This is a genomic window from Rathayibacter sp. AY1B5 (genome assembly GCF_002932795.1).
Classification (GTDB): domain Bacteria; phylum Actinomycetota; class Actinomycetes; order Actinomycetales; family Microbacteriaceae; genus Rathayibacter.
Genome location: NZ_PSWM01000001.1, coordinates 111,331 through 167,365 on the forward strand (window position 1 = coordinate 111,331; position 56,035 = coordinate 167,365).

Genomic DNA, 56,035 nt, shown 5'->3' on the forward strand with positions numbered 1-56,035 from the left:
CAGGCCGGGCGTCGTCCAGGCCGCGCCGTGCCGGCGGAGCGTGGATTCGAGGATCGTGTAGTCGCTCGCGTAGGCGAGGGCGGCGCGGTGCAGCATCGGATCGTCCGGCAGCGGTCCGAGCGAGCGCATCCACACGCTCTGGTGCGCGACCCGCTCGGGGTCGGCCCGGAGGTAGACCGGCTGCTCGACGTGCCGCACGTCGAAGGGGCGCTGAGTGGCCCAGAAGCTGCCGACCGGGTGGTCGACGCCCGCGAGGATCTCGGCGGTGCTCGGCAGCGACTCCGGGTCGGGGATCCCCTCCGGCATCGACGCCTGGTGGTCGAGGCCCTCGTCCTCGGTCTGGAACGAGGCGATCATCGAGAGGATGGGGCGGCCGTTCTGGTAGGCCTGCGTCCGCCGCGTGCAGAAGGAGCGGCCGTCGTGGATCCGGTCGACCGAGAACGTGATCGGCAGGGAGACGTCCCCGGGGCGGAGGAAGTACCCGTGCATCGAGTGCACGGAGCGCCCCTCGACGGTGCGACCGGCTGCGATGAGCGACTGCGCGAGGACCTGGCCGCCGAAGACCCGCCCCTCGGGCATCCACTGCGAGGGACCCGTCGAGATGTCCTCGCTGGTGCGGGCGCCGGTGTCCGTCAGGTCGAGCGCGGTGAGGAACGAGGACAGGGGATCGGGCACGGTACCTCCGGGGTGTCGGTCGGTGGGGCGAACGGCCTCGGGTAAGTTTATCGACGCGATGAGTTCGTCCTTCTCCCTGGCGGATCCGCCGAGCCTGTCGGATCTGCGCGTCTTCCTCGGCCGTTCGGCTCGGGTCGAGGACGGTGCGGTCCGGCTCCTCGCCGACGACCACGTGCTGGCCGCCTACACCCCGATCCTCCAGCCCCGCGGTCTGCTGGACCGCTCCGCGACCGTGCTGGGCCTGCGCGTCTTCGCGCTCGACGAGCCCGCCGGCTTCGACCGGGTCGTGCCGATCCGAGCGCTGTCGGACCGTCTCGCCCGGCTGCAGTGGGAGCCGGGCGGAGCGGACGGCAAGCCGGTCGTGCTGCCCGACGGCGACGACGCGACGGCGGGGCCCTGGGCGGGTGTCTCCCCGCCCCGCGGCGGCTGGGCCCGGCGCGAGCCCGTGGACCCCGGCTTCCTGGAGCGTGTGGCGCGCGAGGGGATCGACGAGATCGCGGCGGCCGTCGGCTCCGAGACGGGCGAGCAGATCGTCGGACGCGTGCGCTCGAGCGTCTGGGGCCGACCGCTCGTCGGCCTCGAGGACGTCCCCGCGGGAGCGGCGTTCGCCCTCTTCGCGCTCGGGTTCCTCGGCGCCGACGACCCCGTGGCCCTGCTCGAGAGCGGCGCCTGGCGCCGGCTCACCTCGCGCCGCGGGCACGTGCTGGTCCGCACCCCGGGCTGAGCGGCTACTCCTCGAAGGTGTTCACCATCGCGTGGGCGGCGCGCTCCAGGTAGTCCCAGAGCAGGGCGTCATCGGCCGGAGCGAGCTCGAGATCGTCGACGGCGGTCCGCATGTGCTGGAGCCAGTGGTCGCGGGCTTCGGGGTTGATCCGGAAGGGCTGGTGCCGCATCCTCAGGCGCGGGTGCCCGCGCTCCTCGCTGTACGTGCCCGGTCCGCCCCAGTACTGCTCGAGGAAGCCGGTGAGGCGCTGGATCGCGCCCTCGAGGTCGTGCTCGGGGTACATCGGCCAGAGCACCTCGTCCTCGCGGACGCCCTTGTAGAACCGACGGACGAGTCGCTCGAACGTCGGCCGACCGCCGAGGTGCTCCCAGAAGCTGCGCAGCGGAGGAGTTCCGCCGATCTGCAGGCCGCTCACGAGCGCGGTCCCGTCGGACCGGAGGTGCCGCCGCCGTCCTGAGGTGGCGTTCCGCTCCCGCGCCGCAGCGCCCGGGGGAGCCGCACGGGCTTGCCGTGCTCGGTGCTGATCGTGGGGGAGGGCGTGGTCCGCGGCGGCTTGGCGCCTCCGACGCTGGTCGCTCCCTCGAAGCCCTCGAGGACGACGGTGGCCAGCGAGGGGAGCTTCACGTCGAGCGCGTCGAGCGACCTCTTCAGGCGCAGGCGCAGCTCGCGGGCGACGTCGTCCTTCGCGGTGGTGCGGGTCTTGACCACGACCCGGATGACCAGGGCGTCGTCGGCGATGGACTCCAGGCCCCAGAGCTCCGGCTTGTCGATGATCCGGGCCCGCCAGCGGCTGCTCGCCGCCAGCTCGTTCGCGGTGGCGAGGACCGTGGACTGCACCTGCTCGAGATCCGTCTCGTAGGGCACGGCCAGGTCGACGATGACGCGCGACCAGCCCTGCGACATGTTCCCGACCCGGACGATCTCGCCGTTCCGGACGAACCAGAGGGTCCCGTTGACGTCGCGGATCTGCGTCACACGGACGCCGACCGACTCGACCACGCCCGTCGCCTGCCCCGTGTCGACGACGTCGCCGACCCCGAGCTGGTCCTCCGCGACCATGAACAGTCCGTTCAGGACGTCCTTCACGATGTTCTGAGCGCCGAAGCCCAGGCCCGCGCCGAGGGCGGCGGTCAGCAGGGCGAAGGAGCCGATGAGGTCCTTGTCGATGGTCGTCACGATCATCACCAGGGCGATCACGACGATCAGGATCGAGCTCAGGTTGTTGAGGATCGACCCGAGCGTGCGCGTGCGCTGCACGACCCGCACGGCCGCGAGCGGCGACGCGGCGATCGACTGGGTGTCCTCGACCCGCTGGCGGCGCTTCACTCCCGACACGATCTGGTCGACGACGCGGCCGATCATGAAGTGGGCGATGACGCGCACCAGCAGCGCGCCCAGCACGATCCCGAGGATCGCGACCACCTTCCAGAAAGGCTCGGACTCGAAGAAGGAGACGGTGGCGGCGACAGGGTCCGGGGTGGAGGTCTGAAGAAGCAGCATGACCGCTCCAGGCTACGGGACGCCTCCCTCCGAGTCGGGTGCACGGGCCCCGAGCGCGTATAGATTCGAAGCGGGCCCGCTCGGACCCGGACACCGCCCTGGGAAGGACGCCCGATGCTCCACTCCACCCGGACTCCCGCCGAGAAGCGCCGCCTCTTCCGCGAGCGCCTCGCCTCGGGCGAGCTGCTGCAGCTGCCCGGCGCGTTCACTCCGCTCTCCGCGCGCCTCATCGAGGCGAAGGGCTTCGACGGGATCTACGTCTCGGGCGCCGTGCTCTCGGCCGAGCTGGGGCTCCCGGACATCGGGCTCACCACGCTCAGCGAGGTGGCCGGCCGCTCGCAGCAGATCGCGCGCCTGACCGACCTCCCGGTCCTCGTCGACGCGGACACCGGCTTCGGCGAGCCGCTGAACGTCGCGCGCACGGTGCAGATGCTCGAGGACGCCGGAGTGGCGGGGCTGCACATCGAGGACCAGGTGAACCCCAAGCGCTGCGGGCACCTGGACGGCAAGGCCGTCGTCGACGAGGCGACGTCGGTGCGGAGGATCGCGGCGGCCGTCGACGCGCGCCGCGACTCCGATCTGGTGATCATGGCCCGCACCGACATCCGCGCCCTCGACGGCCTGCCTGCCGCGATCGACCGCGCCAAGCGCCTCGTCGACGCCGGAGCCGACGCGGTGTTCCCCGAGGCGATGCGCGACCTGTCCGAGTTCGAGGCCGTGCGCGCCGCGATCGACGTGCCGATCCTCGCCAACATGACCGAGTTCGGCAAGAGCGAGCTGTTCACCGCGCAGCAGCTCGCCGACGTCGGCGTGAACGTCGTGATCCACCCGGTCTCGCTGCTCCGGATCGCGATGGGGGCCGCGATGCGGGCGCTCGACGCCCTCAAGGCCGAGGGGTCGCTCCGCTCGGAGGTCCCGGGCATGCAGACGCGCGCCGAGCTCTACGAGCTCCTCGACTACGCGTCCTACAGCCGCTTCGACGAGAGCGTCTTCGACTTCTCGCTCGCCGACCACTACGGCGCCTGAGCGCGCCGACCCGCACGAACCGGCGGCGCCCCCCGGCGCCGCCGCCCGCCTCTCGCGAAGGAGCGAAGGATGAGCACGACCGATCAGGACATCCGCAAGGGACTCGTGGGGGTCGTCGTCGACACGACGGCCGTCTCGAAGGTCGACCCGGCGTCGAACTCACTGCTCTACCGCGGCTACCCCGTGCAGGAGCTCGCGGCGGGGACCTCGTTCGAGGACGTGGCCTGGCTGCTCTGGCACGGCGAGCTCCCGACTGCGGAGGAGGCGGCCGGGCTGGCCGCCGTGGAGCGGTCCCACCGCGGCCTGGCCCCCGAGGTGCGCACCGTGATCGACCTGCTGCCGCTGTCGGCGCATCCGATGGACGTGGTGCGGACGGCGGTGAGCGTCCTGGGCGCCCTCGACGAGGATGCGGACGCCGACGCTCCCGAGGCCGTGCTGGAGCGCTCCGTGCGGCTCTGGGCGGCGCTGCCCGCGATCGTCGCCTACGCCCAGCGCCGCCTGCGCGGTCTCGAGCCGATCGAGCCGCGCGACGACCTCGACTACTCCGAGAACTTCCTGTGGACGACCTTCGGCGAGGTGCCGGAGCCGGTCGTCGTCGACGCGTTCCGCGTCTCCCTGGTGCTCTACGCCGAGCACTCCTTCAACGCCTCGACCTTCACGGCCCGCGTCGTGACGTCGACGCTGTCGGACGTCTACTCCGCGGTGACCGCCGCCGTGGGAGCGCTCAAGGGCCCGCTCCACGGCGGGGCGAACGAGGCCGTGCTGCACGTGCTCGACGAGGTCGGGACCGGACCGGAGGCGGACCGGCGGTCCCGCGAGTGGCTCGCCGAGGCTCTCGGGCAGCGCCGGAAGGTCATGGGGTTCGGCCACCGGGTCTACAAGTCCGGCGACTCGCGGGTGCCGACCATGGACGCCGCTCTCCGGCGGCTCGCCGAGCACGAGGGGGCCGGCGAGCTCATGGAGCTCTACGACGCTCTGGCCGAGGCGATGGCCGAGCGGACGGGGATCCTGCCGAACCTCGACTACCCGTCCGGCCCCGCCTATCGGCTGATGGGGTTCGACACCGAGATCTTCACGCCGCTGTTCGTCGCGGCGCGCGTGGTGGGCTGGACCGCCCACGTGATCGAGCAGCGGGGCTCGAACGCGCTCATCCGGCCGCTGTCCGCCTACGACGGGCCGGAGCGCCGCTCTGTCCCGCAGCGCTAGGCGCCGGAGGCGCGGCGAGCGCCGTCCGGTCCCGCAGCGCCGAGCGCCGGGGGACCGGACCGCTCCGGGTCAGCCCCGGGCGTCCCGCTCCTGGGCGCGGAGCGCGCGCTCCACGCCGGCCAGGTTCTCGATCACGAGACGGCGCAGCGCCGGGACCTCCGGGTTCGCGTCGAGCCACGCGCGGGTGGCGTCGACGATCTCCCGCGAGGGCGTGGCGGCCGGGTAGAAGCCGACGACCAGGTACTCGGCGATCTTGTAGCTCTTCGACTCCCAGAGGGAGCGGAGGGCGTCGAAGTAGACCGGCACCATCGCGTCGAGCAGATGCGGGTCGGCGGCGCGCTGGAAGCCCAGGCCCGTCGAGCGGACGATCGTGTTCGGCGCCGAGTCGTCGGCCGTGACCGAGTCCCAGGCCGCGCGCTTCGCCTCCGCGGTCGGCAGCGCGGCACGGGCGTGCGCGGCCGACTGCTGGCCGGTCGCCGTGTTGTCCGAGGCGAGCGCCGCGTCGATGTCGCCCGCGTCGGCCCGCCCGCCGGCGACCAGAGCGATCAGCAGCTCCCAGCCGAGGTCGGTGTCGATGTCGAGGCCGTCGAGCGCGGTCGAGCCGTCGAGCAGCGCCTGCACGGCCTCGAGGTGCGCCGGGGTCGACGCGATCGCGGCGAAGAACTTGACGAACTGGAACTGCGCGTCGCTGCCCGGCTCGGCGCTCTGCGCGAGCGTCCACAGCTGATCGCCCGCCTCCTCGACGACCTCGGCCCGGTACTCCGGAGCGACGTACTGGGTGGCGGTGGAGACGAGCTGGTTGAGCACCGTCCGGAGGGTCGTGGACTCGGTCTCGGTGGCGATGTTGCCCAGGACGAGGCGGACGAAGTCGCGCGGCGCCGACTCGGCGTCCCGGGTCGAGTCCCAGACCGAGCCCCAGACCAGCGAGCGGGCCAGCGGGCTCTCGATGCTCGCGAGGTGCTCGACGGCCACGGCGAGCGAGGCCTCGTCGAGGCGGACCTTCGCATAGGCGAGGTCGTCGTCGTTGAGCAGCACGAGCGCCGGACGGGTGCGGCCGATCAGCTCGGGCACCTCGGTGCGCTCCCCGTCGACGTCCAGCTCGAGGCGGTCGACGCGGACGAGGCGCTCGCCCTCGAAGTCGTACAGGCCGATCGCGAGGCGATGCGGGCGGATCGTCGGGTACTCCTCGACCGCGCTCTGCAGGATCGCGAACGACGCGATGGATCCGCTCTCGTCGACCGCGATCTCCGGGCGGAGCGTGTTCACGCCCGCCGTCTCGAGCCACTGCGCCGACCACTCGGTGAGGTCGCGCCCACTGGTGGCCTCGAGCTCGACCAGCAGATCGCGCAGCTCCGTGTTCGAGAACGCGTGCTTGACGAAGTACTCGTGGACGCCCGCGAGGAACTCCTTCTCGCCGACCCACGCGACGAGCTGCTTGAGGACCGACGCGCCCTTCGCGTAGGTGATGCCGTCGAAGTTGACCTGGACGTCCTCGAGGTCGGTGATGGTCGCGACGATCGGGTGGGTCGAGGGCAGCTGGTCCTGGCGGTAGGCCCAGCTCTTCTCCATCGCGGCGAAGGTGGTCCACGCCTCGGTCCACTCCGTCGCCTCCGCGGTGGCGAGGGTGGAGGCGTACTCGGCGAACGACTCGTTGAGCCAGAGGTCGTTCCACCACTTCATCGTGACCAGGTCGCCGAACCACATGTGGGCGAGCTCGTGGAGGATCGTGACGACCCGGCGCTCCTTGATCGCGTCCGTCACCTTCGAGCGGAACACGTAGGTCTCGGTGAAGGTCACCGCTCCCGCGTTCTCCATCGCGCCCGCGTTGAACTCGGGGACGAACAGCTGGTCGTACTTCGCGAACGGGTACGGGACGCCGAACTTCTCCTCGTAGAAGGCGAAGCCCTGCTTCGTCTTCTCGAACACGTAGTCGGCGTCGAGGAAGGGCGCGAGCGAGGCCCGGGCGAAGACCCCCAGCGGGATGGTGCGGCCGTCGGAGGAGACGAGCGAGTCGGTCTCCACCACGTAGGGGCCGGCCACGACGGCCGTGATGTAGGAGGAGATGCGCGGGGTCGGCTCGAAGCTCCAGGTCGCGATCCCCTCGCCCGCCGGGACCGGCTCGGGAGTGGGCTGGTTCGACACGACCCGCCACTGCGCGGGCGCGGTGACGGTGAAGCGGAACTCGGCCTTGAGGTCCGGCTGCTCGAACACCGCGAAGACGCGGCGGGAGTCGGGCACCTCGAACTGCGAGTAGAGGTACACCTCGCCGTCGACCGGGTCGACGAAGCGGTGCAGGCCCTCGCCGGTGTTGGTGTAGAGCGCGTCGGCGACGACGGTGAGCTCGTTGTCCGCGGCCAGGGACTCGAGGCGGATGCGGACGCCGTCGGCGACGTCGGCCGGGTCGAGCTCCGCGCCGTTGAGGGTGACGGAGTGGACGGTGCCCGTGACGGCGTCGATGAAGCTCGAGGCGCCCTCGGTGGCGGAGAAGCGCACGGTGGTCGTGCTGAGGAAGGTCTCGGCGCCACGGGTCAGGTCGAGGGCGATGTCGTAGTCGTGGACCCGGATCAGCGAGGCGCGCTCCTGCGCTTCGCTCCGGGTGAGGTTGTCTCCTGGCACGGGGGTGCTCCATCCGTTCGTCTCGGGCGCTGCCGCGGGCGCCGGGGTGGGGGCGCCGCCGATCCACCCTAGGGCTGCCGGGACCAGCCGTGGAGTCTCCGTGAGGACGATCCTGCGGAGCCGCCGGGGAGCGCGGACGCGGCCGCGGCGAGCGGCGTACCGTGTCCCCATGACCTCTGTGGACTTCTGGTTCGACCCCTCCTGCCCGTGGGCCTGGATGACCTCGCGATTCGTGGACGAGGTGACCCCCGCCCGCGACCTCGACGTGCAGTGGCACATCATGAGCCTCGCCGTCCTGAACGAGGACAAGGACGTGGACGACTCGTACCGCGCCTTCCTCCCGCGCGCGCTGCGCTACACGCGCCTGGTCGCCGCCGTCGCCGAGCGCGAGGGCCGCGAGCACGTGAAGCCGCTCTACGACGCGCTCGGAACCCGGATCCATCCGGGCGGCCGCACGGACACCGACGCGGTGATCGCCGAGTCGCTCGCCGAGCTCGGGCTGCCCGCGGAGCTCGCCGCGTACGCCGACTCGGACGAGTACGACGAGCCGATGCGCGCCTCCCACTTCGACGGGATCGAGCGGGTCGGCCAGGACGTCGGCACCCCGGTCATCGCGATCGGCGACGTCGCCTTCTTCGGCCCCGTCATCTCGCCGATCCCGAGGGGGGAGCAGGCGCTGACGCTCTGGGACGGCATCGTCGCGGCCGCCTCCTTCGACGGCTTCTTCGAGCTCAAGCGCTCGCGGACCCGCGACCCGCGGTTCGACTGAGCCGACCCGCGGTACTCTGGCTCCCGGCCCGGGCACCGCGGGCCCCAGACGGCTCTTCCGGAGGAGTTCTCTCGTGCGCATCCACATCGCCACGGACCACGCAGGGCTGGACTTCAGCCGTCACCTGATCGAGCACCTCGGCGCCGCCGGTCACGAGGTGATCGACCACGGCCCCACGTCGTACGACCCGCTGGACGACTACCCGTCCTTCTGCATCAACGCCGCCGCCGCGGTCGTGCGCGATCAGGAGGCGGGGGTCGAGGCACTCGGCGTCGTCTTCGGCGGCTCGGGCAACGGCGAGCAGATCGCGGCGAACAAGGTCGCGGGCGTGCGCGCCGCCCTCGTCTGGAACCTGAGCACCGCCGTGCTGGCCCGCCAGCACAACGACGCGAACGTCATCTCGATCGGGGCGCGCCAGCACTCCGTCGAGGAGGCCACCGGCTTCATCGACGCGTTCGTCGCCGAGCCCTTCACCTTCGAGGAGCGCCACGTGCGCCGCATCGCGCAGCTCGCCGAGTACGAGGCCACCGGCGACATCGCCGGCCGGGTCGTCGACTCCGCCGCGAAGGAGCGCTGAGTGCCCGAGGGGCACTCCGTCCACCGGATCGCCCTGCAGTTCGAGCGCGACGTCGTCGGGCACCGCGTCTCGACCAGCAGCCCCCAGGGCCGCTTCGCCGAGGGGGCCGCGCTCCTCGACGGGCGCGAGGTCCTCGAGTCCACGGCCGTCGGCAAGCACCTGCTGCTGCGCTTCGAGGGCGACCTGACGCTGCACGTCCACCTCGGCCTCTACGGCGCGTGGGACTTCCTCGGACACGTCTCGCCGCTGTTCCCGGACGGCAAGGCCGGCAGCAGCATCGGGGCTCCGCGCCGCCGCCGCGCCGTGCGCCTCTCCGAGACGGAGCACGAGACCGACTCCGACCTCGACGAGTTCCCCCCGCCGCCCGTGGGCGCGGTGCGCGTGCGCATCATGACGGAGGAGACCGTCGCCGACCTGCGCGGTCCCACCGCGTGCGAGGTGATGGACCCCGCCCAGGTGGAGGCCCTCCTCGCCCGCCTCGGTCCGGATCCGGCCGACGACGACTCCGACGAGGCGCGCGACCGCTTCGTGAACCGGCTCCGCAGGACGGCGACGCCGGTCGGACTGGTGCTGATGGACCAGTCCGTCGTCAGCGGGATCGGCAACATCTACCGGGCGGAGCTGCTCTACCGCGCCGGCCTCGACCCGCACACTCCCGGCAAGCAGGTGCCGCTGGAGCTCGCGCAGGAGCTGTGGCGCGACTGGGCGGACCTGCTCGAGGACGGCATCCGGACCGGGATGATGATCACCCGCCGCGGCCTCACGAAGACGGAGCGCTCGAGAGCCGTCCGCAGCCGGGCCGAGCGCAACTACGTCTACAAGCGCGAGGGCCTGCCCTGCCGCGTCTGCGGCACGAACGTGCTGCTCGAGGAGATCGGCGCGCGCAAGCTCTACTGGTGCCCGGTGTGCCAGTCGTGAGCGCCGGTGGAGGGGCACTGCCCCTGTCCCGCGCTCCGCGACCGGTCCCCGCCGCGCTCCGCGAGGCCGCCCGATGACCGGCGGTCTCCTGCTGCGGGGCGCCCGCCTCCTCGGCTCGTCCCGACCCGGTGCCGTCCTCCTGCGCGACGGCCGCGTGGAAGCGGTCGGACCGGACGCTGCCGCCGCCCCGGGCGACGAGGTGCGCGACCTCGACGGGCGCTGGGTGCTCCCCGGCCTCTGGGACGAGCACGTCCACTTCTCGCAGTGGGCGATGACGGCCCCGCGCCTGGACGTCTCATCGGAGGACTCGGCCCGGGGAACAGCGGACGCGGTCCGACGTCGCCTGGCGGAGGAGCCCGGCACCGGCACGCTGATCGGCTTCGGCTTCCGGGACGGGCTCTGGCCGGAGCCGCCGACGACCGCGCTCCTGGACGACGTGTCTTCCGAGCGGCCTGTCGTGCTGATCAGCGGCGACCTGCACTGCGCCTGGCTGAACTCCGCGGCGTACCGTCGGTACGCCGTCGCTCCCGAGCCCGAGCTGCTGCGCGAGGACGCCTGCTTCGAGCTCGTCACCGCACTCGGCGCCCTCGGCGACGACGAACTCGACGCGCTCGCGGACGCGGCGGCCCGGCGTGCGGCGGCTCGCGGAGTGGTCGGCGTCGTCGACCTCGAGATGCGCTGGAACGCGGGGGACTGGCCCCGGCGCGTCGCCCGCGGGACGCGCTCCCTCCGCGTCGACACCGGCGTCTACCGCGACCACCTCGAGCGCGCCCTCGCGGAGGGACTGCGCACGGGGGACGAGCTCGACGGCGGCGCCGGACTGCTGCGGATGGGCCCGCTCAAGGTCCTGATCGACGGCTCCCTCAACACGAGGACCGCCTACTGCACCCACCCCTACGCCGATCACGACGGCTACGGCGTGCTCACCGTGGAGCCGGCCGAGCTCGACGAGCTGCTCGCCCGCGCGGCCGCGGGCGGCATCCGCTCCACGGTGCACGCGATCGGCGACGCCGCGGCGACGCTGGCCCTGGATGCCCTCGGCCGGGTCGGCGGGGGCCGGATCGAGCACGCTCAGCTGCTCGCGGAGACCGACCTTCCGCGGTTCGCCGCGCTCGGCGTGGAGGCCGGAGTGCAGCCCGCGCACGCGCTCGACGACCGCGAGGTGGCGGAGCGGTACTGGCCGGGACGGACCGGCCGGGCGTTCCCGCTGCGCTCGCTGCTCGACTCCGGGGCCCGCGTGGTGCTCGGCTCGGACGCTCCGGTCGCTCCGCTCGACCCGTGGGTCGCGATCTCGGCCGCGGTCGCGCGGGCGCTGCCGGGCGACGAGCCCTGGCATCCGGAGCAGCGGGTGAGCGTCGAGGAGGCGATCGTCGCCTCGACCCGGGTGCGCCGGCTCACGCCCGCGGCCGGCGATCCCGCCGATCTCGTGGTGGTCGACCGCGATCCGCTCGCCGCCGACGCGGGAGCCCTCCGATCCATGCCGGTCGCCGCGACCCTCCTGGCGGGCCGCTTCACGCACGGCGGCTGACCCGCGCCCGACGCGACTCCGGCTGCTCCGGATCGCGCGGACGGGCCCGGGAACGACGACGGCCCGCGGGATCCGAGGATCCGCGGGCCGGTCGAGGCGTGGCGCTCAGCTCTCGCTGACGTGGGCGAAGAGGAACCAGCGGTCCTTCTCGAGGCCGCGGCCGATCTCGATCGCGACGTCCTGGCTGCTCGCGTCGATCTCGGCGAGCTCCGCGATCGCCGTGTTGACGGTCGCGATGGCGGTGTCCATCTGGCGGATGATCTCGACGATCGCGTTCTCGGAGCGCTGGAAGCCGGGGGTGAGGGGCTCGGACCGCGTCGCCGAGGCGACGGTCTGGATGCGGGCGTCGACCGGGAGGCCGAGGGCGACGACGCGCTCCGCGGCGAGGTCGGCCCACTCGATGGCGCGGCCGACGATCGCGTCGAGCAGCTCGTGGACGCCGATGAAGTTGGCACCGCGGACGTGCCAGTGCGCCTGCTTGCCGTTGACGGCGAGCGCGGTCATCTCGACGACGACGGGGCTGAGGAACTGGGCGACTCCGGATGCGACATCCGGGTTCGACGAGGTGAGCGACGTGACGGACGTGGTGGACATCGTCTGGTCCTTTCGAGAGGGGGTGACTGATCGTCAACAGTACGCAGATCCCTCGGCGCCGCAAGGAAGCGCAGGCTCGGCTCAGTCGGGCGAAGGACAGGCTCACCTCGGTCGTGGAGGGGTGTCACGGGGGCTTCCCCCCGGGCGCCCGGAGCCGTGCCGCCGGTACGCTCGACCGGGTCGCGGCGGCGGCGGGAGCGGACGGGAGGCGCGGATGAGCGGAGCATCGACGGCCCTCGGCGAGGCTGCGCGCGCCTACCTCCGGCTGTGGCGCGGACTGCCCCGGGAGGTGCTCGCACTGGTCGCCGCGATCCCGGTCGCCCTGCTCGGCGCCTTCTGCGCCGGTGTCGCGCTGGCCGTCGCGCTCGGGCTCGTCGGAGTCCTGATCGGCCTGGTGTTCCTGCCCGCCGCCCTCTACACGGCGCGCTTCTTCTCGCGGGCCGCCGTCGGCCTCGACCTGCTGGCCGGACGGCCCGCCGTCCCCCGGCCGCAGTGGCGGCGACCGCCCTCCTCCGTCACCCCGTCGACCTTCGCCCTCTACGGTCCGGTGATCGACGGGCACTACTGGCTCGCTCTCCTGCACACGCTCGTCGTGGCTCCGGTGCTCGCGCTGCTGTCCGGACTGCTCCTCGCGCTGTGGACCTGGGCGGGCCTGGGCACGGTGGCGGCCGCGCTCACGGGAGCCCCCGGTCCGGCCCGCCTGCTGGCCGAGAACGGAGCCGCTCTGCTGGGCGCCCCGCAGCCGCCGGCGGGACTGGTCGCCGCGGCGACGGTCGCCACGACCGTCCTCTTCGTCTCGACCCTGCCGTTCGCCACCCGCGGCCTCTCCCTCCTGCACTGGCTGGTCGACCGCCTCCTGCTCGGCCCGTGGGAGTCGGAGGCGCTCCAGCGCGAGGTCGCCGAGCTGAGCGCCTCCCGCGGTGCGGCCGTCGCTGCCGAGGACCGCGCGCTGCGTCGGCTCGAGCGCGACATCCACGACGGCCCGCAGCAGCGCCTGATCCGGGTCCAGATGGATCTGGCCTCGGCCCGCAACCGGCTCGCCGCCGACCCGGAGTCCGCCGCGCGGCTGGTCGACGAGGCTCGCGAGCACGTGCGCGCCGCACTGGACGAGCTGCGCGCCCTCTCCCGCGGAGTGGCGCCGCCGATCCTGCAGGACCGGGGCTTCGAGGCGGCGGTTCACTCGCTCGCCGAGCTCAGCCCGGTGCCGGTCGAGGTGCTCACCGAGAACCCCGTGGCGGACGTCCCGCCCGAGGTCGAGCGCAGCGTCTACTTCGTCGTCGCCGAGCTGCTCGCCAACGCCTCCAAGCACTCCCGCGCCCGTTCGGTGCGGCTGCATCTCGACACCCGCGACTCCGGCACTCCGGGGGAGCGCTGGCTCGACGCCTGGGTGGTCGACGACGGAGTCGGCGGAGCGGCGCCTGTCGCCGGTCACGGCCTCGAAGGGGTCGGCGGGCGCGTCCGGGGCCTGCGCGGGACCCTGAGCGTGGAGTCGCCGGTCGGTGGACCGACCACGGTCGGGGTGCACGTCCCGTACCGCCCGGCCGTCCTATCCTGAGGGCGTGCCCGTGATCCGCGTCGCCATCGCCGAGGACTCGGTCCTCCTGCGCGAGGGCCTGGTCCGCCTCTTCGAGGACGCGGGGTTCGCCTCCGTCGGCGCCTTCGGGGACGCGGACGCCCTGCTCGCCGATCTGGCGCGGGACCCGGCCGCGGTCGACGTCGCCGTGCTCGACGTCCGGATGCCGCCGACTTTCCGCGACGAGGGCGTCCGCGCGGCGCTGGAGATCCGCCGCCGCTACCCGGGCGTGTCGGTCCTGCTGCTCAGCCAGTACGTCGAGGTCACCTACGCACAGGAGCTGCTCGGCTCCGGCGACGGCGGACTCGGCTACCTCTTGAAGGACCGGGTCGCCTCCGTGGAGGAGCTGCGCGACGCCGTCGAGCGCGTCGCGGCGGGCGGGACCGTCCTCGACCCCCAGGTCGTCGCCTCGCTCCTGCAGCGCAACCGCGACCCGCTCGCCTCGCTGACCCCGCGGGAGCGGGAGGTGCTGGAGCAGATGGCCCAGGGGCGCACGAACGCGGGCATCGCCTCCGCTCTCTTCGTCGGCGTGGGGGCCGTGGAGAAGAACGTGACCGCGATCTTCCAGAAGCTCGGGCTCGAGGACTCGGGCTCCGACCACCGGCGGGTGCTGGCCGTCCTCGCCTTCCTGCGCGCCGGGCGCTGACCACCGGAGAAGAGGAGAACCCGATGCCGTCGAGTCCTGCAGAGGGCGCCCGCGTCCTCGCCCTGACCGGGGGACGCTCCCCGGAGATCGCGGACAGCGCCTGGGTCGCCCCGGGGGCCACCGTGATCGGGTCCGTGCGCCTGGGGGAGCGGGCGAGCGTCTGGTACGGCGCCGTCCTGCGCGCCGAGCACGCGCGGATCGAGCTCGGCGCCGGCAGCAACCTCCAGGACGGCGTCGTCGTCCACGTCGACGCCGACTACGACGCCGTCATCGGCGCCGGCGTCTCGGTCGGGCACAACGCCGTGCTGCACGGCTGCACCCTCGAGGACGACGTGCTGGTCGGCATGAGCGCGACCGTCCTGAACGGGGCCGTCATCGGCACCGGCTCGCTGATCGCCGCGGGCGCCGTCGTCCTCGAGGGGACGGTCGTCCCGCCGGGCTCGCTGGTGGCGGGTGTGCCCGGACGGGTGCGGCGGGAGCTGACGGAGCAGGAGCGCGAGGGCATCCGCCGCAACGCCGCCTCGTACCTCGCCCTGACGGAGGAGCACCGCGGCGCGGTCGGCTGAGCACGCCCGGGACCGCCCCGGAACGACGAAGAGCCCCGGACATCCGGGGCTCTTCGAGAGGAGAGGGGCTGACGAGAATCGAACTCGCATCATCTGTTTGGAAGACAGAGGCTTTACCACTAAGCTACAGCCCCGGATCGGCGGCCTGACGACTGCGAACCGGTGCGACCGGGTCTCTCGACCGGGCACCAGGACAGCGTAGTACATCGCGCGAGCACCGTGGACACCCGGTCGGCCGCCGCCGCGCGGTTCCGGCCGCCGCTGCCGCGGTGCAGTACACTTGCGAAGGCCATTTCGGCGTGTCGCGCAAGCGCACGTGCGGGGACGGCTCGACGAGAGTCTCACGCACGGTGCCCAGGCCCGCGCATCCGGGGCGTAGCTCAGCTTGGCTAGAGCGCCCGCTTTGGGAGCGGGAGGTCGCAGGTTCGAATCCTGTCGCCCCGACCACGAGTACTCATCGTGACGACATCGACCCGTGACGACCGTCATCCGGCGCCGACACCAACCAGCACAGGAGATCCCCTCACGTGAAGACCACGGTAGAACAGCTGAGCCCGACCCGCGTGAAGCTCGCGATTTCGGTCACCCCGGACGAGCTCGGCCCCAGCATCACGCACGCCTACGGCCACATCGCCGAGCAGATCAACGTCCCCGGCTTCCGCAAGGGCAAGGTCCCGCCCGCCATCGTCGACCAGCGCGTCGGCAAGGCCGCGGTGCTCGAGCACGCGGTCAACGAGGGCCTCGACGGCTTCTACCGCGAGGCCGTCCGCGAGACCGAGGTGCGCCCCCTGGGCCGCCCGCAGGCGGACATCGTCGCCTGGCCGAGCGACAAGGACTTCACCGGCGACCTCGAGCTCGCCATCGAGGTCGACGTGCGCCCCGAGATCACCGTCCCGGACTACGACGGCATCGAGCTCACCGTCGAGGCGGCCGAGGTCACCGACGCCGACGTCGACGCCGAGCTGGACAAGCTCCGCAGCCGCTTCGGCACCCTGGTCACCGTGGACCGCCCGGCGAAGACCGGTGACTTCGCGCAGATCGATCTGGTCGCCTCCATCGACGGCGTCGAGGTCGACACCGCCAACGCCATCTCCTACGAGCTCGGCTCGGGCGAGCTGATCGAGGGCATCGACGAGGCGCTCGACTCCCTCACCGCGGGCGAGAGCACCACGTTCACCGCTCCGCTGCTCGGCGGCGACCACGCCGGCGAGCAGGCCGAGATCGCCGTCGCGCTCACCGCCGTCAAGGAGCGCGAGCTCCCCGAGGCCGACGACGACTTCGCGCAGATCGCCAGCGAGTTCGACACCATCGCCGAGCTGCGCGAGTCGCTCAAGGAGCAGGCCGCTCAGCAGAAGACCTTCGGCCAGGGCGGCGAGGCCCGCGAGAAGCTCGTCGAGGCGCTGCTCGCCCTCGTCGAGGTCCCCGTGCCCGCCGGGCTCGTCGAGGACGAGGTGCACCGCCACCTCGAGGGCGAGAACCGCCTCGAGGACGACGAGCACCGCGCCGAGGTCAAGGAGGCCAGCGAGAAGACCTTCAAGACCCAGATCCTCCTCGACCACGTCGTCGAGCAGGAGAAGGTCCAGGTCAGCCAGGACGAGCTCACGCAGTACCTCATCCAGGGTGCGGCGCAGTACGGCATGGAGCCGAACGAGTTCATCAAGATCCTGTCCGAGAACAATCAGATCGGCCAGATGGTCGGCGAGGTCGCCCGCAACAAGGCGCTCGCGATCGTCCTGGGCAAGGCGAAGGTCACCGACACCGAGGGCAACGCTGTCGACCTGGCCGCGTTCACCGCGGTCCCCGGCGACGACGAGGCCGTCGAGGCCTCCGACGAGGCCGTCGCCTCGGACGAGACCGAGGTCGCGGAGGAGGCCCAGGCCGCCGCCGACGCCGAGGTCCCCGCCGAGCCCGCCGCCGAGGAGCCCGCCGCCGAGGAGGAGCCCGCCCCGGCCCCCAAGAAGAAGCGCGCGCCGGCCAAGAAGAAGGCCGCCGCTCCCGCCGAGGAGACCCCGGCCGCGGAGTAGTCACCGCGAGCACGGCAGGAGCCGCCCCCCGATCCGTCGGAGGGCGGCTCCTGCCATTGCAGGGCTCCGGTCCGCCCCGGGCGAACACGGGCGACTCCCGCTCCGCCCCCGGCGAACACGGCCGGATCGGCCTGGCGGCGTCCGATAGATTCGCCTCCGAAGCGACAACTGAAACGGAGCAATACATGGCCGACATGGTTATGCCCAACAGTGTTTTCGACCGCCTGCTCAAGGACCGGATCATCTGGCTCGGTTCCGAGGTGCGCGACGAGAACGCGAACGAGATCGCCGCGAAGCTCCTGCTCCTGGCAGCCGAGGACTCCGAGCGGGACATCTACCTCTACATCAACTCGCCCGGCGGCTCCATCACCGCGGGCATGGCGATCTACGACACGATGCAGTTCGTCCCGAACGACATCGTGACCGTGGGCATCGGAATGGCGGCCTCCATGGGCCAGCTGCTCCTCACCGCCGGAACCCAGGGCAAGCGCTACATCACCCCGAACGCGCGGGTGCTCCTCCACCAGCCGCACGGCGGCTTCGGCGGCACGGCCTCCGACATCCAGACCCAGGCGCAGCTCATCCTCGACATGAAGAAGCGCCTCGCCGAGATCACCGCCAAGGCGACCGGCAAGACCGTCGAGCAGGTCAACGAAGACGGCGACCGCGACCGCTGGTTCAGCGCCGAGGAGGCCCTCGCCTACGGCTTCGTCGACCACATCCGCTCGTCGGCGACCGACGTGGCCGGCGGTGGCGGTACCGCCATCGACGAGTAGTCCAGCGAACGCGCCGAGAGATCAGGAACAGACAATGACCACACCCACCTTCGGCGGAACGGCGTTCGGCTCCGGAGCCGCACCGTCCTCGCGCTACATCCTCCCCACGTTCGAGGAGCGCACGGCCTACGGCTACAAGCGCCAGGACCCGTACGCCAAGCTCTTCGAGGACCGCATCATCTTCCTCGGAGTCCAGGTCGACGACGCCTCCGCGGACGACATCATGGCCCAGCTCCTCGTGCTCGAGAGCCAGGATCCGGACCGCGACATCGTCATGTACATCAACTCGCCCGGTGGATCCTTCACCGCGATGACGGCGATCTACGACACGATGCAGTACATCCGCCCGCACATCCAGACGGTCGTGCTCGGCCAGGCCGCCTCGGCCGCCGCCGTGCTCACCGCCGCGGGAACGCCCGGCAAGCGCCTCGCGCTGCCGAACGCGCGCATCCTCATCCACCAGCCCGCCGTGCAGCAGGGCGGAGGCCAGGCCTCGGACATCGAGATCCAGGCCGCCGAGATCATGCGCATGCGCGAGTGGCTCGAGGAGACGCTGTCGCACCACTCGAACCGCTCGGTCGAGCAGGTCAAGAAGGACATCGACCGCGACAAGATCCTCGGCGCGAGCGACGCGCTCGAGTACGGGCTGATCGACCAGGTGCTCACCAGCCGCAAGAGCCTGCCGGCTCTCACGGCGTAGGTGGTCCGGGAGGGGCCGGGTGGCGGAGCGATCCGCCGCCCGGCCCCTCTCTGCGTCCGCGGTTCCCGTAGCAAAGCGCCACCCGAGGCGCAAGGCACGGCGAATCCGGCCCGCCTGCCGAGCCCCCGCGGCTCAGCGGCTAGGCTCGGAGCAGTGCCAGGGGGCCCGTCCCGCTCGCACTCGCCGGAGCCCCGGGTTCCGGAGCACGACCCGACCGACGCACGACAGACGCACGACAAGGAAGTGGGGCATCCCCGTGGCACGTATTGGCGAAAGCGCCGACCTGCTGAAGTGCTCCTTCTGCGGCAAGAGCCAGAAGCAGGTCCAGCAGCTCATCGCGGGACCGGGCGTCTACATCTGCGACGAGTGCGTCGAGCTCTGCAACGAGATCATCGAGGAGCGCCTCTCCGAGTCGAGCGAGGAGACGAGCCACGAGTTCGACCTCCCGAAGCCGAAGGAGATCTTCGGCTTCCTCGAGGAGTACGTGATCGGGCAGGAGCAGGCGAAGAAGACGCTCGCCGTCGCCGTGTACAACCACTACAAGCGCGTGCGCGCCCGCAACACCATCACCGCCGCCGATGCGATCCACGACGAGGTCGAGATCGCCAAGAGCAACATCCTGCTCATCGGCCCCACGGGCTGCGGGAAGACCTACCTCGCCCAGACCCTCGCGAAGCGCCTCAACGTGCCGTTCGCGGTCGCGGACGCCACGGCCCTCACCGAGGCGGGCTACGTCGGCGAGGACGTGGAGAACATCCTCCTCAAGCTGATCCAGGCCGCCGACTACGACGTCAAGCGGGCCGAGACCGGCATCATCTACATCGACGAGGTCGACAAGATCGCGCGGAAGGCCGAGAACCCCTCGATCACGCGCGACGTCTCGGGCGAGGGTGTGCAGCAGGCGCTGCTCAAGATCCTCGAGGGCACCGTCGCCTCCGTGCCCCCGCAGGGCGGGCGGAAGCACCCGCACCAGGAGTTCATCCAGATCGACACGACGAACGTCCTCTTCATCGTCGCCGGCGCCTTCGCCGGACTCGAGGACATCATCTCGTCCCGGGCGGGCAAGCGCGGCATCGGCTTCGGCGCCCCGCTGCACAGCAAAGAGGACGAGATCAACATCTTCAGCGAGGTCCTCCCGGAGGACCTGCACAAGTTCGGGCTGATCCCCGAGTTCATCGGGCGCCTCCCCGTCGTCACGACGGTCACCCAGCTCGACCAGGATGCGCTCATGCAGATCCTCACCGAGCCGCGCAACGCGCTCGTGAAGCAGTACCAGCGGATGTTCGAGATCGACGGCGTCGAGCTCGAGTTCGACCGGGGCGCTCTCGAGGCGATCGCGGACCTGGCGGTCCTGCGTCAGACCGGCGCTCGCGGACTGCGCGCGATCCTCGAGGAGGTGCTCGGCCCGATCATGTTCGAGGTGCCCTCCTCGGACGAGGTGGCCCGCGTCGTGGTCACCCGCGCTGCGGTGCTCGACAACGCGGCTCCGACGATCGTGCCCCACGCCCCCCGTCGCCAGGAGAAGAGCGCCTAGTCGCTCCCCGCCCCGCCGCGCCAGTTCACCGCGATTGGCCCGGCGGATCGTCGGGCGGGCCGCTCCGGCTTCCCTAACCTGGCGGAGCGCGCCGACGGTGCGTCCGGTCGCCTCGGTGCCGGTCGATCCTCCGGGAGGCTCCGCCATCGTCCAGCCGCTGCTCGCCGGGATCGTCGCCGCCCTGACCGGCTTCTCGAGCTCGTTCGCGATCGTTCTCGCCGGGGTGGTCGCGGTGGGCGCCACGGACGCGCAGGCCGCCTCGGGCCTCCTCGCCGTCTGCGTCCTGCAGGGCGTCCTCTGCATCGCGCTGAGCATCCGCTACCGCGTGCCGATGACCTTCGCCTGGAGCACGCCGGGCGCCGCCCTGCTGGCCGCGACCGCGACTCTTCCCGGCGGCTTCGACCGCGCGGTCGGCGCGTTCCTGGTCGCTTCCGCTCTGCTGGTGGTCACCGGGCTGTGGCCGGCGCTCGGGAGGCTCGTGGCGCGCATCCCGCGGCCGCTCGCGAACGCCATGCTCGCGGGCATCCTGTTCCCGCTCGTGCTGGCGCCGGTACGCGCGGCGGTGGAGATCCCCGCGCTCGCGCTGCCGGTGATCCTGCTCTGGCTGCTGCTCCTGCGGCTCCTGCCCCGCTGGGCGGTGCCGGCCGCGATCGCCCTGGCGATCGTGCTGCTGATCGTGACGGACGGCGCGGCTCTCGCCGGTGCCCCGCTGCTCCCCGTGCCGCAGTTCGTCGCGCCCGTGTTCGAGATCGGAGCGATGGTCGGGATCGGCCTGCCGCTGTACGTGGTCACCATGGCGGGGCAGAACATCCCGGGCATCGCGGTGCTGTCGAGCTTCGGCTACGCGGCGCACTCGCGACCCGGGATCGTCTCGACAGGCGCTCTCTCCGGGATCTCGGCGGTCTTCGGCGGAGTGCCGATCAACTACGCCGCGCTCAGCGCCGCGCTGACCGCGGGTCCCGAGGCGTCTCCGCGGCCGGAGCAGCGCTGGGTCGCCTCGGTCTCGGCGGGCGCCTCGTACCTGGTGCTGGGCGTGTTCGCCGGAGCGGCCGCCGCACTGGTGTCCTCCGCGAGCCCGCTGCTGATCGAGGCGGTCGCCGGGCTGGCGCTGCTGGGCGTGTTCGTGTCGGCGGTGCAGGCCGCCGTCGAGGACGCGCGGCTGCGGCTGCCGGGGGCGGCGACGCTCCTGGTCACCGCCTCCGGCACGACCATCGCGGGGATCGGCTCGGCCTTCTGGGGCCTGGTCGTGGGACTCGTCCTCCTCGCCTGGCTCGTCCCCCGGCGCCGCTAGAGGAGGCCGCGGCGCGCCAGCAGCGGCTCGGTCCGCGCATCCCGCCCGCGGAACGCGCGGTAGGCGTCGAGCGGATCCCGGGAGCCGCCGAGCTCGAGCACCCCGCGGCGGAAGCGCTCGCCCGCCGAGCGGTCCAGGCCGCCGTTCTCCTCGAACCACTCGACCGTGTCCGCGTCGAGGATCTCGCTCCAGATGTAGGAGTAGTAGCCCGCGGAGTAGCCGCCGGAGAAGACGTGCGCGAAGTACGTGCTGCGGTAGCGGGGCGGCACGGCGCGGAGGAGGAGGCCGGCGGCGTCGAGCACGTCGCGCTCGAAGGCGGCCGCGTCGCGCGGCTCAACCGGGGCCGGCAGGGAGTGCCAGGCGAGATCGAGCAGGGCGGACGCCAGGTACTCGCTCGTCGCGAAGCCCTCGCCCCACAGCGCGGACGCCTCGAGGCGCTCGACGGTCCCCGCGGGCAGCGCCTCGCCGGTCTCGACGTGGCGGGCGTACTCGGCGAGGAGCCCGGGGTGAAGCACCCATGTCTCGTTCACCTGGCTCGGGAACTCGACGAAGTCCCGGAACACCGCGGTACCGGCGAAACGCGGATACCGCGTGCTCGCGAACAGGCCGTGCAGGGCGTGGCCGAACTCGTGGAAGAGCGTCTCCACCTCGTCGAGGCTGAGAAGGGCGGGCTCGCCCGGGCCCGGAGCCGAGAGGTTCAGGTTGTTCACGACGACGGCGGAGTCGCCGAGCAGCGAGGTGCGGCTGGAGAGCGAGTTCATCCACGCCCCGCCGCGCTTCGAGTCGCGGGTGAAGGGATCGAGCAGGAACAGGCCCAGCGGCGTCCCGTCCTCCTCGTGCACCTCGAACACGCGCACGTGCTCGCTGTAGCCGGCCAGGTCGCTCCGCTCCGAGAAGCGGATCCCGTACAGACCGGTGGCGGCGGCGAAGACGCCGTGCCGGAGCACCCGCTCCAGCTCGAAGAAGGGACGGAGCGCGCTGGAGTCGACGGAGTAGCTCGCCGACCGCACGCGCTCCTCGTAGTAGGCGCGGTCCCACGCCTCGATCGTGAAGCGCGGCGATCCGGCGGCGTCCTGCTCGGCATCGGCGGAGGCCTGCATCCGCTCGAGCTCGATCCTCGCGTTCCGGGCGGCGGGAGCGGCGAGCTCGTGCAGCAGCGACAGGACGCGCTCCGGCGAGCCCGCGGTCTGGCCCGAGATCACGAACTCGGCGTGCGAGGCCGCTCCCAGCAGGGCTGCGCGCTCGGCCCGCAGCGCGACGATCCGCTGCAGAGTCGCGGTGGTGTCGTGCGGCCCGCCCTCCGCACCGCGGCCGGTGGAGGCGCGCAGCACGCGCTCGCGGACGCCGCGGTCGCGCAGACGCGCCAGCCAGGGGTGGCCGGAGTAGAGGGGCAGGGTGATCAACCAGCCGTCGACCCCGCGGTCGGCGGCGGCGCGCGCGGCGGCCGAGACGTCGGACTCGTCGAGGCCGTCGAGGCCGGCGACGTCGTCGAGGAGGACGGCCCGGTCGTTCGACTCGGCGAGCAGGTCCTTCTCGAAGCGCGTGGTCAGGGTGGAGAGCTGCTCGTTCAGCTCGCCGAGCCGTGCCTTCCCCGCGTCGTCGAGGAGCGCGCCGGAGCGCTCGAACCCCGTGATCCTGCGTTCGAGGAGGTAGGCCGTCTCGGCGTCGAGATCGAGCTCCGGCGACTGCTCGGCGAGGGCTCGGAGCCGGGCGAACAGGCGCGGGTCGAGGCTGATCGCGTCGCTGTGGGCGGAGAGCAGCGGAGCGAGCTCGGCCTCCAGAGCGTCGGTGAGCGGGGTGCGGTCGGAGGCGGCGACGGTGAAGAAGACGGCGCTCACCCGGCGCAGCTCGCGACCCGCCCGCTCGAGGGCGACGAGGGTGTTCTCGACGGTCGGCGGCTCGGAGGCGCCGGCGATCGCGTCGATCTCGGCGCGGTGCCGGCGGAGGGCCTCGAGGAACGCCGGGCGGTAGGCCTCGGGGTCGACGGCGGCGAAGTCGGGGAGCCCGTGGGGGAGTCCGCTCGGATCGAGCAGGACGGCGACGGGATCGGGAGCGCTCATCCTGCGAGCCTAGAGCGCGAGCAGGGGAGAGGACTCCGGCCGAGGACCGCAGGACGCGCGCGCGCCGGGCTCGGCGACTGCGCCGCGAAGGGTCGTCAGCCCCAGTCGTCGTCGTCCTCGCCCTCCACGCGGCCCTGCGGCTGCGTGATGTAGGCAGCGTCCTCCTCCGGACGGTAGGTGATCGTCGTGCCGTCGTCGAGCTCGAGGACCGGCTTGCCCTCGAGCCAGGTGAGCGTCCAGCGCCAGTCGGCGGTCGCCGTGCCGGAGCCGGCGAGCTCGCCCTCGACGTCGCCGATCGCGGTCACGACGATCTCGGGGAGGGTCTGCGGCGGCACCTGGCCGACCGCCCAGCGGGTTCCGAGCTGCATGGGAGGGGTCCTCTCGACGGTGGGGAGGGAGGCGGGACGGTTCCCGCCTCCCGGGAGCGGCTCTACGCCTCGGTCTCGAGCTCGATGCTCACGGCGAGGGCGTCGCCCTCGGCGAAGTCGAGCGCCGCGATCCTGCCGACGGCCGCGAGGTCTCCCGCGGCGAGCCGGAGAGACGCGACGAGCTCGGTGGGCGCCGTCACCAGGGCGGAGCGGGCCGGCGTCTTCTGCGAGGCCTTCGCATCGGTCTTCGCGCGTCGGATCGCCGTGAGCACGGAGCTCGCCGCGGCCAGGACGGCGGGGTCGCCCCCCAGGCCCTCGACGGCCGGCCAGGGGCGCAGGTGCACCGAGTCGTCGTGCGACCACGACCAGGTCTCCTCCGTCGCGAACGGCAGGAACGGCGCGAAGAGGCGCTGGAGGACGTCGAGCGCCCGGTGCAGGGCGGCCGCGGCGGACCCGCCGTCCTCGCTGTAGGCGCGCTCCTTCACCAGCTCCAGGTAGTCGTCGCAGAACGTCCAGAAGAACGCCTCGGTCGTCTCGAGGGCGCGGGCGTGGTCGTAGTTCTCGAGCGCCGTCGTCGAGTCGGCGACCACGGTGTCGAGGGTGGCCAGCATGCTGAGGTCGAGCGGGTCGGTGACCTCGGCGCCCTCGGCGAGCGGGAAGCCGTGGATGAACTTCGCCGCGTTGAGGATCTTGATCGCCAGTCGGCGGCCGATCTTGATCTGCGTCGGGTTCTGCGGGTCGAAGGCCGCGTCGGTGCCCAGGCGCGAGGAGGCGGCCCAGTAGCGGACCGCGTCCGAGCCGTGCTGCTCGAGCATCGCGGCGGGAGTGACTACGTTGCCCTTCGACTTCGACATCTTCTTGCGGTCGGGGTCGACGATGAAGCCGGAGACGGTCGCCGTGCTCCATGGGGCGCGGCCGTCCTCGAGCTGCGAGCGCAGGAGGGTCGAGAAGAGCCAGGTGCGGATGATGTCCTGGCCCTGCGGGCGCAGGTCGTAGGGAGCGACCAGCTGCCAGAGCTCGTCGTCGCGCTCCCAGCCGCCCGCGAGCTGCGGGGTCAGCGAGGAGGTCGCCCAGGTGTCCATCACGTCGAGCTCGCCCTGGAAGCCGCCCGCCGCTCCGCGCTGGTCCTCCGTGTAGCCGGGGGCCGGGTCGCTGGAGGGATCCACCGGCAGCGCCGCCTCGTCCGGCACGATCGGGGAGTCGAAGACGGGGTTGCCGTCGCCGTCGAGCGGGTACCACACCGGGATCGGCACGCCGAAGAAGCGCTGGCGCGAGATCAGCCAGTCGCCGGAGAGGCCGTTCACCCAGTTCTCGTAGCGGACGCGCATGAACTCCGGCACGAAGCGCACGTCGCGGCCGAGCTCCAGCAGGCGCTCCTTGAGCACCGCGTCGCGAGCGCCGTTGCCGATGTACCACTGGCGGGTCGACACGATCTCGAGCGGCTTGTCGCCCTTCTCGAAGAACTTGACCTGGTGCGTGATGGGGCGCGGGTCGCCGACCATCTCGCCGGACTCCTTCAGCAGCGCCACGACGGCCTGCTTCGCGGAGAAGACGGTCTTGCCGGCGAGCTGCTCGTAGGCGGCGCGGCCCGCATCGCTCGTGATCGCGGCGGGAGCCTCCGAGATCAGGCGGCCGTCGAAGCCGATGATCGCGCGGTTGGGCAGGTCGAGCTCGCGCCACCAGACCACGTCCGTGATGTCGCCGAAGGTGCAGATCATCGCGATGCCCGAGCCCTTGTCCTTCTGCGCGAGGTGGTGCGCGAGCACCGGGACCTCGACGTCGAAGAGCGGCGTGCGGACGGTGGTGCCGAACAGCGCCTGGTAGCGCTCGTCGTCGGGGTGCGCGACGAGGGCGACGCAGGCCGGCAGCAGCTCGGGACGGGTCGTCTCGATGAAGACGTCCTCGCCGCCGTCGCGGTGGAAGCCGAGGCGGTGGTAGGCGCCGGGCTGGTCCTTGTCCTCGAGCTCCGCCTGGGCGACGGCGGTCCGGAAGGTGATGTCCCAGAGCGTCGGGGCCTGCGCCTGGTAGGCCTCGCCGCGGGCGAGGTTGCGGAGGAAGGCGCGCTGCGAGGCGGCCTGCGACTCGTCGCCGATGGTCCGGTAGCTCTGCGACCAGTCGACGGACAGGCCGAGGGCCCGCCAGACGTCCTCGAACTGCTTCTCGTCCTCGACGGTGAGGCGCTCGCACAGCTCGACGAAGTTGCGGCGCGAGATCGGCTTCTGGTCGGCGGCCTTGCTGCTCTTGTTGTCGCCTCCCTCGAACGGAGGCGTGAAGCCGGGCTCGTAGGGGAGCGTCGGGTCGCAGCGCACCCCGTAGTAGTTCTGCACGCGGCGCTCGGTGGGCAGGCCGTTGTCGTCCCAGCCCATCGGGTAGAAGACGCTCTTGCCGCGCATCCGCTGGAACCGCGCGACGACGTCGGTGTGCGTGTAGGAGAAGACGTGCCCGATGTGCAGCGACCCGGACGCGGTGGGCGGCGGGGTGTCGATCGAGTACACGTCGGCCCGGGTGAGGCCGGTGCGGTCGAACCGGTAGGTCCCGTCGGTCTGCCAGCGGAGGCCCCACGTGCCCTCCAGGCCCTCGAGGGCGGGCTTCGCGGGGAGGCGGTCGGCGAGGGTCATGATGCTCCGGTTCGCTATGGGCGGCACCGTGTCGGTGGTGATGGTGCCTGGATGGGGGCTCCGGGGCGAGTCGCCCGCCGGCCGCGACGATTCTACTGGAGCGGCGGGAGCCGGGTCAGTCGACGACGGGGGCGAAGCCGGCGCGGACGGGCGCGAGCGCCTCGTCGAGGTAGGGCACGAGCTCGCCGCGGGTGGGGCCCGCCGCGGCCCAGGCCTGCACGGCCGCCACCGCGGCTCCGACGCTCGCGTAGGCGATGGCGCGCGAGAGGTGCGAGGGCAGCGGGCGCGCGCTCCGCTCCTCCACGAAGCGGGCGATCACGGCCGCCTGCCGGGCGAGGCGGCCGAGGGCCGACGCCTGCAGCTCGTGGACGCTGCCGATCATCTCGGACTGGGTGAGCACCCACGGCACCGTCGCGGGTCCGAAGCCGGAGCCGATCGCGAGCAGCGCGTCGCCGAGCGCGTCCATCACCGGCGCCCCGGCCGCCGTCTCGGCCAGCGCCTCCGGGAGCTCGGCCAGCCGATCGTCGACCATCACCCAGAAGACGTCGCTCTTGGACTCGAAGTAGTTGAAGAAGGTGTTGCGCGAGACGCCCGCGCGCTGGGCGATCTGCTCGATCGTCGTGCCCGCGTAGCTCTGCTCGACGAAGAGGTCCAGAGCGGCGTCCTCCAACATGGAGCGCGACGACGCGCGGGGCCGTCCGCGCTGCACTCCTCGCACCATGACCCGCTCCTGCTCCGCTTCCTCCGACGCGCTAGGATAGCGCCGGACGACTTCGACCCGGCCATCACCGGTGAGTCTCCGGAAGAACGGCGCCGGCTCCGGCCTGCGCCCAGTAGACCCGGACGGGTGCGGCCCGTGACAGCCGATCGAGTGGGAACGCGTCAGCTGGCACTCCTCCGGGAGCGACCGGCCGACCGGTCCAAGCGAGGTGGTACCGCGACCCGGCCCGGGGTCTGAGATCCGGGCGGGCCGTCCTCGTGCAGACCAGCAGCACTGCCAGGAGACCGCACGTGACCTACCCCCTGACCCCGCCCACCCCGCACGGAGCCGAGCCCGCCGAGGGCTCCGCGTTCGGCCGGGGCGTGACCCCGTCGCCGCGCTTCCCCGAGATCGAGGAGCGCGTGCTCGCGTACTGGAAGGCGGACGACACCTTCCAGGAGTCGATCCGGCAGCGCGAGGGAGCGCCGGAGTGGGTCTTCTACGACGGCCCGCCGTTCGCCAACGGCCTGCCGCACTACGGGCACCTCCTCACCGGCTACGCCAAGGACGTCTTCCCCCGCTTCGAGACGATGCGCGGACGCCAGGTGCACCGCCGCTTCGGCTGGGACACCCACGGCCTGCCCGCCGAGCTCGAGGCGGAGCGGCAGCTCGGCATCACCGACAAGTCCCAGATCGAGGAGATGGGCGTCGCCGCCTTCAACGCCGCCGCGAAGGAGTCGGTGCTGCGCTACACCGGGGAGTGGCAGGACTACGTCACCCGCCAGGCGCGCTGGGTCGACTTCGATGACGACTACAAGACGCTCGACCCCACCTTTATGGAGTCCGTGATCTGGGCGTTCAAGCAGCTCTACGACAAGGGTCTCGCCTACGAGGGCCACCGCGTGCTGCCCTACTGCTGGCGCGACCAGACCCCGCTCTCGAACCACGAGCTGCGGATGGACGACGACGTCTACAAGATGCGCCAGGACCAGACGGTCACCGTCACCTTCCCGCTGGTCGGCGAGACGGCGGAGGCGCTGCAGCTGACGGCGGTCCGCGCTCTCGCGTGGACGACGACGCCGTGGACGCTGCCGACGAACCTCGCGCTCGCCGTCGGGCCGGACATCGAGTACGCGGTCGTCCCCGCCGGTCCGAACGGCGCGGCCGACGGCAAGGGCGAGCCCGAGGAGCGCGAGCTCTCGGCCGAGTACCTGCTCGCCGTCGACCAGGTCGGCGCCTACGCGAAGGACCTCGGCTACCCGGACGCGGAGTCGGCCCTGGCCGCCGTCTCGCGCACCCACCGCGGCTCGGAGCTCGAGGGGATCAGCTACGACCGCCTCTGGGACCACTACGCGGACACCGAGGCGTGGGGCACGCAGAACGCGTGGCGCATCCTCGTCGCCGACTACGTCACCACCAGCGAGGGCACCGGCATCGTGCACCAGGCGCCCGCCTACGGCGAGGACGACCAGAAGGTCTGCGAGGCGGCGGGCATCCCCGTCATCATCTCAGTCGACGACGGCGGCCGCTTCCTGCCGCAGATCAGCGAGGTCGCCGGCCTCCAGGTCTTCGACGCGAACAAGCCCCTCACGCAGCTCCTGCGCGCGAGCCACCGCCTGCTCCGCCAGGCGAGCTACGAGCACTCGTACCCGCACTGCTGGCGCTGCCGCAACCCGCTGATCTACAAGGCGGTCTCGAGCTGGTTCGTCCGCGTCACCGCGATCCGCGACCGCATGGAGGAGCTCAACCAGGAGATCACCTGGGTCCCCGAGAACGTCAAGGACGGCCAGTTCGGCAAGTGGCTCTCGGGCGCGCGCGACTGGTCCATCAGCCGCAACCGCTACTTCGGCTCGCCGATCCCGGTGTGGAAGAGCGACGACCCGGAGTTCCCGCGCATCGACGTCTACGGCTCGCTGGACGAGCTGGAGCGCGACTTCGGCGTGCGGCCGGACGACCTGCACCGCCCGTTCATCGACGAGCTGACCCGCCCGAACCCCGACGACCCGACCGGGCGCTCGACGATGCGCCGGATCAGCGACGTCCTCGACGTCTGGTTCGACTCCGGATCGATGCCCTTCGCCCAGGTGCACTACCCGTTCGAGAACGCGGACTGGTTCGACACCCACAACCCGGCGGACTTCATCGTCGAGTACATCGGGCAGACGCGCGGCTGGTTCTACACGCTGCACGTGCTCTCCACCGCGCTCTTCGACCGCCCCGCGTTCCGCAACGTGGTCAGCCACGGCATCGTGCTGGGCAACGACGGTCAGAAGATGTCCAAGTCGCTGCGCAACTACCCGGACGTGGCCGAGGTCTTCGACCGCGACGGCTCCGACGCCATGCGCTGGTTCCTGATGTCGAGCCCGGTCCTCCGGGGCGGCAACCTCGTCGTGACGGAGGAGGGCATCCGCGAGGGCGTCCGCCAGGTGCTGCTGCCGCTGTGGAGCACCTGGTACTTCTTCTCCCTCTACGCCAACGCCTCGGCGGGCGGCGGCTACGAGGCGACCAGGAGCACCGGCTCCGAGGACGTCCTGGACCGCTACCTGCTGGCCAAGACCCGCGATCTGGTCGAGACCGTGACCGGCCGCCTCGAGGCGCTGGACTCCACGCTCGCGGCCGCCGCGCTCCGCGACTTCTCCGACGTGCTCACCAACTGGTACGTGCGCCGCTCCCGCGACCGCTTCTGGCAGGGCGTCGGCGAGGACGGCCGCGGATCCGAGGCGTTCGACACGCTCTACACGGTCCTCGAGACCGTGTGCCGCGTCGCCGCGCCGCTCCTCCCGCTCGTCACGGAGCAGATCTGGCAGGGCCTGACCGGCGGCCGCAGCGTCCACCTCACCGACTGGCCGGAGGCGGACGAGTTCCCCGCCGACCCGGCGCTCGTGCACGCGATGGACGCGGTCCGCGGCATCTCGTCCACTGCGCTCTCCCTCCGGAAGCAGGCCGGGCTCCGCGTCCGCCTGCCGCTCGCGCGCCTGACCGTAGTGGTCGCGGACGCCGACGAGCTCGCGCCGTTCGAGGCGATCCTCCGCGACGAGCTGAACGTGAAGGAGGTGTCGCTGGTGCCGCTCGTCGACTCCAGCGCCGCCGACTACGGCGTCACCTCCCGTCTCGCGGTCAACGCGCGCGCCGCCGGACCCCGGCTCGGCAAGGGCGTGCAGACCGTGATCAGGGCCGCCAAGGCCGGCGACTGGAGCGAGACGGACGGCGTCGTCACCGCCGGCGGAGTCGAGCTGGTCGAGGGCGAGTACGAGCTCACGCTCGAGGTCGGCGGCTCAGCAGGCGACGACCGCGCCATCGCCCTGCTCCCGCGCGGGGGCTTCGTGCTCCTCGACACGGCGACCACGCCCGAGCTCGAGGCGGAGGGGCTCGCCCGCGACCTCATCCGCGCCGTGCAGGACGCCCGGAAGGCCGCCGGCCTCGAGGTCAGCGACCGGATCGTCCTGGAGGTCGTGCTCGACGAGCCGAGCCTGCAGGCGCTCGAGCCGCACGCCCTCTGGATCGCGGAGGAGACCCTCGCGACCGGCTGCGCGTTCACTCCGCTCACCACGGCGCTCGAGGGCGGCGAGGGCGCGATCGCCGTCGGCCCCGCGGGCACCGCCATCATCCGCGTCGAGAAGGTCGAGGCCGCCGATGTCTGATCCGTTCGAGCCGGACGAGGCCGACCGCGCAGCCGCCGACGCCGTCTACGCGGCGCTGCTGGAGCGCCTGGGCGAGGCGAGCATCCGCCCGCGCCTCGCTCCGACCCGCCGCGCCGTCGAGATCCTCGGCGACCCGCAGCGCGCCTACCCCGTGATCCAGATCGCCGGCACCAACGGCAAGACCTCGACCAGCCGGATGATCGAGAGCCTGCTGCGCGCGCACGGGCTGCGGGTGGGCCTGTTCACCAGTCCGCACCTCGAGCGCTTCAACGAGCGGATCGTCATCGACGGCGAGCCGATCTCGGACCGGAGCCTCGCCGACAACTGGCAGGACGTCGAGCCGTACCTGCGGATGACCGACGCCGAGCTCGCCGAGCAGGGCGAGGCGCCGCTGTCCTTCTTCGAGGCGATCACCGTCCTGGCCTACGCGGCCTTCGCCGACGCGCCGGTCGATGTGGCCGTCGTCGAGGTGGGGATGGGCGGCGAGTGGGACTCGACGAACGTCGCCGACGCGCAGGTCGCCGTGTTCACGCCGATCGCCCTCGACCACACCGACCGCCTCGGCTCGACCATCGAGGAGATCGCGCGCACCAAGTCCGGCATCGTCAAGCCGCTCGCCTCGGTGGTCTCCGCGAGGCAGGTCCCGGAGGCGGAGGCGGTGCTGCGGCACGCGGCCGAGGCCACGGAGTCGACGATCGTCGTCGAGGGGGCGGAGTTCGACGTCGAGTCGACGACCGTCGCCGTCGGCGGCCAGGTCGTCACCGTCCGGGGCCTCGTCACCACCTACGAGCAGCTGCTGCTGCCGTTCTTCGGCGACCACCAGGCCGAGAACGCGGCCGTGGCGGTCGCCGCGGTCGAGACCTTCCTGGGAGGCGGGACCCAGGAGCTCACCGGCGACGTCCTCGACGAGGGCTTCGCCGCCGCGACCTCCCCGGGCCGCCTGCAGCTCGTCGGACTCGCCCCGCGCACCCTCGTCGACGCGGCGCACAACCCGCACGGCGCCGCGTCGCTCGCCGCCGCGCTCGGCCGCTACTTCGACTTCGACCGCGTGACGGCCGTCCTCGGCGTGCTGGCCGAGAAGGACGCCGAGGGGATCCTCCGGGAGCTCCGCCCGGTGGTGGACGAGCTGATCGTGACCACGGCGCCGAGCGAACGGGCGATGCCCGCCGAGGAGCTCGCCGCACTCGCCCGCACCGTGTTCCCGGAGGAGGCCGTGCGCGTCGCCGACGACCCGCTGGGTGCTCTCACGGCCGGTCGCGTCCTCGCGGCGCGCACCGACAAGGGCGCTCTGCTGGTCACCGGCTCGATCACCCTCGTCGGCCGCACGATCACCGCGGCCCGCGACGAGAACTGGCTGGGCGCGTGAGGGCCGGACGCCCGCGCCGCTCGCGGTCCGTGCGGGAGAGCCTCGGCTCGATCGTGCTCGGCTTCGAGGCGGTCATCGTCTTCCTCGCCACGCTGGTGGCCTTCGGGCTGAAGGCGGCCGACCCCGTGGTCGTGCTGGTCGGGGGAGCGGTGGTCTGCCTCGCACTCGTCGCCACTCTGGGCCTGCTGAACCGGACGGTCGGCTTCCGCATCGGCTGGGTGCTCCAGTTCGTTATCGTGGCCTCGGGCCTGCTGGTCCCGATCATGTACGTGATCGGCGCCGCGTTCGTGGCGCTGTGGACCTACTGCATGGTGACCGGCACCCGCCTCGACGCTCAGACGCGCCGGGCGGCGGAGCCCACCGACCCCACCGAAGGAGACCGCTGAACCATGGCCACCCAGGAGACCCTCGTCCTCGTCAAGCCCGACGGCGTCGCCCGCAACCTCACCGGCGAGATCCTCCGCCGCATCGAGGCGAAGGGCTACTCCCTCGTCGACGTGAAGCTCGTCGAGGCCGACCGCGAGCTGCTCGCCGCCCACTACGCGGAGCACGAGGGCAAGCCCTTCTACGAGCCGCTCGTCGAGTTCATGGAGAGCGGCCCGATCGTCGCCCTGCGCATCGCGGGCGACCGCGTGATCGAGGGCTTCCGCGCCCTCGCCGGCACCACCGACCCGACCACGGCCGCTCCCGGCACCATCCGCGGCGACCTCGGCCGCGACTGGGGCCTCAAGGTCCAGCAGAACCTCGTGCACGGCTCCGACTCCGAGGAGTCGGCCGCGCGCGAGCTCGGCCTCTGGTTCGCCTGAGCCGCTCGCCCGCCTGCCTCTGACGACGTCCGTCAGAGGTAGGCGAGCACGTTCAGCCTCACCTGCGCGATCACCGCGATCAGCAGGTAGCAGAGCAGCGTGATGAACGGGACCCAGCCGTAGGCGGCGCCGGCGAAGCGGCGCACCCCGGCGGGAACGGGGAGCACGCCCTCGCGGAGGTTGCGGAGCGTCACCAGCCAGAAGCCCGGGATGACGACGGCCCAGGTGAGGATGCACCAGGGGCAGAGCGTCCCGAGGGCGAAGACGCTCGTCGCGATGAGCCAGCCCACGAACACGAGGGCCAGCAGGAATCCGACGTTGAAGGCCGCCCAGAACCAGCGGTCGAAGCGGGCGCCCGCGAGCAGGCCCAGCCCCACGACGATCGGCGCGATCCAGGCCGCGAGGCCGATGAGCGGGTTCGGGAAGCCGAAGACGGCCCCCTGCGCCGAGTTCAGGTTCGCACTGCACTGCACCAGCAGGCTGAAGTCGCAGCCGAGGCCCGCATCGGGGTTCTCGAGAGCGGCGAACTTGTCGTTCGTGAGGGCGAAGGCGGCGGTCCAGCCGATCACGCCGAGGACGATCAGCAGGACGGCGAAGAGGACGGGGCGCTGCTGGGTGGGGGCGTCGCGCACCCCGGGATCGCTGGACACCGGGGGATTATGGCACGGGCCGGATCGGCGCCTCTGGGAATGCGTGCGATAATCGGAGCCGTCGGTCCGGGGGATCCCGCATCGACGCGAAGAAGGTTTACCGGGCGAGTACCGGGCCACAGGAGATCGACAGCGTTCCGCGAATGGACGCGCCGGATCTCCGCTCCGTCGGGAGTCGACCGCAGGTCGCACCGCGGGGGAGCGCGTGTCGGATAGTCAGTTCCGAGAGTGCAGCTGCAACCGGAGTCCCGCGCCACGAGCGCGACGGGACCGGGGGAGCGGAAGGATTCGCGTCGGGCCGAGGCCCCTCGCACGAGAGAAGCATCCGGGAAGACGACGCGGCGGACGACCCGGCCGAGGAGTGCACCAGGAATGGTGGAAGACAACAGTACGAGCGGATCCGATCCGGACCGCGACGAGCCCCGCAGCGGGGCCAGGAAGATCAGCCGCCTCTTCGGTGGCCGCCGGGCGACCCGGCGGACCGAGTCGAGCGCGCCAGCGACAGGGGAGACGATCATCGACAGCAACGAGACCGACCGGACCGGAGCCGAGGGCACCGAGCTGCCCGAGACCGGGAGCACCGCCGAGGCGGCCGAGCCGTCGACGTCGACGGGCGCGGTGTTCTTCAACGCCCTCCCGCAGACTCCGGGCGCCGAGCAGGAGGAGCCGCGACGGCCCGCGCTGCCGAGCCCGTCGCTGCTGTTCCAGGCGCCGATCCTGCCCGACTACGTCGAGCTGGCTCCGCTGCCTCCCCGCGGTGCGCCGCTGGGGGTCCAGGAGGAGCGCGAGAGCCCGGCCGAGGAGCAGGGCAGCGTCCGCCGCCGCTCGCGACGCCGCAGCGGCGAGAGCGAGAGGTCCGGCTCCGACGACCCCGAGAACACCGTCGTCCGGGTCCGCCAGCCGCGCGAGCAGCGCGAGCCCCGCGAGCCCGAGCTCATCACCGAGCCGCAGCGCATCAAGGGCTCCACCCGGCTCGAGGCCAAGAAGCAGCGCCGCCGCGACGGCCGCGACGCCGGCCGGCGCCGGACCGTCGTCACCGAGTCCGAGTTCCTCGCCCGCCGGGAGGCCGTCGACCGCGTCATGGTCGTCCGCTCGAAGGAGGACAGCATCCGCATCGGCGTGCTGGAGGACGGCGTGCTCGCCGAGCACTACGTCGCCCGCTCGCAGGAGGCGTCGCTCATCGGCAACGTCTACCTCGGCCGCGTGCAGAACGTCCTGCCGAGCATGGAGGCCGCCTTCGTCGACATCGGACGCGGCCGCAACGCCGTGCTCTACTCCGGCGAGGTCGACTGGGACGCCGCGAACAACGCCGGCGGCCCCCGCCGGATCGAGCTCGCGCTCAAGCCCGGCGACCGGGTCCTCGTCCAGGTCACGAAGGACCCCGTCGGCCACAAGGGAGCCCGGCTCACGAGCCAGATCTCGCTCCCCGGCCGCTACCTCGTCTACGTGCCCAACGGCTCGATGAACGGCATCTCGCGCAAGCTCCCGGACACCGAGCGCGCGCGCCTGAAGAAGATCCTCAAGGAGGTGCTGCCCGAGAACGTGGGCGTCATCGTCCGCACCGCGGCCGAGGGCGCCACGGAGGAGCAGCTGACCGTCGACGTCGAGCGCCTGACCGCGCAGTGGACGGCTCTCAGCGCGAAGGCCGCGACCGGGCAGGCTCCCGCTCTCCTGCACAGCGAGCCGGACCTGCTGATCAAGATCGTCCGCGACGTCTTCAACGAGGACTTCGAGAAGATGGTCATCGCCGGCGACGACGCGCGGGAGACCATCGAGCTCTACCTCAGCCAGGTCGCCCCCGACCTGCTCGAGCGCGTCGAGGTCTACACCGGCGAGAAGGACGCGTTCGACGAGTTCCGCATCACGGAGCAGATCGAGAAGGCGCTGGAGCGCAAGGTCTGGCTGCCCAGCGGCGGCTCGCTCGTGATCGACCGCACCGAGGCGATGACGGTGGTCGATGTCAACACCGGCAAGTTCGTCGGCTCGGGGGGCAACCTCGAGGAGACGGTCACGAAGAACAACCTGGAGGCGGCCGAGGAGATCGTCCGCCAGCTGCGCCTGCGCGACATCGGCGGCATCATCGTCGTCGACTTCATCGACATGGTGCTCGAGTCCAACCGCGACCTCGTGCTCCGCCGCCTGGTCGAGTGCCTGAGCCGCGACCGGACCAAGCACCAGGTCGCCGAGGTCACCTCGCTCGGCCTCGTGCAGATGACCCGCAAGAAGCTGGGCCTGGGCCTGCTCGAGACCTTCAGCGAGAACTGCGAGATCTGCGCCGGGCGCGGCGTCATCGTCCACCACGACCCCGTGCTCAAGCACCGCTCGACCGCCGCTCCCCAGCAGGAGCAGCGCCGCCGGGGCAAGGGCGGCGAGCAGCAGCCCGCCGCCTCCGGCCGCTCGAACGGCGGGCAGAACGGGCCGGGGGCGCCGGCGGCCAAGCCGGTCAGCACCCACGCCATCACGGACGACGCGAAGAACGCGCTCGCGCAGATCGCGGCCAGCACCATCCACCCCCAGGCCGTGCGCCAGGCGGCGGAGGAAGCGGCCGCGCTCGTCGAGGACGCCGCCGAGACCGTCGAGGCCCAGGCGCCGGAGGAGGCCGACACGGCACCCGAGGAGCAGCCGTCCGAGCCGAGCCGTCGCGGCGAGCGTCCCGCCCGGGGCGAGCGCCGCCGTCGCAGCCGCGACCGCGAGCCGCGCCAGGAGGCCGTCGAGTCGGCGCCCGTCGAGTCGGCGCCCGTCGAGAGCCCGGTCGAGAAGGAGGCCGAGCCGGCCGCAGCCGCTCCGATCCTCGACATCCCGATCGCGCCGGTCACGCCTCCGCGCCGCGTCCGCAGCGAGGTCGCCGAGCACCTGCTCGACTCCGTGCTCGACGCCCTGCCGGCCCCGAAGCAGCCCGGCCAGGGCCGCGCGAAGAGCCGCCGCGTCACGACGGCGGCGCTCACCGGAGTGGCGGTCATCCCCGAGCAGACGCCGCGCCGCGCCGACCAGTAGCGCGACCGAGGTGTCAGGAGGGCCCGGTGCCCGGCGAGAGCCGGCGCCGGGCCCTCTCGGCGTCCCGGTCGCGTCCGCGGACGCGCAGACCGCTCCGTCTCAGCCGCTCGACCAGCTCCCGCGCGCCGACGGGGACCGCGCCCGCCGCGACCAGCTCGTCGATCCGCTCCTCGGGCACGTCGTAGTGGTCCAGGTCGAAGCCGCGCTCGGGCACGCCGAGGCGGCGCGCGAAGTCGTGGAGCTCCTCGAGCGAGACGTCGCTCACGAGGTGCGCCCAGAGCCGGCCGTGCGCCGGCCAGCGCGCGGCGTCGACGAGGATGGCCATTCCCCGATCGTAGGCGGCGCGCCGTCCGTCCACGCGCCTCCTCCTCGACTATCGTGACGGGGTCGCCGGTCGGGCGGACACGGCTTCGCGGTCGTGTGCGTTTGACCGTGGAGCGCGGATCCCGTACTCTTGACCGTTGGTGTGGCGCGATCCATGTGCTCACGCAGATTTCCGTTGTCGCTCCGCCCCTCACGGGGCGCGGGCCGCGGTGCCGGTTCCCTCGTGTCGTGAGGAGACGGGTACGAACCGGAAGACCGGGGCTCAGCCCCGTCCCTACAAGCCCCGGACGAGGCCTCCGCTCCGTCCAGACGAGAAACAGGTACGAGAAGTGGTTTACGCAGTTGTGCGCGCCGGCGGTCGGCAGGAGAAGGTCGAGGTCGGCACCATCGTGACGATGGACCGTGTCAAGGCCGACGAGAACGGCACCGTGCAGCTTCCTGCCGTGCTGCTCGTCGACGGTGAGTCGATCACCTCGGACGCGGCGACCCTCGCGGGCGTCACCGTCACCGCCGAGGTGCTCGAGGACCTCCGCGGTCCGAAGATCATCATCCAGAAGTTCAAGAACAAGACCGGTTACAAGAAGCGCCAGGGGCACCGTCAGGACCTCACGCGCGTCAAGGTCACTGGCATCAAGTAGTCCTGCAAAGGAATTGAGCTGACCTGCGGAGCGAGCCATCGCCCTGCAGGGCAACAGCACGGGGCTGCGGCCCCCCGGTCTCGAGGAGATGAGAAATGGCACACAAGAAGGGCGCGAGCTCCACTCGCAACGGTCGCGACTCGAACGCGCAGCGTCTCGGCGTCAAGCGCTTCGGCGGCCAGGTCGTGAACGCGGGCGAGATCATCGTCCGCCAGCGCGGCACGCACTTCCACCCCGGCGCGAACGTCGGCCGCGGTGGCGACGACACTCTGTTCGCCCTCTCGGCGGGCGCTGTCGAGTTCGGCAGCAAGGGCGGCCGCAAGGTCGTCAACATCGTGGCGGCCGCCCAGTAGGGTCGACCTCCTCGGCCGTACAGGCACAGGACGCAAGGGGCGGGCTTCGGCTCGCCCCTTGCGCGTTTACCGGGGCACAGCCCCCCGGCGCCGGCATCCCGGCGCCGCACGCACTCACGGACGGATTCACACCATGGTCACCTTCGTCGACAACGTCACGCTGCATCTGCGTGCCGGCCACGGCGGCAACGGCTGCGTCTCCGTCCGTCGCGAGAAGTTCAAGCCGCTCGCCGGCCCCGACGGCGGCAACGGCGGGCACGGGGGCGACATCGTCCTCGTCGCCGATCCGCAGACGACGACGCTGCTCGCCTACCACCGCCACCCGCACCGCAGCTCCGAGAACGGCGGTCCCGGCATGGGCGACCACCGCGCGGGCGGGAACGGCGAGCTCATGGAGCTCCCCGTCCCGGTCGGCACGGTCGTCAAGTCGCCCGACGGCGACCAGCTGATCGACATGGACGAGCCGGGCCTCCGCTTCGTCATCGCTCCGGGCGGCCAGGGCGGGCTCGGCAACGCCTCGCTCGCCACCACGAAGCGCAAGGCGCCCGGCTTCGCGCTGCTCGGCACGCCGGGCTGGGAGGGCGACGTCGTCCTCGAGCTGAAGACCGTCGCCGACGTCGCGCTCGTCGGGTTCCCCTCGGCCGGCAAGTCGAGCCTCGTCGCCGCGATCTCGGCGGCCAAGCCGAAGATCGCGGACTACCCGTTCACGACCCTCGCGCCCAACCTCGGCGTCGTGCAGGCGGGGGAGTCGCGGTTCACCGTCGCCGACGTCCCCGGTCTCATCGAGGGCGCGAGCGAGGGCAAGGGCCTGGGCCTGGAGTTCCTCCGCCACGTCGAGCGCTGCACCGCGCTCGTCCACGTGCTCGACTGCGCCACGCTCGAGCCCGGCCGCGACCCGCTGACCGACCTCGACATCATCCTCGGAGAGCTGGCGGCGTACCCCGTCGGCGACGGGCAGGTGCCTCTGATCGAGCGGCCGCAGCTGATCGCCCTGAACAAGGTCGACGTGCCCGAGGCCCAGGAGCTGGCGGACTTCGTCCGAGCCGACCTGGAAGGCCGCGGCTACCGCGTCTTCGAGATCTCGACGGTCAGCCACTCCGGACTGCGCCAGCTGACCTTCGCCCTCGCCGAGATCGTCGAGAAGCACCGCCTCGAGCTCGCCGCCGTGCCGCGGGTGGAGCGCATCACCATCCGCCCGCGCGCCGTGGACGAGAAGGACTTCGAGATCCGGGTCGAGGGCGGCTCGTACGGCAACGTCTACCGGGTCCTGGGCACCAAGCCCGTGCGCTGGGTCGCGCAGACCGACTTCACGAACGACGAGGCCGTCGGCTTCCTCGCCGACCGCCTGGCGAAGCTCGGCGTCGAGAACGGCCTGTTCTCGGCAGGGGCGATCGCCGGCTCCACCGTCGTCATCGGTCCGGGCGACGGCGTCGTCTTCGACTGGGAGCCGACCCTCACCTCGACGGCCGAGCTCATCACCGCACCCCGTGGAACGGACCTCCGCCTCGAGGACAACCGGCGCAAGACCCGCAACGAGCGTCGCGAGGACTACTTCGAGCGGATGGACGCCAAGGCGGAGGCCCGCGCGGAGCTCGAGCGCGAGCGCCAGGGCGGCGTCTGGCGGGTCGCCGACGAGGACGACGGCACGGAGGTCGGCGAGCAGGGCTGACTCCCGCCACCGGGGTCGTCTGCCTCTACACTGGCCGGATGCCGCAGACGACCCCCGACAGCAGTGCGCTGAACGCGCGTTTCGCCGCCTCCCGTGCCGCGTCGCGCTCCCTCCGCAGTGCGACCACCGACCTCAAGAACCGGGCTCTGCTCGCCATCGCCGACGCGGTGCGCTCGAGCGCCGAGCGGGTCGTCCCGGCGAACGAGGTCGATCTCCAGCGGGGTCGCGAGAGCGGGATGAGCGCGGGCCTGCAGGACCGCCTCCGCCTCGACGCGGCGCGCCTGGGGTCCCTCGCGGACGCCGTCGTCGCGGTCGTCGGGCTCACGGATCCGGTCGGGCAGACGGTGCGGGGATCGAATCTGCCCAACGGCGCGTCCCTCACCCAGGTGCGGGTCCCGTTCGGCGTGGTCGGAGCGATCTACGAGGCACGGCCCAACGTCACCATCGACATCGCGGCGCTCGCCCTCAAGAGCGGGAACGCCGTGATCCTGCGCGGAGGCACGGCCGCGGAGAACACGAACCGCGTCCTGGTGGAGCTGCTGCAGGAGGCCGTCGCCTCCGTCGGCCTTCCCGCCGAGCTGGTGCAGACGGTCGACGACCACGGCCGGGAGGGCGCGAAGGCCCTCATGCGAGCGCGCGGCTACGTCGACGTCCTGGTGCCGCGGGGGAGTGCAGGCCTCATCGAGTCGGTCGTGACGGAGTCGACGGTCCCCGTGATCGAGACGGGCGCCGGTGTCGTCCACGTCTTCCTCGACGCCAGTGCCGACGAGCAGTGGGCCGTGGACATCGTCCACAACGCCAAGGTGCAGCGTCCGAGCACCTGCAACGCCCTCGAGACCCTCCTGGTCCACCGCGATGCGGCCGAGCGCCTGCTCCCTCCCGTCCTCGGCCGGCTCGCGGCCGCGGGAGTGACCGTGCACGGCGACGAGCGCGTCACGGCGCTCTGGCCCGACGCGGTGCCCGCCACCGACGAGGACTGGTCCGCCGAGTACTACTCGCTCGACGTCGCCGTCGCGGTCGTCGACGACCTCGACGCCGCGATGGCCCACATCGACCGGTACTCCACCCACCACACCGAGTCGATCGTGACGAACGACCTCCGGAGCACCGAGCGCTTCCTCGCCGAGGTCGACTCCGCGGTCGTGATGGTCAACGCCTCCACGCGCTTCACCGACGGCGGGGAGTTCGGGTTCGGCGCCGAGGTCGGCATCTCGACGCAGAAGCTGCACGCTCGGGGTCCTATGGGCCTGCCCGAGCTGACCAGCACGAAGTGGCTGCTGCGCGGAGCGGGACAGGTCCGCGCCTAGCGCCCGGACCGGCGATCCGGCGTCGAGCGGCGTCCGGGTAGACTCGTCGGAGCCCCGCCGGGGCGACCACGACCTCCAAGGAGCACTGCATGTCCCTCGCGACGACCGTCCTCGCCGAAGCAGCGGCCCACACGGAGCTGCCGTTCCCCCCGATCGTCTTCGGCCTGATCGCCGCCGTCGCCTTCACGGCCCTCGGCTTCGTCACCTGGAGCTACCGCGACGTGGCGAACCGCCACTCGCACAAGACCGGCGCCGGCTCCCACGACCAGCACGGTCACGGACACTAGGCGGGGAGCCCAGCGATCGTGACGTCCGCCGCGAGCGGAGGCCCGCGGCGTCCGCGCATCGGCGTGATGGGCGGCACCTTCGATCCGATCCACCACGGTCACCTGGTCGCCGCCTCCGAGGTGGCCCAGTCGTTCGACCTGGACGAGGTCGTCTTCGTGCCCACCGGCCAGCCGTGGCACAAGAAGACCGTGACCTCGGCCGAGCACCGGTACCTGATGACGGTCATCGCGACGGCCTCGAATCCGCAGTTCACCGTGAGCCGCGTGGACGTCGACCGGATCGGGACGACCTACACGATCGACACCCTGCGGGACATCCACGCCGCGCACCCGGACGCCGAGCTGTTCTTCATCACCGGAGCGGACGCCGTCGCCCAGATCCTGAGCTGGAAGGACTACGACGAGCTGTGGGAGCTGGCCCACTTCGTCGCCGTCAGCCGGCCGGGGCACGTCCTCAACGTTTCGGGATTGCCGGCCCAGGACGTATCCTTGTTGGAGATTCCGGCACTGGCGATCTCCTCGACCGACTGTCGGAGCCGCGTCAACCGGGGTCATCCGGTCTGGTACCTGGTTCCCGACGGTGTCGTCCAGTACATCTCGAAGCACCACCTGTATCGGAGCACGCCATGACAGTTCAGCCCGAGGAGAAGCCGCTCACCCGGCGCGAGATCCGCGAGCGCGAGAGACGCGAGGCCGGTGCGGCCACGACCGCCGCCGTTCCGACGACGTCCCGCCGAGCTGCCACCGCGACCGCCACCACCGCCGGCGACATGCCCGTGCTGACCCCCACCCAGGCCCTGCGGATCACCCCCGTCGAGCCGAGCCCTGCGGGCGAGCCCGACCTGCGCACCTCCTCGATGGAGATCGTCGCCACCGAGAACGCCACGGGCCGCCAGCTGACCCGTCGGGAGCTGCGCGCACTGCTGGCGCAGCAGCAGGCGGAGAAGGTCGCCGCCGCCCCGGAGGCGGAGCCGCCCGCCGACGAGGAGCGGTCGGACGACGAGCGCTCCGACGACGTCGAGGGCGCCCTCGAGCGTGCCTCGGCGCTCCCGCCGACCGGGGCCGTCCCCGTGATCGAGGCGGCCGACGAGTCGCGCGATGCGGAGCCGGTGCCCGAGGAAGCTGCGGAGCAGGAGGCGGAGGGCGACGAGGACGTCGTCAGCGAGGACGCCCTCGAGGCGTCCGAGCAGGACGCGGACGAGTCCGCCGCCGATGCGAGCACGGACGCCGACGAGTCCGATGCGGCCGAGGTGCACGAGGCCGGGATCGAGGGCTCCTCCTCCGACGACGAGACGCCGTCCTCCGACGAGCGGAACGCGGACGACGAGCAGCCCGAGCAGCCGCATCTGAACACCGCGCTCTTCGCGTCGGTGGGCGGATCCCTCGACATCGCCGACGAGAAGGCCACCGAGATCACCGGGAGCTTCGAGCCGCCGATCGAGCACCTCGCCATCACCGAGGAGCTCGACAGCAAGTCGAAGGAGGAGGTGGACGCCTCGTTCGACTCCCTCATCGCGAGCGGAGTCGCCGCCACCGGTGCCGTCACCACCACCAACGCGCTGATCCTGCCGACCACGGGCCCCGGCGCGACCGTCGGCACCGACACGGGGGAGATCCTCGTCACCGGCTCGTTCGACCTCCCCCGCAGCCTCGGCTCCACGGGCCAGCACCCGAACCTCTACGACTCGCCCGATGTGGACCGCTACGTCGACCGCATCGACCGCGAGCAGCCCGCCGGCGAGTCCGAGCCGGTCCGGGCGTCCAGCGCCGTCTCCACGCACGCCGCCGGCACCTCGATGATCGCGCCCCAGAAGCGCGCCGGCGTGAGCGTCCCGGTGGTCCTCGCGATCACCGCGGCCGTCCTGCTGGTCGGCGCGATCGCGCTGTTCATCGGCGGCTTCGTGCTCAACATCTTCTGATCTCCACCACCGACACTGAAGGCTTCATGACTGCGACCGATTCCGCCCGCGCCCTGCTCCAGCTCGCGGCCACCGCCGCCGACTCCAAGGGCGGTGAGGACCTCGTCGCCCTCGACGTCTCGGGGCCGCTTCCGCTGGTCGACATCTTCCTCCTCGCCACCGGCCGCTCCGAGCGCAACGTGGTCGCGATCGCGAACGAGGTGGAGGACCGCCTGAACGACTCCGGCGCCAAGCTGCTGCGCCGCGAGGGCCGCGCGGAGGGCCGCTGGATCCTCCTCGACTTCGGCGACCTCGTCGTGCACGTCTTCCACGAGGAGGACCGCATGTACTACTCGCTCGAGCGCCTCTGGAAGGACTGCCCGACGGTGCCGTTCACCCTCGAGCAGCCGGTCGCCGTCGACTCGTCGACGTCCTCGAACTGACGAACACGCCCGGCGTCGGCGCTCGATTTCACTTCATGCGGTTCGTGTTGTAGTTTATTCGAGTTGCTTCCGCCGGGCGGAGGCAGAGCAAGACAGTACGACGCAAGGGTCCGTGGCGCAGCTGGTAGCGCACCTGCATGGCATGCAGGGGGTCAGGGGTTCGAATCCCCTCGGATCCACCGAACAGGTCCGCACTCCTCCGGGAGTGCGGACCTTCGTCGTTTCGGGCGCTGCAGGATCCGTCGCCGTCCTGACCGGCTCGGTCTTCTCCTGCTCGGGCCGGTCCGGCCCAGGCCTGTTCGTCTCAGGCCCGTCCTGCCCGTCCTTCCAGGCACGACCGTGCGAGTCCGGCCGCCGGGTCCCCAGGCTCGTCACGCACGGATCGGTCCGACCGGCTCGACATGGCCGCCGCACCCGGCGAGGAACCCGGAGAGCTCGCGCCACGCGTCCTCCTCGATCGTGGTGCCCGGGCGTCGTGCGAGATCGGCCAGGGCGTCCGTCAGCTCGTCGAGTCCCGTCATGATCCTCGTCCGCGCCGCTCCCGTCCCCTGCCATCCCGGCGCGTACGTCCTGACGTCGGGGTGGCTGTAGAGCACGGCCGTCTCGAACCACGGCGTCGGCAGACCCTGCAGGGCGAGGTGCTCCTTCAACCTCGCGGCCTGGATCCGGACCTGCCGGGCGGGGACGTGCTGCTCGACATGGGTGCGCACCGTCCACCGCGACGCCGTCCCCGGTGCGATCTGAACAGCGAAGGCCTCGGGCAGGGCGTCCTCGTCGACGAGGACGCCGTAGGAGGGGTGGACGGTACCGGGCCGCACGCCGTCGAAGACGACCCCCTGCCAGTACTTGGCCTCGATGATGAGCGCGCCGTATCGGGTGAGCAGCAGATGGTCGATCTGCGCGAGGAAGCGGCGCGTCGTGCGTGCCTCGACCGGTACGAAGACGACGTTCGTGGCGAGGACGCCGGACAATCCCGCCGAGGCGCACGCCTCCCGGATCAGAGTGTGCGAGACGGCCTCGCTCCTCCAGGTCCTGGCGAGCGCGTCCCGGGTCTGCTCGGCCTCCTCCTGCGCCGTCTCGAGCTCGGTCCGACCGAGGTCGCGCTCAGTCTCGTGCCTGCGCGTCAGTGCCTTCAGCGCCACCTCGTGGCTCCGGTCGCGCTCGGCGATCGTGCGCTGGTGCTCCTCCGAGGCCTCCTCCGCGGCCTGTTCCGCCGCCGCTCTCGCCGCGGCACGCCGTCGGCGGCCGGTGACGACAGTGATGAGGAGGGCCAGGAGCAGGGCGGCCGCGACGGCCCAGGGCAGGTGCTCGTTCATGGTCCCCAGGCAAGCACGGACCACCGACCGTGTGCCGCGACGGCTCCCGATCGCGCCGGTCCGGCAGACCGGCCGCGTGCCGACTTCCTCCGCGCCGCGCGGTCTCGTCACCCGGTTCTCGATCGTGGACGCGCTGCTCGCTGGGCTCTTCGACGGAGTCGTGACCCGCCGGGGGGGGGGGTTGCGCACGGCGATCTCGGACTCGGCTGCGGCGACCACACGGACGGAAAGCTCGTGATCCTCGACGGCGTGCACCGGCTCTTCCGGGGTGACGGCTCCGTGGCCGTCCTCGCGCCCGACAACGTCCTCGCCTTCGCGGAGGCCGCACGGTTCGAGCCCGACCACGTCCTCCCGGTCGAGGACCTCGTCTCCCTCGACGCTCTGCTGGCCGCGGTGCGCTCGCTCGTGCCCCGTCCGAACGTCTTCGTCGGCGTCCGCCTGACCGGCGTCGAGGGCACGCTGCTGGGCTTCGTCGGCCCGGAGCCGTTCCAGGGGATCAGTGTCGCCGGCCTGCACGCGCACGTCGTCGACACCACCGGCGGGATCGGCGGTCACGTGCTCGCCGTCTCCGGAGTCACCGGCCCTGCTCGAGATCGAGCAGTACGGCGGCACGACCGTCCGACTGCCCGAGTCGGTCGACTACCTGCGAGCCGACCTCGACGCGGCGGCCGACGCCGACGCCGCGATCCGCGCCGTCGAGACCGACCCCCCGCGCTGAGCGGCCCTACCCTGGACGCATGCCCACACTGCGCGACGTCCACGCCGTCATCGACCGCCTCTGGCCCGAGGCGGCCGCCGAGAGCTGGGACGCGCCCGGCCTGGTCACCGGCGACCCCGACTCCGCGGTCGAGCGGATCCTGCTCACGGTCGACGTGGTCTCCGACACCGTCGCTGAGGCCGTCGACGGCGGATACCAGCTCCTGATCGCGCACCACCCGCTGCTGCTGCGCGGCGTCACCTCGATCGCCGAGGACGGCTACAAGGGCCGCCTGCTCGCGGACCTCATCCGGGGCGGCTGCGCACTGATCTCGGCCCACACGAACGCCGACATCGTGGCCGACGGGGTCTCGGACGTGATCGCCACCCGCCTCGGCCTGACCGGCACGACTCCGCTCGTCCCGGGCGCCGACGCGTCGGTCGGGCTCGGCCGGGTGGGCGACCTGCCCGAGGAGGTGACGCTCGGACGCCTGGCCGGAGCGGTGGCCGAGCTCCTGCCGGCCACCGCAGGGGGAGTGCGGGCCGCGGGCGGCTACGAGACGCCCGTGCGCCGCGTGTCGCTCTGCGGGGGAGCGGGGGACTCGCTCCTGGACGCCCCCGCGGTCCGCACGAGCGACGTCTTCATCACCGCCGACCTCCGGCACCACCCGGCGTCCGAGGCGCGCGAGAGAGCCCTGCACGGCACCGGGCCCGCCCTCATCGACGTCTCGCACTGGGCGAGCGAGTGGCTGTGGCTCGACGTCGCCGCGACCGCGCTGCGGGAGGCCCTGCCCACGGTCTCCGTCGAGGTGAGCGAGACCCGCACCGACCCGTGGGATTTCGCGATCGTTCACTGACCCGCCGCGGGCGCGGGAGAATGGACGCGGCGCGCCCGTACTGCGTGCCGGGAACGAGGACCGCCACGTGAAAGCCAGCCCCGCACACCAGCGCGAACTCCTGACTCTGGCGAGTCTGGACACGAGGGGCGCGCAGCTGCGCCACGCCCTCGCGACGCTCCCGCAGATCGCGCGGATCCAGGCGATGCAGGCCCGCGACAACGAGACCCGCCGCTCCCTCGCCGAGCGCACCGGGCGCCTCGAGGACGTGCGCACCGAGCTCGGGCGCATCGAGTCCGACGTCAGCGTGGTCGAGAAGCGCCTCACCCGCGATCGCGACCGCCTGCAGACCGCGTCCGCGGCCAAGGACATCGCCGCGCTCGAGAGCGAGATCACCTCCCTCGTGAAGCGCCGGGGAGACCTCGAGGACATCGAGCTGACCCTGATGGAGCGGATCGAGGGCATCGAATCCGAGGTCGCCGCGGCCCGGGCCGAGCGCGACGAGGTCGTCGCCTCGCTCGGGACCCTCGCCGAGGAGCGCGACGCGCAGGCCGAGAAGCTCCGCGACAAGCAGGAGGCGCTCGGCCGGGACCGCGCCGATCTGGTGACGACCCTTCCGGAGGACCTGGTCGAGCTGTACGAGAAGCAGCGCGCCCGCTACGGGGTCGGTGCGGCCCTCGTCCGCGGGAAGGTGTCGGAGGGGAGCGGCGTGGCCCTCACCGAGTCGGACCTCTCCTGGATCCGCGCCTCCGCTCCGGACGAGGTCGTCCTCTGCCCCGACAGCGGCTGCATCCTGGTGCGCGGCGAGGAGTCCACCCTCGCCTGAGCCGTACACTGGACGGGCGAACGGGCCGGCAAGACGGTCGCGTCACCGCGGCGAGAGCCGTGGTGCCGAGGAACGTCCGGGCTCCGCAGAGCAGGGCGGTGGGCAACACCCACCCGGGGCGACCCGCGAGACAGTGCCACAGAGAACAGACCGCCGTCGGCTCCGGCCGGCGGTAAGGGTGAAACGGTGGTGTAAGAGACCACCAGGGGCCGGAGTGATCCGGTCCGCTCGGTAAACCTCGCCCGGAGCAAGGTCAGACAGAGGACGATGCGGCTGCTCGTCGGGTCCTCGGGTAGACCGCTGGAGGGTCACGGCGACGTGGCTCCGAGAAAGATGGCCGTCCAGCGCCCGCCGAGAGGCGCGGCGTGAACAGAACCCGGCGTATCAGCCGACCCCTTCGCCACGAGATGCCCCGCCCCGGCGGGGCATCTCGCGTCTCCGCCCGCCGCAGTCCGCGCGCTCCCGTCCGCGCTGGCAGCGCGACGGCGGGGCGCGGCGGCTCCGGGGTCTCGACACGCCGCTCCGCGGCTCCTCGACCAGCACGACGCGGCCGACGTCTCGCCCTGCACGGGCGGACGCAGGCGCTCCTCCAACGGCGCCCGGTAGGCGCCGGTCCGGCGGAGAGGTCTCCCTCAGCCGCTGTTCGGCTACTCGACCAGCACGGCCCCAGACGTGCGCGCCGCACCCCGTCGTCGCTGATCACTGAGACACGACCACTGAGCCTGCGCAGTCCGCCCACGTCCCTGCACCGCCGCGCCGCTCGCAAGGCGAACCGGTGGAACGCGTACCAGCGTTTCGCCGTAGCCGTCCGCACCCCGCTCCCCGGCACCCGCCACCTCCCTCAGCCGACCGCGCCGCGGCGGGCGGGGACCGCCGCGGAGAAGACTCAGTCCCGCCCTGCGAGCGCGGCCGCGCCGAGGATGCCGGCGTTGTTCCGGAGCGCCGCCGGGATGATCGGGGTGCGCAGGTCGAGCAGCGGCAGGAACTCGTCGTGGTGCTTGGAGATGCCGCCGCCGACGATGAAGAGGTCCGGCCAGAGCAGCGCCTCGAGGTGGGAGTAGTAGCGCTGCAGGCGCTTGGCCCAGTGCTTGTAGTCGAGGTCGTCGCGCTCCTTGGCGGCGAACGAGGCCTTCTTCTCGTAGTCGCCGCCGTGGATCTCGAGGTGGCCGAGCTCGGCGTTGGGGATGAGGATCCCGTCGTGGATCTGCGCCGTCCCGATGCCGGTGCCGAGCGTGGTCATGATGACCAGGCCCTTCGTGTCCTTCGCCGCTCCGAAGCGCGACTCGGCGTAGCCCGCCGCGTCGGCGTCGTTGACGAAGAAGATGTTCCGGCCGATCGCGTCCTCGAACAGCTTCTCGGCCTCGAGGCCGATCCACTCGTCGGACACGTTCGCCGCCGACATCGTGCGTCCGTGGACGACGACGGCGGGGAAGCAGATGCCGACCGGGGTGTCCGAGGGCAGGTCCGGGATCTTCTCGAGGATCTGCTGGACGGTGGCGACGATGTCCTTCGGCGTGCCGCCCGGGGGAGTGGCGAGCTTCATCCGGTCGCTGAGCAGAGTGCCCGCGGCCAGGTCCACCGAGGCCCCCTTGATGCCCGTTCCCCCGATGTCGATCCCGATGGCGGTCGCCGCAGCAGTCATAGCGGCCATGCTAGCGAAGGGCGAGGGGTGCGGACCGACGCGGGCTGCGGCGTAGGATCGCGGCATGGCTGACGGCGACGCGAACTCCTGGTGGTACAACCTCAAGGCCGGCACGGTGGAGCAGGGATTCGTGTCCCCCTCCGTCGACCGGGTCGGGCCCTTCTCCTCGCGCGAGGAGGCGGAGCACGCCCTCGAGCGGCTGCACGAGAACAGCCGCAAGTGGGCCGAGGAGGACGCCGCCGAGGACCGCTGAGCCCAGCTACTCGTAGCTGTGCTCCGCGCCGGGGTAGGCGCCGGACTCGACGTCGTCCCGGTACGCGGTGACCGCTCCGGTGAGCACGCCGCGGAGGTCTGCGTACTGCTTCACGAAGCGGGGGATCCGGCCGGTGGTGAATCCGGCGAAGTCCGTCCACACGAGCAGCTGTCCGTCGACGTGCGGTCCCGCTCCGACTCCGATCGTGGGGATGCGCAGCTCCGCCGTCACCTGACGTGCCGCGTCGGCGGGCACCATCTCGAGGACGACGGCGAAGGCGCCGGCCTCCTGGACGGCGCGCGCGTCGGCGAGCAGCTGCTCGATCCCCTCGCCGCGTCCCTGGACCATGTGGCCGCCGAGCCCGTGCTCGCTCTGCGGCGTGAAGCCGATGTGCGCCATCACGGGGATGCCCGCCTCGACGATGCGCCGGATCTGCTCGGCGGAGCGGACTCCGCCCTCGAGCTTCACCGCGTGGGCGTGCGTCTCCTTCATGAAGCGGAACGCCGTGTGGAGCGCGTCGTCGGGGCCCGACTCGTAGGAGCCGAAGGGCATGTCCGCGACGACGAAAGCGCGATCGACGGCCCCGGCGACGGCCCGCGCCAGCGGGATGAGCTCGTCGACGGTGACGGGCAGAGTGGTGTCGTAGCCCAGCACCGTGTTGCCGGCCGAGTCGCCCACGAGGAGGAAGTCGATCCCGGCGTCGTCGAAGATCTTCGCCGTCAGCTGGTCGTAGCTGGTCAGCCCGGTGATGCGGACACCGGAGTCCTTCGCGTTCTGGAAGTGGCGGGTTCGAACGCGTTTCACGGGCTGCGCTGACATGGGCGCCAGTCTACGGCGCGCCTCGGGCGCCCCGCGGGCTCCGGCCGGAGGCAGTAGCCTGAGGGTCGAAACAGGAGGGGTCTGGATGGACAAGCAACGGGACTTCGTTCTTCGCACCATTGAAGAGCGAGGGATCAAATTCGTTCGCCTCTGGTTCACCGACGTCGTCGGCACGCTGAAGTCGGTCGCGATCGCGCCGGCCGAGGTCGAGGGCGCGTTCGCGGAGGGGCTCGGCTTCGACGGCTCCGCCATCGAGGGCCTCACCCGCTCCTTCGAGGCCGACGTCCTCGCCCACCCGGATCCGTCGACCTTCCAGATCCTCCCGTGGCGCGGGGAGATCGATCCGACGGCGCGGATGTTCTGCGACATCACCACGCCGGACGGCCAGCCCGCCGTCGCCGATCCCCGCAACGTTCTCAAGCGCACGCTGGCGAAGGCGGCCGAGCGGGGCTTCACCTTCTACACGCACCCGGAGATCGAGTTCTACCTCCTCAAGTCGTCGTCCTTCGGCGCCGAGGGTCCGGAGCCGGTCGACTCCGCCGGGTACTTCGACAACGTCCCCGGAGGCACGGCGCACGACTTCCGCCGCCGCTCCGTGCGCATGCTGGAGGATCTCGGCATCTCGGTGGAGTTCAGCCACCACGAGGCGGGCCCCGGCCAGAACGAGATCGACCTCCGCTACGCGGACGCGCTCACCACGGCCGACAACATCATGACCTTCCGCACCGTGATCAAGGAGGTGGCGATCGAGCAGGGCGTCTACGCGACGTTCATGCCGAAGCCGCTCTCCGGGCACCCCGGCTCGGGCATGCACACGCACCTCTCGCTCTTCGAGGGCGACGTCAACGTGTTCTACGAGCAGGGCGCCCAGTACCAGCTCTCGAAGCTCGGCCGCCAGTTCATCGCGGGCCTGCTCAAGCACGCGCCCGAGATCACCGCCGTGACGAACCAGTTCGTCAACTCCTACAAGCGGCTCTGGGGCGGCGACGAGGCGCCCAGCTACGTCTCGTGGGGCCACAACAACCGCTCCGCCCTCGTGCGCGTTCCGCTCTACAAGCCCAACAAGGGGCAGTCCTCGCGCATCGAGTACCGGGCGCTGGACTCCGCGGCGAACCCCTACCTGGCGTACTCGCTGCTCCTGGCGGCCGGGCTCAAGGGCATCGAGGAGGGCTACGAGCTCCCCGCCGAGGCCGAGGACAACGTCTGGGCGCTCTCGGACGCGGAGCGCCGGGCGCTCGGCTACGGCGCTCTGCCCGCCAGCCTCGACCGCGCCATCTCGCTGATGGAGGAGTCGGAGCTCGTCGCCGAGACGCTGGGCGAGCAGGTGTTCAACTTCGTGCTGCTCAACAAGCGCAAGGACTGGGCCGAGTACCGCGCCCAAGTCACGCCGTACGAGCTGCGCAGCAACCTCGAGATGCTCTGACCCTTCGGCCATGCCCCGCGAACGCTCCCTCCGCGATGTCGCACGCCTCGGCTTCGCCGCGCTCGGCGAGACCGGGTCGCGGTTGGCCCAGGCGGAGGAGCTGGCCGGGCGGCAGCTCGAGTCGGTGCTGCCCTCCTTCGCCCGCGTGGCGGACCCGGACGAGGCGCTGCTCGCTCTGATCGACCTGCTGCGGCGGCACCGCGACCGGATGGACGCGGTCCTCGCCGACGACGACGCCCTGACCCGGCTGCTGCTGGTGGTGGGGGCCTCGTCCGGCCTCGCCGACTTCCTGCAGCGCCGGCCGGACGAGCTGGCCATCGTCCTCGAACCCGTCCGCACCCTCCCGGGGCGCGCCGAGATGAAGGCGGAGCTCCTCGAGTCGGTCGGCGCCGTCGACGGCTTCTCGTCGCTCCGGGAGGAGGCGGGCTGGACGGCGCTGCGCGTGCGGTACCGCCGCCTCCTCACCAGGATCGTCGTCCACGACCTGAGCCAGGCCGACCCCGTTGCGGCGATCGACCGGGTGACGAGGGCGCTGGCCGACCTCGCCGGAGCCGCGCTGGAGGCGTCCCTCGCCGTGGCGCGGACCGAGCTGGTCGAAGGCACGGGCCGCTTCGGCCGGGACGAGGTCGCCGCCACCCGCTTCGCCGTCATCGGCATGGGCAAGGCGGGAGCGTCCGAGCTCAACTACGTCAGCGACGTCGACGTGATCTTCGTCGCGGAGGGCGACCCGGAGAAGGAGCTGACGAACGCCCGCGCGATCGACGTCGCCACCCGGCTCGCCGTGCTCCTCATGCGCGGGACGTCCGCGCTGGCGATGGAACCGGAGCTCTGGGAGGTCGACCCGAACCTGCGCCCGGAGGGCAAGCAGGGTGCGCTCGTGCGCACTCTCGAGTCGCACATCACCTACTACGACCGGTGGGCGAAGAGCTGGGAGTTCCAGGCGCTCCTGAAGGCGCGTCCGCTCGCGGGCGACCCCGAGCTCGGGCGGGCGTACGTCGACGCGGTGGCGCCGAAGGTGTGGTCGAGCGCGTCCCGCGAGAACTTCGTCGAGTCGGTGCAGCGGATGCGGGAGCGGGTCACCGAGAACATCCCGCAGAACGACGTCCACTACCAGATCAAGCTCGGGCCCGGCGGCCTGCGCGACATCGAGTTCACCGTCCAGCTGCTTCAGCTCGTGCATGGGCAGACCGACGACGAGATCCGCATGCCCGGTACGCTCCTCGCTCTGGGCGCCCTCGCCGACCGCGGGTACATCGGGCGCTCCGCTGCGGAGGAGTTCGCGCAGGACTACCGCGCGCTGCGGCTGCTCGAGCACCGCCTGCAGCTGCGTCGCCTGCGCCGCACGCACCTGATGCCGCGGGACGAGCACGAGCTGCGCACCCTCGCCCGCTCCAGCGGCCTCGCCCGCACGGCGGAGGAGCTGCTGACGGTGTGGAACAGCATCAAGCACCGCGTCCGCGGTCTGCACGAGCGCCTGTTCTACCGGCCGCTGCTGTCCGCCGTCGCCGCGCTGTCCGACGGCGGCGCCGAGCTCTCGACCGGTCAGGCGGAGGCGCGCCTGGCCGCCATCGGCTTCGCCGACGCACGCGGGGCGCTCGGCCACATCGCGGCGATGACCTCCGGCGTCTCGCGGCGCGCGAGCATCCAACGCCATCTCGTGCCGGTGATGCTGCAGTGGTTCGCCGACGGTCCGGACCCCGACTACGGACTCCTCGCCTTCCGGCGGCTGAGCGACGCGCTCGGCGGGACGCCCTGGTTCCTGCGGATGCTCCGTGACTCCTCCGGCGCTGCGAAGCGGCTCACCACGGTGCTCTCGGGCTCGCGCTTCGTGGGCGAGCTGCTCGACCGCATCCCGGAGTCGGCGGCCTGGCTCGAGGACGACGACGCTCTCCGGCCCCGGAGCGCGGCGCAGCTCGCCGAGGAGGTCCGCGCCGTGCTCGCGCGGCACGAGACGTCCGACGCGGTCGCCTCGGTCCTCCGCTCGATGCGCCGGCGCGAGGTGCTGCGGACCGCCATGGGGGGCGTGCTCGGTCTCAGCTCGATCGAGGAGATCGCGACCAGCCTCACCGACATCATCAGCGCGCTGCTGGGCGGCGTGCTCGCCGCCGTCCGGCGCGGCAGTGCGACGCGGCCCGGCGCCGACGCGGAGTTCGCGATCATCGGCATGGGCCGCTACGGAGGGGCGGAGCTGGGCTTCGGGTCCGACGCCGACGTGATGTACGTCCAGCGCCCCGGCACGGCCGAGCCCCACCAGGCCCAGCTCTACTCGCAGTTCGTCGTCGCCGAGCTGGTCCGGCTCACGGAGGACTCCCGCCTGCCGCTCGACCTCGACGCCGACCTGCGGCCCGAGGGCAAGAACGGGCCGCTCGTGCGCTCCCTCGACTCCTACCGCGCCTACTACGCCCGCTGGTCCCTGACCTGGGAGGCGCAGGCGCTGCTGCGGGCGCGGGGAGTGGCGGGGGACCGGTCGCTCATCGAGGACTTCGAGGAGTTGGCCGACGGGGTCCGCTATCCGGGGGCGGTCTCCGACCGCGACATCCGCGAGGTGAAGCGGATCAAGGCACGGGTCGAGAGCGAGCGCCTGCCGCAGGGAGCCGACCCCCGCCGGCACCTCAAGCTCGGCCGCGGATCGCTGAGCGACGTCGAGTGGCTGGTGCAGCTCCTCCAGCTGCAGCATGCGCGGCGGACCCCGGCGCTCCGGACGACCTCGACCCTCACCGCCCTCGCCGTCGCGGAGGAGGAGGGCATGATCGGCCCGCAGGACGCGGAGCGGTTGCGCGCCGCGTGGATCCTCGCCTCCCGCGTCCGCTCGGGCACCACCCTCTGGGGCAACCGCACCAGCGACGTCCTCCCGACCGACCGCCGTCAGCTCGAGGGCGTCGCTCGCCTGCTGGAGTATCCGGCAGGGTCCGCGACGGCGCTCGAGGACGACTACCTCGGAGTGACCCGCCGCTCCCGCGCGGTCTTCGAGCGGCTGTTCTACGGGCCGGCGGCGGAGGACACCCCCTCCTACCGCTGACGCCGGGCGCCGGGAACGGCGCAGGGCCGCCCCTCCGAGGAGGAACGGCCCTGCTGCAGTGCTGCGGGATCAGACCCCGTAGTACAGCTCGAACTCGAACGGGTGAGGACGCTGCGCGAGGGGCTTGATCTCCTTCTCGCGCTTGTACTCGATCCAGGTGTCGATGAGCTCCTGAGTGAACACGCCGCCCTGGAGGAGGAAGTCGTGGTCGGCCTCGAGGGCGTCGAGCGCCTCGCCGAGGGTCGCGGGGACCTGCGGGATGAGCTTCGCCTCCTCGGGGGGCAGCTCGTAGAGGTCCTTGTCGACCGGCTCGTGCGGCTCGATGCGGTTCTTGATGCCGTCGAGGCCCGCCATCAGCTGCGCGGCGAACGCGAGGTACGGGTTGCCGGAGGCGTCGGGCGCGCGGAACTCGATGCGCTTGGCCTTCGGGTTGGTGCCCGTGATCGGGATGCGGATGGACGCGGAGCGGTTGCCGGCCGAGTACACCAGGTTGACCGGCGCCTCGAAGCCCGGGATCAGGCGGTGGTAGGAGTTGACCGTCGGGTTCGTGAACGCGAGGACGGCGGGGGCGTGCTTGAGCAGGCCGCCGATGTACCAGCGCGCGAGGTCCGAGAGACCGCCGTAGCCGTTCTCGTCGTAGAACAGCGGCGTGCCGTCGTTCCACAGCGACTGGTGGGTGTGCATGCCCGAGCCGTTGTCGCCGAAGAGCGGCTTCGGCATGAACGTGGCGGTCTTGCCCCACTGCTCCGCCGTGTTCTTGACGATGTACTTGAACTTCAGGATGTCGTCCGCCGCGTGGACCATCGTGTCGAAGCGGTAGTTGATCTCGGCCTGGCCGCCGGTGCCCACCTCGTGGTGGGAGCGCTCGAGGATGAGGCCGGCGTCGATCAGCTTGAGGCAGATGTCGTCGCGGAGGTCGGCCTGCTTGTCGACCGGGCTGACGGGGAAGTAGCCGCCCTTGTAGGGAGTCTTGTTGCCGAGGTTGCCGCCCTCCTCGACGCGTCCGGAGTTCCAGGCGCCCTCGACCGAGTCGACGGAGTGGAACGCCGAGTTCTGCGTGACCTCGTAGCGGACGTCGTCGAAGATGTAGAACTCCGCCTCGGGGGCGAAGAACGCGGTGTCGGCGATACCGGTCGACGCGAGGTACTTCTCGGCCTTCTTCGCGACCTGGCGGGGGTCCTTCGAGTAGATCTCGCCGTTGCGCGGGTTGTAGATGTCGAAGACGAGGATCAGCGTGCGCTCGACGCGGAACGGGTCCACGTAGGCGGTGGTCACGTCAGGGATCAGCTGCATGTCCGATTCGTGGATGTTCGCGAATCCGCGGATCGAGGACCCGTCGAAGAGCTGGCCGACGGAGAAGAACTCCTCGTCGACTGTCGAGGCGGGGATGTTGAAGTGCTGCTGGACACCGGGGAGATCGGTGAACCGGATGTCGAGGAACTTGACGTCCGTGTCCTTGATGAACGTGAGCACCTCGGAAGAATCTTTAAACATGCAAAGGTCTCCAATGGCGTAACGGGGTGCTGCAGAGCGCAGCCGTTCCAGGGTAGTGACGGGGGGTTTCCCCACCGTGTCCCTGTTGTTTCCGACATGTTACGGGGCGCGTCCGGGGTCGGGCTCCACGTCGCGGGCCGGACCGGCCGCACCTCGGGCCGCTCCGAGACGCCGCGGATAGGATCGGAGGATGCCAGCCGCCGACCGCAGGACCTTCGCCGACGCCGCCCCGAGCTCGTACCCGGGGGAGCGCCTCGGCCTCCCTCGAGAAGGCCGCCTCTCGGTCGGACGGTCCGGCCGCCGCATCGCCGCCCTGGCCGTCGACTTCGCCGTCGCCGCCCTCCTG

The 56,035-nt window shown here is 71.9% G+C and carries 50 protein-coding genes, 3 tRNA genes, 1 other RNA gene and 1 pseudogene (2 of these 55 running past the window's edge); 39 read left to right on the top strand and 16 right to left on the bottom strand.

The genetic code is table 11. The annotated features are described in order from the left end of the window. Positions 1 to 675: the 5' portion of an acyl-CoA thioesterase II gene (locus tag C5D44_RS00565; RefSeq protein WP_258065003.1), read on the bottom strand. 192 nt of this gene lie to the left of the window's left edge; the window shows 675 of its 867 coding nt (coding positions 1-675); its start codon is at positions 673 to 675; its stop codon lies beyond the left edge, outside the window. A 58-nt stretch (positions 676 to 733) separates the two neighbouring features. Between C5D44_RS00565 and C5D44_RS00570 the strand changes: the two genes are divergently transcribed. Then, on the top strand, positions 734 to 1,399 hold the full coding sequence (locus C5D44_RS00570; RefSeq protein WP_104280544.1) for a hypothetical protein: 666 nt from the start codon (positions 734 to 736) through the stop codon (positions 1,397 to 1,399). A 4-nt stretch (positions 1,400 to 1,403) separates the two neighbouring features. Here the strand turns inward: C5D44_RS00570 and C5D44_RS00575 are convergent, their stop codons facing one another. After that, complete coding sequence (locus tag C5D44_RS00575) at positions 1,404 to 1,814, bottom strand: globin (protein WP_374954059.1); 411 nt, start codon at positions 1,812 to 1,814, stop codon at positions 1,404 to 1,406. Further along, positions 1,811 to 2,899, bottom strand: coding sequence for a mechanosensitive ion channel family protein (locus C5D44_RS00580; RefSeq protein WP_104276040.1), 1,089 nt, complete (start codon positions 2,897 to 2,899; stop codon positions 1,811 to 1,813). The genes C5D44_RS00575 and C5D44_RS00580 overlap by 4 nt, the downstream gene beginning before the upstream one ends. A 114-nt stretch (positions 2,900 to 3,013) precedes the next feature. Here C5D44_RS00580 and prpB point away from each other — a divergent pair, with 114 nt between their 5' ends. Further along, positions 3,014 to 3,925 (top strand): methylisocitrate lyase, encoded by a 912-nt coding sequence (gene prpB, locus C5D44_RS00585; protein ID WP_104276041.1) that lies wholly within the window; start codon positions 3,014 to 3,016, stop codon positions 3,923 to 3,925. 69 nt (positions 3,926 to 3,994) lie between these two features. Then, positions 3,995 to 5,131 carry a bifunctional 2-methylcitrate synthase/citrate synthase gene (locus C5D44_RS00590; protein WP_104280545.1) on the top strand — a complete coding sequence of 379 codons (1,137 nt, stop codon included), beginning with the start codon at positions 3,995 to 3,997 and terminating at the stop codon, positions 5,129 to 5,131. A gap of 69 nt (positions 5,132 to 5,200) precedes the next feature. On the opposite strand, the gene pepN is transcribed toward C5D44_RS00590, so the two are convergent. Then, on the bottom strand, positions 5,201 to 7,747 hold the full coding sequence (gene pepN, locus C5D44_RS00595; RefSeq protein ID WP_104280546.1) for an aminopeptidase N: 2,547 nt from the start codon (positions 7,745 to 7,747) through the stop codon (positions 5,201 to 5,203). Positions 7,748 to 7,916: 169 nt separating this feature from the next. On the opposite strand from pepN, the gene C5D44_RS00600 reads away from it, so the two are divergent. From C5D44_RS00600 to C5D44_RS00615, 4 genes are all read left to right on the top strand, one after another. Then, positions 7,917 to 8,516 carry a DsbA family protein gene (locus tag C5D44_RS00600; RefSeq protein WP_104276044.1) on the top strand — a complete coding sequence of 200 codons (600 nt, stop codon included), beginning with the start codon at positions 7,917 to 7,919 and terminating at the stop codon, positions 8,514 to 8,516. A gap of 73 nt (positions 8,517 to 8,589) precedes the next feature. Further along, positions 8,590 to 9,093 (top strand): ribose-5-phosphate isomerase, encoded by a 504-nt coding sequence (locus C5D44_RS00605; protein ID WP_104276045.1) that lies wholly within the window; start codon positions 8,590 to 8,592, stop codon positions 9,091 to 9,093. Continuing rightward, positions 9,094 to 10,011, top strand: a complete 918-nt coding sequence (locus tag C5D44_RS00610; protein WP_104276046.1) for an Fpg/Nei family DNA glycosylase — start codon at positions 9,094 to 9,096, stop codon at positions 10,009 to 10,011. It abuts the gene before it with no gap. 73 nt (positions 10,012 to 10,084) lie between these two features. After that, positions 10,085 to 11,539 (top strand): amidohydrolase, encoded by a 1,455-nt coding sequence (locus tag C5D44_RS00615; protein ID WP_104276047.1) that lies wholly within the window; start codon positions 10,085 to 10,087, stop codon positions 11,537 to 11,539. A 105-nt stretch (positions 11,540 to 11,644) separates the two neighbouring features. On the opposite strand, the gene C5D44_RS00620 is transcribed toward C5D44_RS00615, so the two are convergent. Further along, on the bottom strand, positions 11,645 to 12,133 hold the full coding sequence (locus C5D44_RS00620; RefSeq protein WP_104276048.1) for a Dps family protein: 489 nt from the start codon (positions 12,131 to 12,133) through the stop codon (positions 11,645 to 11,647). 214 nt (positions 12,134 to 12,347) lie between these two features. Here C5D44_RS00620 and C5D44_RS00625 point away from each other — a divergent pair, with 214 nt between their 5' ends. The 3 genes from C5D44_RS00625 to C5D44_RS00635 are packed head-to-tail and all read left to right on the top strand — an operon-like array spanning position 12,348 to position 14,918. Beyond that, complete coding sequence (locus tag C5D44_RS00625; RefSeq protein WP_104280547.1) at positions 12,348 to 13,688, top strand: histidine kinase; 1,341 nt, start codon at positions 12,348 to 12,350, stop codon at positions 13,686 to 13,688. 4 nt (positions 13,689 to 13,692) lie between these two features. Continuing rightward, positions 13,693 to 14,352, top strand: a complete 660-nt coding sequence (locus C5D44_RS00630; RefSeq protein ID WP_104276050.1) for a response regulator transcription factor — start codon at positions 13,693 to 13,695, stop codon at positions 14,350 to 14,352. A gap of 23 nt (positions 14,353 to 14,375) precedes the next feature. Next, complete coding sequence (locus tag C5D44_RS00635) at positions 14,376 to 14,918, top strand: gamma carbonic anhydrase family protein (RefSeq protein WP_104276051.1); 543 nt, start codon at positions 14,376 to 14,378, stop codon at positions 14,916 to 14,918. 63 nt (positions 14,919 to 14,981) lie between these two features. On the opposite strand, the gene C5D44_RS00640 is transcribed toward C5D44_RS00635, so the two are convergent. Beyond that, positions 14,982 to 15,052 (bottom strand) — tRNA-Gly (locus C5D44_RS00640). A gap of 235 nt (positions 15,053 to 15,287) precedes the next feature. On the opposite strand from C5D44_RS00640, the gene C5D44_RS00645 reads away from it, so the two are divergent. The 6 genes from C5D44_RS00645 (at position 15,288) to C5D44_RS00670 (ending at position 21,243) form a co-directional block, all read left to right on the top strand. Then, a tRNA-Pro gene (locus C5D44_RS00645) sits at positions 15,288 to 15,365 on the top strand. Between the two features lie 80 nt (positions 15,366 to 15,445). Then, positions 15,446 to 16,942, top strand: coding sequence for a trigger factor (gene tig / locus C5D44_RS00650; protein ID WP_104280548.1), 1,497 nt, complete (start codon positions 15,446 to 15,448; stop codon positions 16,940 to 16,942). Positions 16,943 to 17,127: 185 nt separating this feature from the next. Then, positions 17,128 to 17,718: an ATP-dependent Clp protease proteolytic subunit gene (locus tag C5D44_RS00655; RefSeq protein WP_097165884.1), complete on the top strand. Its 591-nt coding sequence runs from the start codon at positions 17,128 to 17,130 to the stop codon at positions 17,716 to 17,718. 34 nt (positions 17,719 to 17,752) lie between these two features. Further along, positions 17,753 to 18,418 (top strand): ATP-dependent Clp protease proteolytic subunit, encoded by a 666-nt coding sequence (locus C5D44_RS00660; protein WP_104280549.1) that lies wholly within the window; start codon positions 17,753 to 17,755, stop codon positions 18,416 to 18,418. Between the two features lie 256 nt (positions 18,419 to 18,674). Then, complete coding sequence (gene clpX, locus C5D44_RS00665) at positions 18,675 to 19,952, top strand: ATP-dependent Clp protease ATP-binding subunit ClpX (RefSeq protein ID WP_104280550.1); 1,278 nt, start codon at positions 18,675 to 18,677, stop codon at positions 19,950 to 19,952. Positions 19,953 to 20,067: 115 nt separating this feature from the next. Next, a complete protein-coding gene (locus tag C5D44_RS00670; RefSeq protein WP_104280680.1) occupies positions 20,068 to 21,243 on the top strand; it encodes a benzoate/H(+) symporter BenE family transporter in 1,176 nt (391 codons plus the stop codon). On the opposite strand, the gene C5D44_RS00675 is transcribed toward C5D44_RS00670, so the two are convergent. The 4 genes from C5D44_RS00675 to C5D44_RS00690 all read right to left on the bottom strand — a co-directional run bounded on the left by C5D44_RS00675 (position 21,240) and on the right by C5D44_RS00690 (position 26,962). Further along, on the bottom strand, positions 21,240 to 23,303 hold the full coding sequence (locus C5D44_RS00675) for a M3 family metallopeptidase (protein ID WP_104280551.1): 2,064 nt from the start codon (positions 23,301 to 23,303) through the stop codon (positions 21,240 to 21,242). The genes C5D44_RS00670 and C5D44_RS00675 overlap by 4 nt on opposite strands. 95 nt (positions 23,304 to 23,398) lie before the next feature. Beyond that, a complete protein-coding gene (locus C5D44_RS00680; RefSeq protein ID WP_104276056.1) occupies positions 23,399 to 23,671 on the bottom strand; it encodes a hypothetical protein in 273 nt (90 codons plus the stop codon). A gap of 62 nt (positions 23,672 to 23,733) precedes the next feature. Beyond that, positions 23,734 to 26,289, bottom strand: a complete 2,556-nt coding sequence (gene valS / locus C5D44_RS00685) for a valine--tRNA ligase (protein ID WP_104280552.1) — start codon at positions 26,287 to 26,289, stop codon at positions 23,734 to 23,736. Between the two features lie 115 nt (positions 26,290 to 26,404). After that, a complete protein-coding gene (locus C5D44_RS00690) occupies positions 26,405 to 26,962 on the bottom strand; it encodes a TetR/AcrR family transcriptional regulator (protein ID WP_258067834.1) in 558 nt (185 codons plus the stop codon). Positions 26,963 to 27,300: 338 nt separating this feature from the next. Here C5D44_RS00690 and ileS point away from each other — a divergent pair, with 338 nt between their 5' ends. Genes ileS through ndk form a run of 4 tightly spaced genes read left to right on the top strand, consistent with a single transcriptional unit; the run spans position 27,301 to position 32,802 of the window. Beyond that, a complete protein-coding gene (gene ileS / locus C5D44_RS00695) occupies positions 27,301 to 30,630 on the top strand; it encodes an isoleucine--tRNA ligase (protein WP_374954060.1) in 3,330 nt (1,109 codons plus the stop codon). Further along, positions 30,623 to 31,996 (top strand): folylpolyglutamate synthase/dihydrofolate synthase family protein, encoded by a 1,374-nt coding sequence (locus tag C5D44_RS00700; RefSeq protein WP_104276058.1) that lies wholly within the window; start codon positions 30,623 to 30,625, stop codon positions 31,994 to 31,996. Before ileS ends, C5D44_RS00700 begins: the two co-directional genes overlap by 8 nt. Continuing rightward, positions 31,993 to 32,382, top strand: a complete 390-nt coding sequence (locus C5D44_RS00705) for a DUF4233 domain-containing protein (protein ID WP_258065004.1) — start codon at positions 31,993 to 31,995, stop codon at positions 32,380 to 32,382. The genes C5D44_RS00700 and C5D44_RS00705 overlap by 4 nt, the downstream gene beginning before the upstream one ends. A 3-nt stretch (positions 32,383 to 32,385) precedes the next feature. Further along, a complete protein-coding gene (gene ndk / locus C5D44_RS00710; protein WP_104223686.1) occupies positions 32,386 to 32,802 on the top strand; it encodes a nucleoside-diphosphate kinase in 417 nt (138 codons plus the stop codon). Between the two features lie 32 nt (positions 32,803 to 32,834). Here the strand turns inward: ndk and C5D44_RS00715 are convergent, their stop codons facing one another. Continuing rightward, the gene (locus C5D44_RS00715) at positions 32,835 to 33,452 is read right to left on the bottom strand and encodes a vitamin K epoxide reductase family protein (protein ID WP_258065005.1); all 618 of its coding nucleotides are present in this window, start codon (positions 33,450 to 33,452) and stop codon (positions 32,835 to 32,837) included. 372 nt (positions 33,453 to 33,824) lie between these two features. Between C5D44_RS00715 and C5D44_RS00720 the strand changes: the two genes are divergently transcribed. Further along, a complete protein-coding gene (locus C5D44_RS00720; protein WP_104280555.1) occupies positions 33,825 to 36,446 on the top strand; it encodes an Rne/Rng family ribonuclease in 2,622 nt (873 codons plus the stop codon). Positions 36,447 to 36,459: 13 nt separating this feature from the next. Here C5D44_RS00720 and C5D44_RS00725 read toward each other — a convergent pair whose 3' ends face one another. Beyond that, positions 36,460 to 36,771, bottom strand: coding sequence for a DUF4031 domain-containing protein (locus C5D44_RS00725; protein ID WP_104226718.1), 312 nt, complete (start codon positions 36,769 to 36,771; stop codon positions 36,460 to 36,462). A 328-nt stretch (positions 36,772 to 37,099) separates the two neighbouring features. Between C5D44_RS00725 and rplU the strand changes: the two genes are divergently transcribed. The 9 genes from rplU to C5D44_RS00770 all read left to right on the top strand — a co-directional run bounded on the left by rplU (position 37,100) and on the right by C5D44_RS00770 (position 43,544). Next, the gene (gene rplU, locus C5D44_RS00730; RefSeq protein WP_104223682.1) at positions 37,100 to 37,408 is read left to right on the top strand and encodes a 50S ribosomal protein L21; all 309 of its coding nucleotides are present in this window, start codon (positions 37,100 to 37,102) and stop codon (positions 37,406 to 37,408) included. A 95-nt stretch (positions 37,409 to 37,503) separates the two neighbouring features. Then, on the top strand, positions 37,504 to 37,761 hold the full coding sequence (gene rpmA, locus C5D44_RS00735; protein ID WP_068209107.1) for a 50S ribosomal protein L27: 258 nt from the start codon (positions 37,504 to 37,506) through the stop codon (positions 37,759 to 37,761). A 133-nt stretch (positions 37,762 to 37,894) separates the two neighbouring features. Beyond that, entirely contained in the window at positions 37,895 to 39,430 is a 1,536-nt protein-coding gene (obgE, locus tag C5D44_RS00740) for a GTPase ObgE (protein ID WP_104276061.1), read from the top strand. A gap of 38 nt (positions 39,431 to 39,468) precedes the next feature. Continuing rightward, entirely contained in the window at positions 39,469 to 40,737 is a 1,269-nt protein-coding gene (locus tag C5D44_RS00745) for a glutamate-5-semialdehyde dehydrogenase (RefSeq protein ID WP_104280556.1), read from the top strand. An 89-nt stretch (positions 40,738 to 40,826) separates the two neighbouring features. Beyond that, complete coding sequence (locus tag C5D44_RS00750) at positions 40,827 to 41,024, top strand: hypothetical protein (RefSeq protein WP_104223679.1); 198 nt, start codon at positions 40,827 to 40,829, stop codon at positions 41,022 to 41,024. A gap of 18 nt (positions 41,025 to 41,042) precedes the next feature. Then, positions 41,043 to 41,654, top strand: a complete 612-nt coding sequence (gene nadD, locus C5D44_RS00755) for a nicotinate-nucleotide adenylyltransferase (protein WP_104276063.1) — start codon at positions 41,043 to 41,045, stop codon at positions 41,652 to 41,654. After that, positions 41,651 to 42,943: a hypothetical protein gene (locus C5D44_RS00760; protein WP_104280557.1), complete on the top strand. Its 1,293-nt coding sequence runs from the start codon at positions 41,651 to 41,653 to the stop codon at positions 42,941 to 42,943. Before nadD ends, C5D44_RS00760 begins: the two co-directional genes overlap by 4 nt. Positions 42,944 to 42,969: 26 nt before the next feature. Beyond that, on the top strand, positions 42,970 to 43,365 hold the full coding sequence (gene rsfS, locus C5D44_RS00765) for a ribosome silencing factor (RefSeq protein ID WP_104223676.1): 396 nt from the start codon (positions 42,970 to 42,972) through the stop codon (positions 43,363 to 43,365). A 106-nt stretch (positions 43,366 to 43,471) separates the two neighbouring features. Further along, a tRNA-Ala gene (locus tag C5D44_RS00770) sits at positions 43,472 to 43,544 on the top strand. Positions 43,545 to 43,736: 192 nt separating this feature from the next. Here the strand turns inward: C5D44_RS00770 and C5D44_RS17535 are convergent. Then, a complete protein-coding gene (locus tag C5D44_RS17535) occupies positions 43,737 to 44,681 on the bottom strand; it encodes a nuclease-related domain-containing protein (RefSeq protein ID WP_104304130.1) in 945 nt (314 codons plus the stop codon). A gap of 234 nt (positions 44,682 to 44,915) precedes the next feature. Here C5D44_RS17535 and C5D44_RS18695 point away from each other — a divergent pair. From C5D44_RS18695 to rnpB, 5 genes and pseudogenes are all read left to right on the top strand, one after another. Beyond that, positions 44,916 to 45,191, top strand: a pseudogene (locus C5D44_RS18695) (acetolactate decarboxylase); the annotation flags it as partial. Then, positions 45,181 to 45,399 (top strand): hypothetical protein, encoded by a 219-nt coding sequence (locus C5D44_RS00780; protein ID WP_104276067.1) that lies wholly within the window; start codon positions 45,181 to 45,183, stop codon positions 45,397 to 45,399. The pseudogene C5D44_RS18695 and the gene C5D44_RS00780, both read left to right, overlap by 11 nt. A 19-nt stretch (positions 45,400 to 45,418) precedes the next feature. Continuing rightward, a complete protein-coding gene (locus tag C5D44_RS00785; RefSeq protein ID WP_104280559.1) occupies positions 45,419 to 46,234 on the top strand; it encodes a Nif3-like dinuclear metal center hexameric protein in 816 nt (271 codons plus the stop codon). A gap of 67 nt (positions 46,235 to 46,301) precedes the next feature. Continuing rightward, positions 46,302 to 47,039, top strand: coding sequence for a zinc ribbon domain-containing protein (locus C5D44_RS00790; protein WP_104280560.1), 738 nt, complete (start codon positions 46,302 to 46,304; stop codon positions 47,037 to 47,039). Positions 47,040 to 47,060: 21 nt separating this feature from the next. Continuing rightward, positions 47,061 to 47,439, top strand: an RNA gene (gene rnpB, locus C5D44_RS00795) — RNase P RNA component class A. Between the two features lie 486 nt (positions 47,440 to 47,925). Here the strand turns inward: rnpB and ppgK are convergent. Beyond that, complete coding sequence (ppgK, locus tag C5D44_RS00800; protein WP_104276070.1) at positions 47,926 to 48,681, bottom strand: polyphosphate--glucose phosphotransferase; 756 nt, start codon at positions 48,679 to 48,681, stop codon at positions 47,926 to 47,928. A 64-nt stretch (positions 48,682 to 48,745) separates the two neighbouring features. On the opposite strand from ppgK, the gene C5D44_RS00805 reads away from it, so the two are divergent. Further along, positions 48,746 to 48,934 (top strand): SPOR domain-containing protein, encoded by a 189-nt coding sequence (locus C5D44_RS00805; RefSeq protein ID WP_104223671.1) that lies wholly within the window; start codon positions 48,746 to 48,748, stop codon positions 48,932 to 48,934. A 6-nt stretch (positions 48,935 to 48,940) separates the two neighbouring features. Here the strand turns inward: C5D44_RS00805 and panB are convergent, their stop codons facing one another. Next, entirely contained in the window at positions 48,941 to 49,753 is an 813-nt protein-coding gene (gene panB / locus C5D44_RS00810; RefSeq protein WP_104276071.1) for a 3-methyl-2-oxobutanoate hydroxymethyltransferase, read from the bottom strand. An 85-nt stretch (positions 49,754 to 49,838) separates the two neighbouring features. On the opposite strand from panB, the gene C5D44_RS00815 reads away from it, so the two are divergent. Further along, complete coding sequence (locus tag C5D44_RS00815) at positions 49,839 to 51,176, top strand: glutamine synthetase family protein (RefSeq protein WP_068253236.1); 1,338 nt, start codon at positions 49,839 to 49,841, stop codon at positions 51,174 to 51,176. A 10-nt stretch (positions 51,177 to 51,186) separates the two neighbouring features. Next, positions 51,187 to 54,195, top strand: coding sequence for a bifunctional [glutamine synthetase] adenylyltransferase/[glutamine synthetase]-adenylyl-L-tyrosine phosphorylase (locus C5D44_RS00820; protein WP_104280561.1), 3,009 nt, complete (start codon positions 51,187 to 51,189; stop codon positions 54,193 to 54,195). Positions 54,196 to 54,264: 69 nt separating this feature from the next. Here C5D44_RS00820 and glnA read toward each other — a convergent pair whose 3' ends face one another. Next, positions 54,265 to 55,689, bottom strand: a complete 1,425-nt coding sequence (glnA, locus tag C5D44_RS00825) for a type I glutamate--ammonia ligase (protein WP_104276073.1) — start codon at positions 55,687 to 55,689, stop codon at positions 54,265 to 54,267. 190 nt (positions 55,690 to 55,879) lie between these two features. Here glnA and C5D44_RS00830 point away from each other — a divergent pair, with 190 nt between their 5' ends. Continuing rightward, positions 55,880 to 56,035 carry the start of an RDD family protein gene (locus C5D44_RS00830; protein WP_104223667.1) on the top strand. The gene runs 267 nt beyond the window's last position, so only the first 156 of its 423 coding nucleotides appear in the window; the start codon lies at positions 55,880 to 55,882; its stop codon lies off the right edge, out of view.

Excerpts from the sequence above, each read along its gene's own strand:
- C5D44_RS00570 (WP_104280544.1), top strand. The coding sequence starts at position 734 with ATGAGTTCGTCCTTCTCCCTGGCGGATCCGCCGAGCCTGTCGGATCTG.
- C5D44_RS00580 (WP_104276040.1), bottom strand. The coding sequence starts at position 2,899 with ATGCTGCTTCTTCAGACCTCCACCCCGGACCCTGTCGCCGCCACCGTC.
- prpB (WP_104276041.1), top strand. The coding sequence starts at position 3,014 with ATGCTCCACTCCACCCGGACTCCCGCCGAGAAGCGCCGCCTCTTCCGC.
- C5D44_RS00590 (WP_104280545.1), top strand. The coding sequence starts at position 3,995 with ATGAGCACGACCGATCAGGACATCCGCAAGGGACTCGTGGGGGTCGTC.
- C5D44_RS00600 (WP_104276044.1), top strand. The coding sequence starts at position 7,917 with ATGACCTCTGTGGACTTCTGGTTCGACCCCTCCTGCCCGTGGGCCTGG.
- C5D44_RS00615 (WP_104276047.1), top strand. The coding sequence starts at position 10,085 with ATGACCGGCGGTCTCCTGCTGCGGGGCGCCCGCCTCCTCGGCTCGTCC.
- C5D44_RS00620 (WP_104276048.1), bottom strand. The coding sequence starts at position 12,133 with ATGTCCACCACGTCCGTCACGTCGCTCACCTCGTCGAACCCGGATGTC.
- C5D44_RS00625 (WP_104280547.1), top strand. The coding sequence starts at position 12,348 with ATGAGCGGAGCATCGACGGCCCTCGGCGAGGCTGCGCGCGCCTACCTC.
- C5D44_RS00635 (WP_104276051.1), top strand. The coding sequence starts at position 14,376 with ATGCCGTCGAGTCCTGCAGAGGGCGCCCGCGTCCTCGCCCTGACCGGG.
- C5D44_RS00655 (WP_097165884.1), top strand. The coding sequence starts at position 17,128 with ATGGCCGACATGGTTATGCCCAACAGTGTTTTCGACCGCCTGCTCAAG.
- C5D44_RS00660 (WP_104280549.1), top strand. The coding sequence starts at position 17,753 with ATGACCACACCCACCTTCGGCGGAACGGCGTTCGGCTCCGGAGCCGCA.
- C5D44_RS00675 (WP_104280551.1), bottom strand. The coding sequence starts at position 23,303 with ATGAGCGCTCCCGATCCCGTCGCCGTCCTGCTCGATCCGAGCGGACTC.
- C5D44_RS00680 (WP_104276056.1), bottom strand. The coding sequence starts at position 23,671 with ATGCAGCTCGGAACCCGCTGGGCGGTCGGCCAGGTGCCGCCGCAGACC.
- valS (WP_104280552.1), bottom strand. The coding sequence starts at position 26,289 with ATGACCCTCGCCGACCGCCTCCCCGCGAAGCCCGCCCTCGAGGGCCTG.
- C5D44_RS00690 (WP_258067834.1), bottom strand. The coding sequence starts at position 26,962 with ATGTTGGAGGACGCCGCTCTGGACCTCTTCGTCGAGCAGAGCTACGCG.
- C5D44_RS00700 (WP_104276058.1), top strand. The coding sequence starts at position 30,623 with ATGTCTGATCCGTTCGAGCCGGACGAGGCCGACCGCGCAGCCGCCGAC.
- ndk (WP_104223686.1), top strand. The coding sequence starts at position 32,386 with ATGGCCACCCAGGAGACCCTCGTCCTCGTCAAGCCCGACGGCGTCGCC.
- C5D44_RS00720 (WP_104280555.1), top strand. The coding sequence starts at position 33,825 with ATGGTGGAAGACAACAGTACGAGCGGATCCGATCCGGACCGCGACGAG.
- C5D44_RS00725 (WP_104226718.1), bottom strand. The coding sequence starts at position 36,771 with ATGGCCATCCTCGTCGACGCCGCGCGCTGGCCGGCGCACGGCCGGCTC.
- rpmA (WP_068209107.1), top strand. The coding sequence starts at position 37,504 with ATGGCACACAAGAAGGGCGCGAGCTCCACTCGCAACGGTCGCGACTCG.
- obgE (WP_104276061.1), top strand. The coding sequence starts at position 37,895 with ATGGTCACCTTCGTCGACAACGTCACGCTGCATCTGCGTGCCGGCCAC.
- C5D44_RS00745 (WP_104280556.1), top strand. The coding sequence starts at position 39,469 with ATGCCGCAGACGACCCCCGACAGCAGTGCGCTGAACGCGCGTTTCGCC.
- C5D44_RS00750 (WP_104223679.1), top strand. The coding sequence starts at position 40,827 with ATGTCCCTCGCGACGACCGTCCTCGCCGAAGCAGCGGCCCACACGGAG.
- C5D44_RS00760 (WP_104280557.1), top strand. The coding sequence starts at position 41,651 with ATGACAGTTCAGCCCGAGGAGAAGCCGCTCACCCGGCGCGAGATCCGC.
- rsfS (WP_104223676.1), top strand. The coding sequence starts at position 42,970 with ATGACTGCGACCGATTCCGCCCGCGCCCTGCTCCAGCTCGCGGCCACC.
- C5D44_RS17535 (WP_104304130.1), bottom strand. The coding sequence starts at position 44,681 with ATGAACGAGCACCTGCCCTGGGCCGTCGCGGCCGCCCTGCTCCTGGCC.
- C5D44_RS00785 (WP_104280559.1), top strand. The coding sequence starts at position 45,419 with ATGCCCACACTGCGCGACGTCCACGCCGTCATCGACCGCCTCTGGCCC.
- ppgK (WP_104276070.1), bottom strand. The coding sequence starts at position 48,681 with ATGACTGCTGCGGCGACCGCCATCGGGATCGACATCGGGGGAACGGGC.
- C5D44_RS00805 (WP_104223671.1), top strand. The coding sequence starts at position 48,746 with ATGGCTGACGGCGACGCGAACTCCTGGTGGTACAACCTCAAGGCCGGC.
- panB (WP_104276071.1), bottom strand. The coding sequence starts at position 49,753 with ATGTCAGCGCAGCCCGTGAAACGCGTTCGAACCCGCCACTTCCAGAAC.
- C5D44_RS00815 (WP_068253236.1), top strand. The coding sequence starts at position 49,839 with ATGGACAAGCAACGGGACTTCGTTCTTCGCACCATTGAAGAGCGAGGG.
- C5D44_RS00820 (WP_104280561.1), top strand. The coding sequence starts at position 51,187 with ATGCCCCGCGAACGCTCCCTCCGCGATGTCGCACGCCTCGGCTTCGCC.
- glnA (WP_104276073.1), bottom strand. The coding sequence starts at position 55,689 with ATGTTTAAAGATTCTTCCGAGGTGCTCACGTTCATCAAGGACACGGAC.